Source organism: Bowmanella denitrificans, assembly GCF_002887595.1.
Taxonomy (GTDB): domain Bacteria; phylum Pseudomonadota; class Gammaproteobacteria; order Enterobacterales; family Alteromonadaceae; genus Bowmanella; species Bowmanella denitrificans.
Genome location: NZ_PEBU01000002.1, coordinates 1 through 57,671, shown reverse-complemented (window position 1 = coordinate 57,671; position 57,671 = coordinate 1). Strand labels below are relative to the sequence as shown.

At 50.1% G+C, this 57,671-nt stretch carries 48 protein-coding genes and 1 tRNA gene (1 of these 49 running past the window's edge); 23 read left to right on the top strand and 26 right to left on the bottom strand.

Going from position 1 to position 57,671, the window contains the following annotated elements; all coding sequences use genetic code 11:
- Nucleotides 1-1,747, bottom strand: partial view of a serine/threonine-protein kinase gene (locus tag CSR04_RS03765; protein ID WP_102794924.1) — the 5' portion only. It extends 746 nt beyond the left edge of the window; only the first 1,747 of its 2,493 coding nucleotides appear in the window; it begins with the start codon at nt 1,745-1,747; its stop codon lies off the left edge, out of view.
- A gap of 25 nt (nt 1,748-1,772) precedes the next feature.
- A complete protein-coding gene (locus CSR04_RS03760; RefSeq protein WP_102794923.1) occupies nt 1,773-3,332 on the bottom strand; it encodes a sigma 54-interacting transcriptional regulator in 1,560 nt (519 codons plus the stop codon).
- A gap of 214 nt (nt 3,333-3,546) precedes the next feature.
- On the opposite strand from CSR04_RS03760, the gene CSR04_RS03755 reads away from it, so the two are divergent.
- Nucleotides 3,547-4,779, top strand: a complete 1,233-nt coding sequence (locus CSR04_RS03755; protein WP_102794922.1) for a GGDEF domain-containing protein — start codon at nt 3,547-3,549, stop codon at nt 4,777-4,779.
- A 131-nt stretch (nt 4,780-4,910) separates the two neighbouring features.
- Entirely contained in the window at nt 4,911-7,025 is a 2,115-nt protein-coding gene (locus CSR04_RS03750; protein ID WP_102794921.1) for a TonB-dependent receptor, read from the top strand.
- A gap of 80 nt (nt 7,026-7,105) precedes the next feature.
- On the opposite strand, the gene CSR04_RS03745 is transcribed toward CSR04_RS03750, so the two are convergent.
- Together CSR04_RS03745 and CSR04_RS03740 are read right to left on the bottom strand one after the other, a co-directional pair.
- Entirely contained in the window at nt 7,106-7,942 is an 837-nt protein-coding gene (locus CSR04_RS03745) for an alpha/beta hydrolase (protein WP_102794920.1), read from the bottom strand.
- A 237-nt stretch (nt 7,943-8,179) separates the two neighbouring features.
- Complete coding sequence (locus CSR04_RS03740) at nt 8,180-8,521, bottom strand: 5-carboxymethyl-2-hydroxymuconate Delta-isomerase (protein WP_102794919.1); 342 nt, start codon at nt 8,519-8,521, stop codon at nt 8,180-8,182.
- A gap of 110 nt (nt 8,522-8,631) precedes the next feature.
- Between CSR04_RS03740 and CSR04_RS03735 the strand changes: the two genes are divergently transcribed.
- Both CSR04_RS03735 and CSR04_RS03730 read left to right on the top strand, forming a co-directional pair.
- Nucleotides 8,632-9,234 (top strand): Crp/Fnr family transcriptional regulator, encoded by a 603-nt coding sequence (locus CSR04_RS03735; RefSeq protein WP_102794918.1) that lies wholly within the window; start codon nt 8,632-8,634, stop codon nt 9,232-9,234.
- A 45-nt stretch (nt 9,235-9,279) separates the two neighbouring features.
- Entirely contained in the window at nt 9,280-9,726 is a 447-nt protein-coding gene (locus tag CSR04_RS03730) for a methyltransferase family protein (RefSeq protein WP_102794917.1), read from the top strand.
- 48 nt (nt 9,727-9,774) lie between these two features.
- On the opposite strand, the gene CSR04_RS03725 is transcribed toward CSR04_RS03730, so the two are convergent.
- Both CSR04_RS03725 and CSR04_RS03720 read right to left on the bottom strand, forming a co-directional pair.
- Nucleotides 9,775-10,095 carry a hypothetical protein gene (locus CSR04_RS03725; RefSeq protein ID WP_102794916.1) on the bottom strand — a complete coding sequence of 107 codons (321 nt, stop codon included), beginning with the start codon at nt 10,093-10,095 and terminating at the stop codon, nt 9,775-9,777.
- A gap of 34 nt (nt 10,096-10,129) precedes the next feature.
- Complete coding sequence (locus CSR04_RS03720; RefSeq protein WP_102794915.1) at nt 10,130-10,837, bottom strand: helix-turn-helix transcriptional regulator; 708 nt, start codon at nt 10,835-10,837, stop codon at nt 10,130-10,132.
- Between the two features lie 303 nt (nt 10,838-11,140).
- On the opposite strand from CSR04_RS03720, the gene CSR04_RS03715 reads away from it, so the two are divergent.
- Nucleotides 11,141-13,012, top strand: a complete 1,872-nt coding sequence (locus CSR04_RS03715) for a DUF1800 domain-containing protein (protein WP_102794914.1) — start codon at nt 11,141-11,143, stop codon at nt 13,010-13,012.
- 4 nt (nt 13,013-13,016) lie between these two features.
- Nucleotides 13,017-14,375: a DUF1501 domain-containing protein gene (locus CSR04_RS03710; protein WP_172449225.1), complete on the top strand. Its 1,359-nt coding sequence runs from the start codon at nt 13,017-13,019 to the stop codon at nt 14,373-14,375.
- A gap of 231 nt (nt 14,376-14,606) precedes the next feature.
- Here the strand turns inward: CSR04_RS03710 and CSR04_RS03700 are convergent, their stop codons facing one another.
- From CSR04_RS03700 to CSR04_RS03690, 3 genes are all read right to left on the bottom strand, one after another.
- The gene (locus CSR04_RS03700) at nt 14,607-17,225 is read right to left on the bottom strand and encodes an Ig-like domain-containing protein (RefSeq protein WP_102794912.1); all 2,619 of its coding nucleotides are present in this window, start codon (nt 17,223-17,225) and stop codon (nt 14,607-14,609) included.
- 150 nt (nt 17,226-17,375) lie between these two features.
- Complete coding sequence (locus CSR04_RS03695; RefSeq protein ID WP_102794911.1) at nt 17,376-18,002, bottom strand: LysE family translocator; 627 nt, start codon at nt 18,000-18,002, stop codon at nt 17,376-17,378.
- A 139-nt stretch (nt 18,003-18,141) separates the two neighbouring features.
- Nucleotides 18,142-19,191 (bottom strand): OmpA family protein, encoded by a 1,050-nt coding sequence (locus CSR04_RS03690; protein ID WP_102794910.1) that lies wholly within the window; start codon nt 19,189-19,191, stop codon nt 18,142-18,144.
- A 305-nt stretch (nt 19,192-19,496) separates the two neighbouring features.
- Between CSR04_RS03690 and CSR04_RS03685 the strand changes: the two genes are divergently transcribed.
- The 3 genes from CSR04_RS03685 to CSR04_RS03675 all read left to right on the top strand — a co-directional run bounded on the left by CSR04_RS03685 (nt 19,497) and on the right by CSR04_RS03675 (nt 22,645).
- Entirely contained in the window at nt 19,497-20,519 is a 1,023-nt protein-coding gene (locus CSR04_RS03685; RefSeq protein WP_102794909.1) for a site-2 protease family protein, read from the top strand.
- Between the two features lie 64 nt (nt 20,520-20,583).
- Nucleotides 20,584-21,813, top strand: a complete 1,230-nt coding sequence (locus CSR04_RS03680) for a DEAD/DEAH box helicase (RefSeq protein ID WP_102794908.1) — start codon at nt 20,584-20,586, stop codon at nt 21,811-21,813.
- Between the two features lie 103 nt (nt 21,814-21,916).
- A complete protein-coding gene (locus CSR04_RS03675) occupies nt 21,917-22,645 on the top strand; it encodes a queuosine precursor transporter (protein WP_102794907.1) in 729 nt (242 codons plus the stop codon).
- 8 nt (nt 22,646-22,653) lie between these two features.
- Here CSR04_RS03675 and CSR04_RS03670 read toward each other — a convergent pair whose 3' ends face one another.
- Complete coding sequence (locus tag CSR04_RS03670) at nt 22,654-23,400, bottom strand: substrate-binding periplasmic protein (protein WP_172449224.1); 747 nt, start codon at nt 23,398-23,400, stop codon at nt 22,654-22,656.
- A gap of 250 nt (nt 23,401-23,650) precedes the next feature.
- Nucleotides 23,651-24,391 carry a substrate-binding periplasmic protein gene (locus CSR04_RS03665; RefSeq protein ID WP_102794905.1) on the bottom strand — a complete coding sequence of 247 codons (741 nt, stop codon included), beginning with the start codon at nt 24,389-24,391 and terminating at the stop codon, nt 23,651-23,653.
- A gap of 174 nt (nt 24,392-24,565) precedes the next feature.
- On the opposite strand from CSR04_RS03665, the gene CSR04_RS03660 reads away from it, so the two are divergent.
- Nucleotides 24,566-25,114, top strand: a complete 549-nt coding sequence (locus CSR04_RS03660) for a SprT family zinc-dependent metalloprotease (protein WP_281259780.1) — start codon at nt 24,566-24,568, stop codon at nt 25,112-25,114.
- A 69-nt stretch (nt 25,115-25,183) separates the two neighbouring features.
- The gene (locus CSR04_RS03655; RefSeq protein WP_102794903.1) at nt 25,184-27,034 is read left to right on the top strand and encodes a choice-of-anchor I family protein; all 1,851 of its coding nucleotides are present in this window, start codon (nt 25,184-25,186) and stop codon (nt 27,032-27,034) included.
- A gap of 137 nt (nt 27,035-27,171) precedes the next feature.
- Here CSR04_RS03655 and CSR04_RS03650 read toward each other — a convergent pair whose 3' ends face one another.
- From CSR04_RS03650 to CSR04_RS03640, 3 genes are all read right to left on the bottom strand, one after another.
- On the bottom strand, nt 27,172-27,921 hold the full coding sequence (locus tag CSR04_RS03650; RefSeq protein ID WP_102794902.1) for an MBL fold metallo-hydrolase: 750 nt from the start codon (nt 27,919-27,921) through the stop codon (nt 27,172-27,174).
- Nucleotides 27,922-27,990: 69 nt separating this feature from the next.
- Nucleotides 27,991-29,253, bottom strand: coding sequence for a glycosyltransferase (locus tag CSR04_RS03645; protein ID WP_245921413.1), 1,263 nt, complete (start codon nt 29,251-29,253; stop codon nt 27,991-27,993).
- Nucleotides 29,234-29,575, bottom strand: a complete 342-nt coding sequence (locus CSR04_RS03640; RefSeq protein WP_102794900.1) for a GGDEF domain-containing protein — start codon at nt 29,573-29,575, stop codon at nt 29,234-29,236. The genes CSR04_RS03645 and CSR04_RS03640 overlap by 20 nt, the downstream gene beginning before the upstream one ends.
- Before the next feature lie 173 nt (nt 29,576-29,748).
- On the opposite strand from CSR04_RS03640, the gene CSR04_RS03635 reads away from it, so the two are divergent.
- The 9 genes from CSR04_RS03635 (at nt 29,749) to CSR04_RS03595 (ending at nt 40,630) form a co-directional block, all read left to right on the top strand.
- The gene (locus CSR04_RS03635) at nt 29,749-30,441 is read left to right on the top strand and encodes a YIP1 family protein (protein WP_172449222.1); all 693 of its coding nucleotides are present in this window, start codon (nt 29,749-29,751) and stop codon (nt 30,439-30,441) included.
- A 12-nt stretch (nt 30,442-30,453) separates the two neighbouring features.
- Nucleotides 30,454-31,620, top strand: coding sequence for an efflux RND transporter periplasmic adaptor subunit (locus CSR04_RS03630; RefSeq protein ID WP_102794898.1), 1,167 nt, complete (start codon nt 30,454-30,456; stop codon nt 31,618-31,620).
- A complete protein-coding gene (locus CSR04_RS03625; RefSeq protein ID WP_102794897.1) occupies nt 31,610-32,329 on the top strand; it encodes an ABC transporter ATP-binding protein in 720 nt (239 codons plus the stop codon). The genes CSR04_RS03630 and CSR04_RS03625 overlap by 11 nt, the downstream gene beginning before the upstream one ends.
- Nucleotides 32,322-33,560, top strand: coding sequence for an ABC transporter permease (locus CSR04_RS03620; RefSeq protein ID WP_102794896.1), 1,239 nt, complete (start codon nt 32,322-32,324; stop codon nt 33,558-33,560). The genes CSR04_RS03625 and CSR04_RS03620 overlap by 8 nt, the downstream gene beginning before the upstream one ends.
- 155 nt (nt 33,561-33,715) lie before the next feature.
- Complete coding sequence (locus tag CSR04_RS03615) at nt 33,716-34,465, top strand: MipA/OmpV family protein (RefSeq protein ID WP_102794895.1); 750 nt, start codon at nt 33,716-33,718, stop codon at nt 34,463-34,465.
- Complete coding sequence (locus tag CSR04_RS03610) at nt 34,455-35,525, top strand: efflux RND transporter periplasmic adaptor subunit (protein WP_172449221.1); 1,071 nt, start codon at nt 34,455-34,457, stop codon at nt 35,523-35,525. Before CSR04_RS03615 ends, CSR04_RS03610 begins: the two co-directional genes overlap by 11 nt.
- A 13-nt stretch (nt 35,526-35,538) precedes the next feature.
- A complete protein-coding gene (locus CSR04_RS03605) occupies nt 35,539-38,544 on the top strand; it encodes an efflux RND transporter permease subunit (protein ID WP_102794893.1) in 3,006 nt (1,001 codons plus the stop codon).
- Nucleotides 38,545-38,582: 38 nt separating this feature from the next.
- Nucleotides 38,583-39,248 carry a response regulator gene (locus CSR04_RS03600; protein WP_102795477.1) on the top strand — a complete coding sequence of 222 codons (666 nt, stop codon included), beginning with the start codon at nt 38,583-38,585 and terminating at the stop codon, nt 39,246-39,248.
- Nucleotides 39,245-40,630, top strand: coding sequence for an ATP-binding protein (locus CSR04_RS03595; RefSeq protein ID WP_102794892.1), 1,386 nt, complete (start codon nt 39,245-39,247; stop codon nt 40,628-40,630). The genes CSR04_RS03600 and CSR04_RS03595 overlap by 4 nt, the downstream gene beginning before the upstream one ends.
- Nucleotides 40,631-40,661: 31 nt before the next feature.
- Here the strand turns inward: CSR04_RS03595 and CSR04_RS03590 are convergent, their stop codons facing one another.
- From CSR04_RS03590 to ftsH, 11 genes are all read right to left on the bottom strand, one after another.
- On the bottom strand, nt 40,662-41,585 hold the full coding sequence (locus CSR04_RS03590) for a TlpA family protein disulfide reductase (RefSeq protein WP_102794891.1): 924 nt from the start codon (nt 41,583-41,585) through the stop codon (nt 40,662-40,664).
- An 83-nt stretch (nt 41,586-41,668) separates the two neighbouring features.
- Nucleotides 41,669-43,132, bottom strand: coding sequence for a tetratricopeptide repeat protein (locus CSR04_RS03585; protein WP_102794890.1), 1,464 nt, complete (start codon nt 43,130-43,132; stop codon nt 41,669-41,671).
- Nucleotides 43,133-43,139: 7 nt separating this feature from the next.
- The gene (nlpI, locus tag CSR04_RS03580) at nt 43,140-44,042 is read right to left on the bottom strand and encodes a lipoprotein NlpI (RefSeq protein ID WP_425427668.1); all 903 of its coding nucleotides are present in this window, start codon (nt 44,040-44,042) and stop codon (nt 43,140-43,142) included.
- 230 nt (nt 44,043-44,272) lie between these two features.
- Nucleotides 44,273-46,399 carry a polyribonucleotide nucleotidyltransferase gene (gene pnp / locus CSR04_RS03575; RefSeq protein WP_102794889.1) on the bottom strand — a complete coding sequence of 709 codons (2,127 nt, stop codon included), beginning with the start codon at nt 46,397-46,399 and terminating at the stop codon, nt 44,273-44,275.
- 249 nt (nt 46,400-46,648) lie between these two features.
- Complete coding sequence (locus CSR04_RS03570) at nt 46,649-47,029, bottom strand: MmcQ/YjbR family DNA-binding protein (protein ID WP_102794888.1); 381 nt, start codon at nt 47,027-47,029, stop codon at nt 46,649-46,651.
- 181 nt (nt 47,030-47,210) lie between these two features.
- Nucleotides 47,211-47,295, bottom strand: a tRNA-Leu gene (locus CSR04_RS03565).
- Nucleotides 47,296-47,315: 20 nt separating this feature from the next.
- On the bottom strand, nt 47,316-47,654 hold the full coding sequence (secG, locus tag CSR04_RS03560; RefSeq protein ID WP_102794887.1) for a preprotein translocase subunit SecG: 339 nt from the start codon (nt 47,652-47,654) through the stop codon (nt 47,316-47,318).
- Between the two features lie 13 nt (nt 47,655-47,667).
- Nucleotides 47,668-48,414, bottom strand: coding sequence for a triose-phosphate isomerase (tpiA, locus tag CSR04_RS03555; protein ID WP_102794886.1), 747 nt, complete (start codon nt 48,412-48,414; stop codon nt 47,668-47,670).
- A 95-nt stretch (nt 48,415-48,509) separates the two neighbouring features.
- Nucleotides 48,510-49,856 carry a phosphoglucosamine mutase gene (gene glmM, locus CSR04_RS03550; RefSeq protein WP_102794885.1) on the bottom strand — a complete coding sequence of 449 codons (1,347 nt, stop codon included), beginning with the start codon at nt 49,854-49,856 and terminating at the stop codon, nt 48,510-48,512.
- A gap of 36 nt (nt 49,857-49,892) precedes the next feature.
- Nucleotides 49,893-50,723 carry a dihydropteroate synthase gene (gene folP, locus CSR04_RS03545; protein ID WP_102794884.1) on the bottom strand — a complete coding sequence of 277 codons (831 nt, stop codon included), beginning with the start codon at nt 50,721-50,723 and terminating at the stop codon, nt 49,893-49,895.
- 58 nt (nt 50,724-50,781) lie between these two features.
- Nucleotides 50,782-52,716, bottom strand: coding sequence for an ATP-dependent zinc metalloprotease FtsH (gene ftsH, locus CSR04_RS03540; RefSeq protein WP_102794883.1), 1,935 nt, complete (start codon nt 52,714-52,716; stop codon nt 50,782-50,784).
- A 419-nt stretch (nt 52,717-53,135) separates the two neighbouring features.
- Here ftsH and yhbY point away from each other — a divergent pair, with 419 nt between their 5' ends.
- The 3 genes from yhbY (at nt 53,136) to CSR04_RS03525 (ending at nt 56,783) form a co-directional block, all read left to right on the top strand.
- Nucleotides 53,136-53,432, top strand: coding sequence for a ribosome assembly RNA-binding protein YhbY (gene yhbY, locus CSR04_RS03535; RefSeq protein ID WP_102794882.1), 297 nt, complete (start codon nt 53,136-53,138; stop codon nt 53,430-53,432).
- A 270-nt stretch (nt 53,433-53,702) separates the two neighbouring features.
- Nucleotides 53,703-55,646 carry a beta-propeller domain-containing protein gene (locus tag CSR04_RS03530; protein ID WP_102794881.1) on the top strand — a complete coding sequence of 648 codons (1,944 nt, stop codon included), beginning with the start codon at nt 53,703-53,705 and terminating at the stop codon, nt 55,644-55,646.
- 84 nt (nt 55,647-55,730) lie between these two features.
- Nucleotides 55,731-56,783 (top strand): MBL fold metallo-hydrolase, encoded by a 1,053-nt coding sequence (locus tag CSR04_RS03525; RefSeq protein ID WP_102794880.1) that lies wholly within the window; start codon nt 55,731-55,733, stop codon nt 56,781-56,783.
- Here CSR04_RS03525 and CSR04_RS03520 read toward each other — a convergent pair.
- The coding region (locus CSR04_RS03520) for a substrate-binding periplasmic protein (RefSeq protein ID WP_216362503.1) at nt 56,770-57,671 on the bottom strand (902 nt) is incomplete at its 5' end. The genes CSR04_RS03525 and CSR04_RS03520 overlap by 14 nt on opposite strands.

Here is a 57,671-nt window from a genome sequence, read left to right as displayed (position 1 = left end):
GCAAATTTTGCTGGAAGTACCATCTCGCGCGCAGGTACAGCACCGAATCATCGACAGCGAATTGTTGTTCCAGTTTTTTAAGCCAATGGTCGGCCTGAGCAAAATCCTTTCGAACCAGGGCATGCTCAATGGCATCAGTCATCAGGGTCTTTTTACTGTCCAGATCGGCAATTAATGACAACATTTCCTTGCCTTCATCCAGCCAGTCCTGCTGCCGGGTTTGACGATACTGCTGAATGTAGGCCATTAATAACGCGTGGCAAAACTCAATGTAGTCACATTGTCTGTCCACACTGCGCTGTAACCATTGTACGTATTCGTCCAACGTCGTGCGCCCTTGCTCATAGCTCAACCTGATTGACAGGTAGTCACGATACAATGGCTCATCGGGCACCTTATGAACAAAATAAGTCCCTCCATCTTGCTGAAAGAAACGCCCGACAAATTGTCTGACCGAGTCATCCACAAACAGCAATCTGTCGACCGGGATCCAGGTTTGCTCCTGCCTCACGACAATGGCGGGATCCCCCCGCCACAAACGCAAAGTCACAGCGCATTTAGCCTCGATACAGTCAAGTTGGGTTTGCAGCACATCGTCTGCGGCGGTAATAGTCAGCAAATCAGTCACACTGTCAGAGCTATTCCACTGATCCAGTTCATCCAGTGCAATTAGCTTTAATTCTGGATTGTGCTGGATCCCCATGTTCACCGCCTGACCGATGGCGGCTTGAATCAAGGGCATATCCTGGACATCCTTGAGCGTCTGAACGGTAGGGGGTAACACAGCAATATAACGACTGGGTTGTGGCCAGAATTGCCATATCGCAACCGCCATCAGCAATACAACAGCCGCAGTTGCAGAATTAAGCCAACGCCTGCGTTTGGTAACGCGCTTATGCTTAGCCTTGGCCATCAGCGGATTCACCAGTTCCAGGGTGCGGTTTTGCCCTCCTTGCTCATCGGCATTTAGTATTGACCTAAGCCTTATCACCACCTTTGCCGCCGATAAAGGGCGTTGCAAGGGCGATTTTTGCAGCAACTCCGCCACTAATTCATCCAACACCGAATGACCAGAAGCCAGTTGGGGAAACTGTGCATCGAGGAAAGATTCCAGCCACTTATCCCCAGACAGACCACGGCGCTGCAAGGGGTGTTCTCCGCTCAGCATATGGAACATCAGCACTCCCAGAGCAAACAGGTCTGACTGCCCATTGACGGCTGCGCCAGCCAGTTGTTCCGGACTAGGGGCGTATAAATTACCTAGTTGACCGCTGCCTTCCTGCTGCACCGCCTTGGCAATGCCGAAGTCACCGATTTTTACGCTGTCGTGCTGATCAAAAAAGATATTTTCTGGTTTCAAATCCCGATGAACAAAACCAGCCTCATGAATTACCCGCAATCCTTTAGCAATCTGTAATGCGTAGCAAATTGCCTGTTCCGTCTGCAACTTACCGCCATTGAGTTTATCCGCCAGTGTCGGCCCAGGCAGAAACTCCATTACAATAGCGGTTTGTCTGGCTTCGGCCTGTTCGACAATATCGTAAATGGCGACAATATTGGCATGTTGCAGCTTGGCCTGCAGCACGGCTTCCAACTGCAGGTCCTGACGATGATAGTGGTGCAACACTTTAATGGCCACCGCTCGCTGTAACCGTTCATCAAAGGCCTTGTACACTTTGCCATAGCTGCCTGAGCCTAACAGTTCGCCAATCTGATAATGACCCATTTTCGCCAATATGCTTTCCATCAACTAGCAGGCTCCTGCAAATGCGTTAGTTCAGACCCATCTCATTCAGTCGTCGCTTTAATGCCGCTTTTGACACATGCAGTTGATTCACCATCTTTTCCATGTCACCACGACTATCCAGATAACATCGTTCAATCTCAGTCGCCGGAATATCACTGACACGGCGTACCAGTTCACTGGCGTCCATTTTCTGGTAAAGGGCCGCCCGGGATATATTCAGAGCCTGGGCCGCCAATTTAATCTGCCAATGGTTATTTTCAAGTGCTGTCAGCATTTCTTCATCGGTGATTTCGCTGGGCTTTCTTTTGCCACGCGTATAAATGCTGGACACCTCATTGATTGAGGCCTGAGATTGCAAAGCAGTAATGGCGGTATGCGCCAGACCGTCACTGAAGCTTAACCAATCAAACTGGTTGACTGTTTTATATCCCATCAGACCCACACAAAGTTGCGTCACAACATTCTGCAACTGGCGAATGTTTCCGGGCCATTGAAGCTGACAGCAAAAAGCAAAAAACCAGGCCCAGTAGCAATACCCTTCCTGATCTGCAGCATGCAACTTGTTTTCCTGAGCGGTGTCAGCCAGACGCCGTTGCAAAAAATAGCTAAGCAGGCAGCCGATGTCTTCGGCCCGTTGACGCAGTGGTAAAATCTCAATCACCAACCCTGCCAGCCTTTGCAGCAGCGGCATCCTGAACAACTCGTCACCAATCAGCTGTTGTAAATCTGCATCGGTAGCCGTAATAACCCTGACATCCACTTGCTGCGGATGCTGGCTGCCGACAGCCTGAATAACACCAGCTTCAAGGGCTCTTAGCAGGGACACCTGCATTTCCAAAGATGCTTCACCGATTTCATCTAAGAAAAGACTGCTATTGTCAGCTTGCTGAAAGCAGCCCTTGCGATCCACCGCCCCGGTATAAGCCCCTTTGACACTGCCAAACAGCTCAGTGGCAATCAACTCTTTGGGCATTGCCGCAACATTGACCGACACCAGTTTGTGTTGATGCCTGGGACTTTGCTGGTGAATCGCTTTAGCCACCAACTCCTTGCCGGTGCCGGACTCCCCCCGAATCAGCACCGGGCTGTGCAGCGGCGCAACCTTGCTAATGGTATTACGCACGTCAACCAGATTATCACTCACCCCAATCAACCCCATCGGATCTGGACTGTCGGCTGAAACATCCAGGCTAAGATGTAACAACAACACAATACGTCCGGCCAGGATAACAGGTACCCCTTGGTGTAGTTGCTGTGCAGTAAAGTCCCTTCTTTCGATTAACTGATGGCTGGCATCTGACAGCTGAATAGGGCTTTGTTTCCTCTCCAACCGCCAGCTGTCCCCCTGTTTAGACAGTAGCACTGGTGCCCTGCTCACAAATGGGTCTGACAATGGTTGCAGAGGTTCTCCGGCAAATCCAAATAAGGGAAACAGCCGGGAGATTTCTATACTGTTGGTTTCAGGTCGACATTGCTGACCGATACGGTTCAGATCAGGATGGAACACAATAGTCAGGGTAAAACGTTGTTTTGCGCGGCAACGCAACAGCCGCACCGGTAACTGTTGCAAGGTTTCCTTTAGCATCAGCGCCTCCCAAATTACGCTTCACTCTGGATACCGCTGGCGAGTAAATAAACGAAGTTTGTTTTTAATCTTTGTTGTCAACGGGTTGTCAGCCACACAAGTATAGCGATACTTTGTGCTGCTGTGATAAAGCCAGCCGGACAGGACTGGAACCTTTCAACTCTTGCATGGGTTGTTTTAGAATGGTTGTCGAACCAATAAGGAGTGCTACTTTTTGCAAAACCTGCAGTTATTGGCCCGGCGCACATTTCCCGCTCTGATACTACTGACACTCTGCCTGATGGCAGCGCAAAGCGCCCATCCCTGGTTGCTTAAATGGTCCGGACAGTTAGCTTATCTGCCATTTCTGGCAATGGGCTGCGCAGCATTGGTGGCGATAAAATTTTCCCGCTCCCGCATGACACTGTACTGTGTGTTGCTGCTTTTACCCTATGCAGCTCAGCTTTACTCTGGACAATTATGGCTAAACCCCGACACTGTGCCATTACCCTTGCTGCTGATGGCCGCCATGGCCTGGCTGCTATGGGATAAAGACCGGGGTTTTGCGCCCTTTAATGCACTGCTTGGATTGGGGCAGATTGGTTTAGCGATACTTATTGCTTATCTGCTTTATACCCCACTCACAACTCTTTCGCTTAACTGGCTGGCGCCAGTGCAACAATGGTTATATCCCACCTATTCGGCACACTTTAGTGCACTGGATGTGTCTCTGTACGCCATATTATTGCTGACAGCCCTGCTACGCATTGGGTTGAGTCCAACCAATAATCATTGCGTATTATTTGTCAGCCTGTTGCTGCTCCCTCTGATGCAATGGCATGGTCCGCAACAGCTCCTGTCCATACAACTGTCCCTGCTGTCTATTGCCTTGTTGTTTCTGCTCAGTGTTATTCTGGATAGCCATAATATGGCGTTTCGCGACGAACTGACTGGCATCCCGTCACGCCGGGCACTAATGCAATATGTGCAGACCCTTGGTAAAAAGTATGTGGTGGTGATGGCCGATATCGACCATTTTAAGTCATTTAATGATACCTATGGCCATGATGTGGGGGACCAGGTGCTGCGTTTGGTAGCCAGCCGTATGACCAGGGTGACGGGCGGCGGTAAGGCCTTCCGTTATGGCGGCGAGGAATTTACCCTCATTTTTCCACGTCGCGAGCCAGCGCAGATAGTACCGCATCTGGAAGCACTACGAGAGGATATCGCTAATTACCAGATGGTGATCCGAAGCCCAGACAGACCGCCAAAAAAGACCAAGCAAACGGCCAAATCCAGGTCAAAAAAATCATCACCCGGCAAGCAGAATGTACGGGTGACCTGCAGTTTTGGTGTGGCAGAGCGAAGCAGCAGAGCCGGCGAATTTATGGCGGTGATGAAACAAGCGGATATGGCCTTGTATGACGCCAAAAAGGCCGGCCGCAATTGTGTAAAAACCAGGACATAAGCAAGACGGCTACGTATTGAACCAACCAGGTTATGTGCTGGTAGGATCAGAATAGGATCATATTAATGAGAATTGATTTCATTTAACCAAATGGTAGACTCCCGCGCACCACAACCCAGGGAAGTCATATAATGAAAATCAAACCTCTGTCCGTCGCCATTTTTACCAGCCTGTTAGCTTGCGGCATACAGGCCAGTGAAATTGAGCGACTGGAAATCCGCAGCGAGCGAATGCATTCTGAGCTGAACTCCATTGCCCGACAGGTCTCGGTGATCGATCAGCAAACCCTGCAACTGGAATTCGCCAGCGCCAACAATCTGGCCGATGTACTGGCCAAACTGGTACCCGGCATGGCCCCGCCCTCTCCTGCCCTGACCAACTTCGGCACAACACTGCGCGGACGCAATGCACTGGTATTAATCGATGGTGTACCAATGAACACCAACCGTAATATCAGCCGCGATCTGCACAATATCGCCCCTTCTCAGGTAGAACGCATCGAGGTATTTCGTGGCGGTAATGCAGTGTTTGGCAGCGGTGCCACCGGCGGTGTCATTTACATACATACCCGCAGTGGCAGCGCCCAGAACAGCGCGCAAACTCAACTAAGCAGTCGCTCCAGCCTGACCGACTTTGGCCGTGACAGCACCTCAATGACCCTGGCCCATCAGCAAGGCGGCAGCAATGGTAACTGGCGCTATCAGTTTGGCGGCAGCCTAACCCAACATCAGGGTTTCTATGATGCGGATGGCGATATGATTGCCCCCGAGCCAAGCCAGGGGGATGAATCCTTCTCCGATATTCTGAGTTTAACTGGCAAGCTGCAGCGACAGTGGCACACGGGTGAGTTTGTCTTGTCCGCCCTCTACCACAATCTGGAGCAGGACTCTGAGTATGCCAGTGACCCCAGTGTCAACACCCAGCCTTATATCAGTAAGGCCAAGGCTATCAAAGGCCTGCAGCTTGATAAGCAAAATACTATTCGCAATCTGGTGTTAAATACCCAGCTTAGGCAAACGCTGACAGCGGACCACAAACTCAGTGCCCAGCTTTACCACCGCGATTATGCCGCCCGTTTTTATCCTTTTGATGGCAGGCCTTTCGCCACCTGGAATCATCTGGCCCAAACCTATCTGGACAGCCAGACCACAGGGGCCAGGCTGACTTTGACGTCCAGTCTCAGCCACAATCTTGAACTGGACTGGGGCCTGGATCTGAGCCGCGAAAAAACCGCCATGCCGGTCACGGTGTACGACGGCGACACCTATGACCGCTCCGCTGGTCTGGTATTTATTGAAGCCGGTGAGAAGGATTTTGTCCCCGACCTGACCCACAGTAATCAGGCAGCTTTTGTGCAAGGGCGCTACCAATTCAGCCCCGACTGGACGCTGGAGGCAGGCCTTCGTCATGAAAAAATTAAAGCCAGCTTTGAGGATTTCACCACTTTGGGCAGCCAGACACAAATCCATGGCAGTGAGTATGATTACAGTGCCACAGTGCATAACCTGGCCCTGACCTGGCAGGTGAATGACAACCACAGCCTATATATTGCCAATAATGAAGGCTTTGAATTACCGGACATCGGTTTGCAGGTACGCTATGCGGCCAGTGCCTTTGATCTGCGCCAATCGAATCTCAGCCCGGTGGAAACCGACGATTTCGAATTGGGCTGGCGCGGCAATATAGCGGGTCTGTCAATCAGTGCCGCTCTGTTTCGCTCAGAATCGGATCTGGGTGGTGTTGTCTCGCAAAATATGGGCCTTAGCCTGAAACGAAATCAGGTGCGTATTAAGGGCTTTGAGGCCAGCGCAGCCTATGATTTTAACGATCAGTGGCGCCTGGATCTTAGTTACAGCCATGCCAGCGGGGAAGAAAAAGCTGAAAATGCAGAACATTACCAGCCCATGTATGGCTTTAGCATTGCCCCGGATAAGCTCGCTGCCAGCTTGCAATACACCAACCAAAATGGCTGGCAAAGCCAGTTACGTATCACGGCGGTAATGGACCAAGACTATCGTATCAATGGCGCAAATGCTTTTGGTCGGCGTGATGTGCAAGGTTATCAGTTACTGGATCTGTCCAGCCACCTGCCGCTTGGTGATGGCATGCTGACGCTGGCGTTGGAAAACTTGCTGAACGAGGATTACTTCCCGCTGTACAGCCAGTTGCAGCGTAGCGGAAAAAATGACACGTCACTGCCGGGTCGCGGCAGAATGCTATCGGTAAGTTACCAGTATCATTGGTAAGCCCCCTGACAGACAACGGCAGACATAGTCTGCCGTTGTTTATGTGTTGTCGGGTTTAAACCCGGCCTACAGCCATACAGTTAGGGGTTGGAAACCTGTTCGGTTTGACCTGACTTGGACAGGTAACGACTGAAAAATTCTGCCTGATAAACAATACTGTCCGCCCAATATGGCCAGTTATGGCCACCCGGTTGTTCAATATAGGTATGGGCAATCCCTGCATCCAGCAGTGTCTGGTGTAAGCGGCGGTTGGCTGCTAAAAAGAAATCGTCCACTCCGCAATCCACGATCAACCCCAGTTGATGCTGCTTTAGCACGGCCAGACGATTAACAATGGCCTTTTGCATCCACGCCTGCTGGTTAACAACAGGATCGCCAAGTACCTCATTTAAGCCCCATTTACCCTCAAAACCACGGGGGTCCACGCCGCCACTGGTGCTACCGGCAGCAATAAAGTGCTGCGGATAGGCCAGTGCCACATTTAATGCGCCGAATCCCCCCATGCTCAGGCCAGTAATAGCTCGGCCACTGCGCTCGGCCACAGTACGAAACCGGGCATCGATAAAAGCCGGAATTTCTTCGCCAATATAACGCTGATATTGGCTATTGGCTTTTACCGCACTGTCCAGATACCAGCTGTCAATATTACCGTCCGGCATCACGATCAACATCTGATGCTTGTCGGCCAATGCTTCTACATCGGTACGCTCTGCCCAATTCTGGTAATTCCCACCATGGCCGTGCAGCAGATACAGTACAGGGTAACGCCTGTCACCCTCGGTATAACTGTCGGGTAACACCATCGTTGCCTTATGGCTGATGCCCATACTGTCACTGTTAATCTCCAGTACCTGCACGTCAAAAGCCAGCACCCTGGCACTGAGTAACAACAGCAGTGCGCTAACATATGCCTTCATTTACACTCCTTACAGCAATGTTCTTGTTGTGATGATAGTACCCTTTGATGTCAGTACGTCCAGTCCCGGGCATTCCCGGGCCTTAGCCACCAGGTCACAATTTTCATTTTTAATGCAAAAGTTAAAGCGGGTCTGGCGTTTCCGTCGTGCTGGTACACGCGCTTAAACAACAGGCGGTAAGTAACATCAAAATCCGTTTCATTATTCACTCCTTGTATGTGTCTTTTGCGGGCTGCTTTAAAGTATCAACTTGGCGTAGCTATCAGTATGGATATCCAGCACTTCGACGGTAACCGATACCTGGCTTAGCGGCAGCGTTTTAAATTTAGCCAGCACCGCTTGGCTCAGGGTATTTTTCTGCTCATCAGTGCGACCGGACAAAATACGCAAACTGATATGAATAAAGTCCGCCACCTGATCGCCCACCATATAATAGTCGCAGGCAATGGCACGACTTTTAATGGCCGACGGAGTAAACAAGCCAGACTCCACCGCGCCCTGGTATACGGCCTGTAACATGGACTCAGGCATAATGCGGCTTTCCAGCGCCTTGGAATATTCAACAATACAATGTGGCAAAAGGTATCCTTATGGATAAACGAGGACGCTCAACATAAATCCAATGACAGCGTTTGGCAACTGACATAAGCTGTACGGCCGCGGATAAAAAAACATCAATTGGAACTATTATGCCGAACCTGGAAAATCTCAGAAGTGCCCTTGGTCGCCATATTCAACTGGATGATTCTGCCTGGCACGCTGCTGCTGGCTGCTTTAAGCTTAAACATTGGGAAAGTGGTGAATGTATATTTCGCGCCGGAGAAGCACCGCAGCGCCTGTATTTTATCCTGGAAGGTCTGGGGCGCTATTATTACCTGACGCCGCAGGGCAAGGAACGCAATAAATCGCTAACCCGCCCAGGTAGCCTGTTTGCCTGCATGCACAGCCTGATAGCCAATCAGCCCAGTCCGTTTTCCACCCAGGCTCTCACCAATAACCTGACTGCCTGCATCAGTTATCGCGAGCTCACGCACCTGGCCGACAGTTACACCGCCTGGAACCACCTGACCCGCATGCTGCTTGAAGGACTGGCGATAAAAAAAGAACGGCGTGAAGCCAGCTTTCTGTTGCAGGATGCTCAGCAACGTTATCAGGGCTTTCTGCGAGAGTTTGGTGACGATGCCCAGCATTACCCCCTTTATCAGGTGGCCATGTATCTGGGTATTACCGATGTGGCCTTATCCAGAATCCGCGCCAAAATGGGCTTAACCCAGGTTAAGGAAACCGCCTGACAACCATGGCAGACTTTGCTGAAAAACCGCTCACCGGAGATGAAGATGCAAAGACTGTTACCCCCACAGGTATTTTTTCTGCTCGCTTTTACCATGGCGCCCGTTTGTTATTGGCTGGATGGGCCACATTGGTTGCCCTATCCTGCCAACCTTGCTGGTGTACCAATATTAATCGCCGGTCTGGCCATAGCCATCTGGCATAAACGGCTGTTTGTCCGCCAACAAACCAATATTCCTACCTTTGGCGAGCCGGATAAATTAATTCAGGCCGGCCTGTTTCGCTACAGCCGAAATCCAATGTATCTGGGGATGCTGACTGGCCTTAGCGGTGCAGCAATTTTATGCTTTGCCGCCCCGGCTGCCTGGCTACTGGTTGGGGTGTTTTTTGTGATGCTGCATTTCTGGTATATCCCCTTTGAGGAGGCCCAGATGCAGCACAAATTTAAACATCAATACGAAGCGTATTGTCAGCAGACTCGTCGCTGGCTATAAAAAATCGGGGCCTGATGCCCCGCCAATAGAAAAACGTGCTGTGAAAAGTTAAGCGCCGAGCCGTTGCCAGAAGCTGATATCCACCGATGCGGGATCCAACTGTTCCACCAAGGCCAGGGTTGCGGCATTGTCCATCCACATGGCACAGACCTGCTCGGCCCGGTCCTGGCTGTCGGCCAGCGCCAGATCCACATACTGACCGTCCGGCCCCTTAAGTAAATAATGCCCCAGTATGCCCTGCTGCTGAGACATAAACTCTCTGGTCACCCGGGCGTGGCAGGCCAGCAACTGTGCTTCTGTTACGCCATTTTTAAGTTTAAACCGGCCCCATTCCAGGCCGGTAAACTGATTAATATCTAAGGTATTCATAGTGTCTCCTTGTGATGGAGAAACCAGTTTAAGGCTACCCTGCTGACAACCTTGTGTCAGTGGCATCGCGTTTAAGGGCCAAGTAATCCGCCAGGGAAATATGCGCCGGGCAAGGCAAACTTGCAGCAGGCGTCATAACGGCCGTTAACCTGTCTACACGAAAATCCCGGTATTGCTGACGTTTAAAACACCAGGCACCCAACGTCCATTTGCCGCCCCAGTAAAACAGCCCCAGCGGCTGAATCTGACGCGCGCTTTGTTGTTCTTGTAATGAATGGTATTGAATCTTCAGCTGTTGGTTGTTCGCAATGGCGATGTAAAGCGCATCCCATCGCGGCAATTGCATAATGTCTACGGATTCATCCGGCACTCGCACAAACCGCTGCTGCTCCACTTGCCGTGTCAAAGCTACCGGTACAGCCGCCTCAATTTTGCCCTGTAATGCACGGGCCGCCTGCCCAAGCTGATGACCGGTGCGGGATGCCACTAATTTCACGCCCAGCATCAGGGCTTCAAGCTCCTGTGCGGTCAATGTCAGTGGCGGTAGCTCAAACCCCTCCATTAACCGGTAGCCAATCCCCGCTTCGCCATACACCGGAATACCTGCCACCGACAAATCGTCCACGTAGCGGTAGATAGTACGTACCGACAGCCCCATCCGCTCAGCAAGCTGTGCCGCCGTAATGGGCTGATAGGTACGTAATAAATGAGTTAGCTGAAAGAGTCGGTCGGATTTGTGCATTCTTGAGGCGGAACAATCTAAGGCTTAACAACTATTGTGCCGCAAGTCTGCGCGAATGTTGAGAACCGAGCTGTAACTTCACTAGCCACCACACTACCGCCACATTTGAACAGCATTAACTTAAAGGACGGCAATGCACCGACATATTCTGCAACAAGGATTGTTTGCCTTCTTCATTAATGGCGACACTACAAAGCAATCAATTCAGTGAACTATAAAAAAACTGATTGCAAAACACTCAAATCAAGGTAATTATTATCACAAAATAGAAACATAATTGTTACATTTTAACAGCGCAATTTTATGTTTATCAAATACAGAAAACAGCTCACCTTAGCCATCAGTGCTGCAGTTTTGTTGACAGCCTGCGGTGGAAGCGGCAAAGAAACTGATGTTGGGAAAAACAACCATATCATCACGCCGCCGACGCCCCCTATCAGTGAAACAACAGTACTGAAGCCGGATACGCAACCAGACCCTGTTTTACCCTCTCGACAAGAAGTGGATTGGGAAAGGGCTATCGAGGCAGCACAATTCTTAAGCCGAGCTAGTTTTGGTGTTACCGCCAAGGATATTGAATTTATCCTTGATAAAGGCAAAGAAGCATGGCTGGAGCAGCAACTATCCGCTCCCCTAACCTCTCAGGTAGAGCTGTTGGATAGTCGGGTGGAAGCTTATGGTTACCTCGCCGTCCCACCCAGCATGTATTACGACTCAGCCACCAACGGCGAGTGGGCCCGTATGGTGGCAAAGCAAGACGTGTGGTGGGAAACCGTGGTTTGGGGGCCGGATCAACTCAGGCAGCGTGTCGTACTGGCTCTAAGTCAGATTCTGGTGGTGTCACATCAGGGTGGCGGTATGTATGCCCGAGAACGAGGTTTCGCCAATTATTCAGACATCCTTGCCAGCCAGGCATTTGGCAGCTTTGAGCAACTGCTGTTGGAGGTCAGTCTTAATCCTATTATGGGTATATACCTTAGCGCCATTAACAATCCAAAAGCCGATCCGCAGCGCGGTATTTTCCCAGATGAAAACTACGCGCGAGAAATTTTACAGTTGTTCAGTATTGGTTTGGAAGAACTAAATCTGGACGGTTCAATCAAACTGGACGCCAGTGGCAACAGCATTGCTACCTACGATCAGAACAGGGTTAATGAGTTTGCGCGGATATTCACCGGGTGGAGCTTTTCTACCAATATTGAGTTCGCAGAGGGCGGAGAATTTGCCTATTGGCGCACACCAATCAGCAATGTCGAGCCCATGAAGGCATTCGCTGAGTACCACGATTCAGGGGCTAAAACGTTATTGCAAGGAGAATTCATCCCAGCCGGGCAAACTCCCATGCAAGACATGCGTTCGGCCATCCGCAATATTATGTCGCACCCAAATGTCGCACCATTTATCAGTAAGAAGCTGATACAACATTTGATCACCAGTAATCCCAGTCCGGCCTATGTTGCCAGAGTGGCTAGCGTGTTTAACGACAATGGTGCAGGGATGAAAGGTGACATGAAGGCCGTCATCAAAGCGATTTATCTGGATGAAGAGTTGGCTTTGGATGCTCACAAGGAGCAAGAATATTTTGGCAAACGTAAAGAGTCGCCGCTGGTTATAGCTGGCATTTGGCGCAGCTTTAAAGCACGCGGTACACCAGTTAAAGGCCCAAACGGGGTAACCATAGATACCATTCAGTATTTGCTTAATGAACCAACAGAAGAAACGTTTTTGTATGCGCCTACCGTCTTTAACTTCTATCAAACTGACTACTCCCCGCCAGGAGTTTTTACACAGAACAACCTGTATGCCCCCGAGTTCCAGGTTTTTGGCGGAGCGGCAGCAATCAACCAGGCAAACTTGCTGGCTAATCTTATTTATCGCCGACACTACGCTGATAAACAGCTTTACCTGAATACAGGGCAAGCCTCTGGCGCAAACATATTCTGGAACAACCCACCGGTAAAAGCTTTGCTGAACCTTGACGCAGAGCTGGCTTTAGCTGATACACCCGGCGCATTAGTCGACAGAATCAATTTGTTACTCACACAAGGGCAGATCAGCGAGCAACACAGTAAGTTAATTGCTGAACACATCAAGTTGCTGAATGACCCGTTAGAGCGCGTCTATGAAGCCATATATCTGATAGCTATTTCGCCAGAATATGCAGTGCAAAGGTAAGAACATGAAAACCCAAAATCATCGTCGACAATTTATCAAATCTATGGCGAAAGGCCTGGCGGGCACAGTTCTTGGCAGCAGTCTGTTGCCCCTTTTTGCCAATGCACAAAGCTCAGTTGGGTATAAGGCCCTGGTCTGCATTAATCTGCAGGGTGGCAACGATGCATTTAACTGCTTTGTGCCTATGGGGACATCAGCTTACAACAGCTACGCTGCAATTCGTCAGGAATTAGCCATTGCCCGCGAACAGTTGCTGCCCCTTAACAGCGGTCAGCAGCCTTATGGTTTACATAACCATTTGCTCGAAACGCAATCACTTTTTAACCGGGGAAAACTTGCTGTGCTGGCAAATACGGGAAATTTGCACGAGCCCATAAGTAAGCAAGCATATTTTGACAAAACAGCGTTACCACCAGCGCAGTTGTTTTCCCACCACGACCAAACCTTATACGCACATACGTTAAATCAAGGTACGCTGAGCAGCGGTTGGGCAGGCAGAGTGGCTGAATTGCTTGCGCAAAGCAACATCAACCAGCAACTGGCAATGAACGTCAGTTTGTCTGGTGACAACTACTTGCAGCGCGGTATCAATAGATTGCCCTACACTGTGCGCAGTAGCGGGGTCAGTATGATTGACCAGTTGTCGGAAGCCGATCCGACCGCCTTCTCCGCATCTCGTGCCAGGTTGTATCGGCAATTTCTCAGCAGCACCCGGCCAAACTTGTTACAAAACTATTATGCCGATGTGCAAATGGATGCTTGGGGGATGGCGCAATACGTTACAGATATACTTGATAGTCAGCCCATGCCATCACTTCCTATTTTCGCAGCGGCAAATACCAATAGTTTTGTACAAAGCCTGGCCATGATCGTAAGGCTAATCGCCGCACAGGACGCTTTTGAAGTTAAACGTCAGGTTTTTTATGTCAATCTTGGTGGCTTTGATACTCATCGCGATCAACTAACGCTGCACTCACCACTACTAATGCAGCTAGATCAGGGCCTGGGACTTTTTTACCAGGCATTAGAAGCACTTGGGCTTGAAAACAATGTAACAGCTTTCACTATGTCAGAATTTGGTCGAACACTGACGCGAAACGGTGATGGCACAGACCATGGTTGGGGTAGCCACCATTTTATCCTTGGTGGGGCAGTAAAAGGCGGGCAGATTTATGGGCAACTGCCAACATTAGAATTAGATAGCGATGATGATCTGGGCAGAGGCCGAATAATTCCCACCACCAGCTTCGAGCAATATGTAGCCAGCTTATGTCGTTGGTTTGGTGTAGCAAAAGATGACCTGAATCATTTGCTACCCAATTTGCGCAATTTCAACCATCCCGACCTGGGCCTTTTGGGTTAAAGCAGAGTCTGGTCGGCAACAGATTCATTAATGGCAGTACAGGGGCAGGGTCATCGATCTTGCCTTTCCCGAAAAGCCGCCGACTTTCTGTCTCCTCCACGCCCCAACGGCGAAGACCGTCGCCCTGTCCTGGCTTCGATTTGGGCCTTGAACCTGTCGTCACCTAAAACCCTGGCTTTATTAGTGGCCTCGCGAATCACGGCCAGATCCTGTTCCGGCATATACCTAAGTTTAGGTACGCCAACGTGCCTCAAACGCCGACCGGTGAAAGTAGCTAAGCCATAAAAGTGCCAGCCAAATCCACGGCACTGCCCCACCGCCGCCAGATGAATTTGTGCTTGCCGGTGGCGGTGTAGAGGCCTTTTCCACCCTAATCTGCACTTCGCTTTGCGCTGTATTGCCGTTAGAATCACTTACCTGGTAAGTAAACTTGTCTGTACCGCTATACCCGGTATCGGGCGTATAGCTGTAACTACCATTTACATTAAGGGTTAGTGCTCCGTTATTGGTATTCTCTAGCAAAGTATAAGTCAGGGTATCACCATCTATATCTTGACTGGCCAACTGCCCCTGATAAGTATTACCTGAGGTCATATTCACTTCTTTAGCCTGAGGCTTCGGCTCATCATCTACTGCTTTCACCTCTACTTCAATAATGAATGTATTAAAGTTCCCCTCCATATCCTTAAGCTGAACATTAAATATATCCGATCCAAAAAAGTCTTCGTTTGGGGTGTAAGTTAATATTTTCTTGTCGGAGTCATAGGCAAGGTTACCATAATTAGGATCAACTAGAATCATTACCTCAACATCACCATCATCACTACTTTCCAAGTTCCAGTGATAGCTTTCATCTTCATCAAAAACAACCATTAAGTCTCTTAAGACGGGGGCCATCTTAAGCTCATAATAAATAACCTCCCCGTATAAATATGAACTACCTAATACTTTTTTTGAATCACGGGAAATCCCTGAAGCACCTATAGTTTCAACATCCTCTTGTAAATACAAAAGACTAACATCTCTCGCTTCATCATTTATTGAATAAAAATACCTTGAAATTTCACCACCAATGGCTTCTTGCTCCAAAACAAGCGTATTACCAATTAATCCAGGTGTATTATAGTAACTTTCAATCTGCGACCAGCACTCAAGCTTGTAGTCTTTATTAACTTTTCCAAAACAGGCTTTTTTTCTTCCATCAAAATTTGCCAAAAAATACTCACCAACAATATCAAAGCCTAACAATTCCAATTCAGAATCAGATGTGCTGCGGAGTGAAAAAATCAGGTTTTCGTCCAAGCCATAAATGAAAACTTTATTCGGCTCGTCATTCATCTTTACAAGTAGCACAATATTATCATTTGCATGGTATAGCCTCGGATAATATTTATTATTACTGTAGAGATCTGTATCACTGTACAAATCTGGATCTATAGGATACACGACCAAACTCTCAGAAATTAAATCATCACGTTGCAAATTGTACTTTAGAATTTTACTTCTACAGGGTATATATAAGTCATCATCTTTAATCAAAAATTCATACACAATTGCACAATCAACATCTAATTCTTCTGTCTTATAAAATTCATTGTCAATTGTCAGGGTATAAACCAACAATTTTTTCCCAACTGACAGCACAATTCTATTTTTATAGTAACCCGGTCTTCCCCACCAACCATTTTCAGAAACATATTCAGAGTTCAAAACATTAGGTGTACCATTTCTATCAAATTTTAGCTGTAGTAGTTTCCCCCCTTTGTTAAGATAGAAATCACCTTCATAGTAAAATCCTCCGCCATAACTTCCACCACCATAGTCAAAATACTGCGAATAATGATTTTCTATATCAAAAACAACTGGGCCATATTTATCAGAGGCCAGATAGAGAACTCCATCACTATAATTGACAAATGCAAACCTACCAGCTCCATTCATTACATACGAATAATCCGAATCAATATCTTTTTCAAGCTTTCCATTTTTGTAAATTAAAGAAATAACACTTACAGATCCATCTATAAAAATCAATCTATTACCAGAAGCCCCCATCTGCATATTGCGTAATCTTGAGTCAATGTAAGAATCCAGCAAGTTCAATTCATTGTTCTCCACAGAATAGATTCTCACGACACTTTCCTTGATGAAGTATGCGGCTAAAATTCCACCATCCAGCAATCTTAGGTTTTGAATGTATTCACCAGTAAAAAGTGATAAATTTATGATGTTTTCACCTTCACTTTGGCCAACATTAATTTTTGAATAAAGTACCTCACCCTTTGCATATTGTTCTCCTCTGAATATTCCAACCATTGCATCATTTTCCTTACCTATGCTGCAATAAGTCAGATTCGCATTTTCTATAGAAATCGGTTCAAGAAAATGCAGCCCATCATTATCCATGCCAACAGTATGAATAATTTTCTTATCTGGCATAGTCGAAACAATATAGAGCCGCGAGTCGTCCTCAACCATACAATCAGAAAATAAACTTGCTAAGTCACGTTCAAGCACTAAGTTCAAAACACCTTCACTATCCAACTTATAAAACTGGATTTTGTTATCATATGTAACAGCCAGATGATTACTGAAGAGAGTTATTGCAGAGATCAGAGATGGTAGCTTTAGGCTGCTCACGATTGAGTCGGCGCCATTAGTATCATATACATCAACTCGTCCGGCTCCTGCTGCCACCAAATAACGATCTATACCCGCAACATAGTTATATTCAACCGTGCCCCAACGGCCCTTCTCGACTAGAGACAATGGTTGAGCGCTACAAAATAATGAAGCAAAACAGATAAGCAGACCCATAATCAGGCCTGAAAAAGATAGGCGCGATAACATCCCTGTACTCCCTTAAAGCGTATTTAATTTTTATATGTACAGGGTAGTTATAACGTCAATCGCAAGCTTTGTGAACAAAAAGTAAACTCTGTGGCAGTTGAACCAAGCCTCCAAACTGCCCCGCTTACAAAAACGCCTGCTGTGGCGGAATCAGCGCTGCTTCATCGCAGCCACCGCCAGCCCAGAGCCGATAAAAGTGATGCCTGCGCCAATATTCAAGCCGTTCACTACTTTGGGGCGGGCTTTCAGCCAGTGGCTGATTTTTGCCGCAAAGATGCCCATCAGGGCAAAACCGGTTGCGGTTAATACAGCAAACCAGACGCCATACACCAACATTTGCGTGGTTACCGAGCCAAGCTCGGGGTTGACGAACTGCGGAACAAAGGCCAGCACAAACATACCTGGTTTAGGGTTAAGTGCAGCGGATAGAAAGCCCGTAGAGAAGATACTGGTCAGGGACTGCTTTTTCACCGGCTCCAGGGTAAACAGGCTGCGTGAGCGCAGTACCTTGATCCCCAGCCAAATCAGATAGGCGGCCCCAATCAACTTAACAGCATAAAAGGCCACAGCGGAGGTTTTAATCAGAAGTGTTAAACCAAAGGTGGCGGCCAGCACATGAAACAAAATGCCGGTGCCGGATGATAAGCCAGAAAGCACAGCGGCCAGTTTGCCCTGACTCAGCCCTCTGCCGATGGCCAGCAGATTATCCGGCCCGGGGGACAGCACCAGCAGTACACAGGCCAGGCTGTAGGTCAGCCAGACTTCGATGGGAAACATGCTTCATTCCTTGTATCACTGATTTACAAGACACATGCTAAAGACAACGACGCTAAACCACCAGCCTAAATCCTTTACTGATTATAAAAGCAAGAAAAAAGGCGCGAAATCGCGCCTTTTTATGCTAACAACCTATAAATTAGCGGGTCAGTTTGACCTTTTTCGTGGTGCTGACCTGAGCATGAATACGGCGGTTGGCACTGTGGGCCGCCTCATTGTCTGCGCGATCCAGTGGGCGGGACTCGCCATAACCCACAGTGCTGATGCGCTCGGCGCTGATAGCATAGCGCTCTACCAGCAGTTTTTTCACGGCAGCGGCGCGGCGTTCAGACAGCTGCTGGTTATACGCTTCGGTCCCCACCAGAGAAGTATGACCTTCGATGGTGACAGTGGTATCTGGGTATTGCTGCATAAAATCAGCAAAGTTCTTGACCTGCTGAGAATCAGGGTTGGCAATCTTATGGCTGTCATGGGCAAACAGCATATCCAGCGCGCTGGATACGGTTTTTTCATCAAATAAGGTACAGCCAAAGGCATCTACCCTGTCGCCCTTAGGCGTATTGGCACAGCGATCCTGATTGTCATTAACGCCGTCGCCATCACTGTCTGTCGCAGTTTGTGCCGGTTCGTTCAATTGACTACTGATGTTTGAAGGGGTACCGCCGGATGCACTATTGCCACCAAAGGTGTAAGCCAGCCCCAGTTTCAAACCAAAATCAGTGAAATCCTGACCAAAGTCATAATAGGCAGCCGCTTCTGTGACCAGTTTCCAGTTTTGGCTCAGATCCCAGTGCCGACCCAGACCAAAATTCACCAGTCGATAGTTTTCACCCAGGTTCTGGTGTTTAAAACCGGCAAACAAATAGGTCTGCTTTTTATCGAAGTAATGCAGCGCGTCGATACCAAAGCGGTCGCCGTCACGATCGTTCAGACCGGACTCGGAGTCAAAGTTAAGCCGTGACCATTCCAGACGCGCGCCCCACTCAGGAGTGAAGCGAAATCCCAGCTCAGCGCCCAGACCAGACGCATCATCGAAGCTATCCAGGCTGTTAGGCTTGTCGTTGTCAACCTTGTAGTATTCACCAAAGCCGGCTACCCAGGCACCATATTCTGGAGTTTCCTGAGCCAGCACAGAAGAAACAGGCAGCAGGCTGAATAGAGCAGCCTTGATTACAGCATTTAATTTCATGAATATCCCTTAAAAGTGGAAGATGTGTGCGTGCAAACCAGGCTGATTTAACCTTTGTTTTGATTGTTTTTGGTTAATAGACCAACCTACCGAAAAATTCGGCGCAGGATTGTAGCAATATTCGGCAGTATAGGGAAATAGCTTAAAATCAACATGTTGGGTATTATACCTGCAACAGCTATAACACCGCCGAACTTAACGGCAAAGCCGATACAAGGGCGATCTCCGGCCTTAATTTATTGCCCTGCTTTTTCTGTCAGACAGTCTCCGTTACCATACGCCAGCCTTCTTACCGGAACCTCTTTATGCAAATACTTCAGGCCAGTCTTTATGGCCTTCCTCTTAGTCTGGAAATCCGCCATAGCCAACAATGCCTATTCTACTCGGGCGAACTGGTCAGCGAGCAACCTCATGGCGAACATGCAACTCACCAATTCGTAGCCGCCGGAATGCAGGCTGAACTAACATTAGAAATGCTGCCAGGCACACAAAAAATGCGATACCAGCTTAGCCTGGACGGACAGGCAACCCAAAAGGAAGAATTTTTACTTCCTGCAGAGCCCAGCCGTAAAGGCACCATCGGTCTGTTAGCACTGGGCTTTAAGTTATTTAAAAGTGCCAAGGTAGTAAAAGCGGCATTGGCTGCTGCTTCAGTAGCAGGTTATAGCTGGTTATTCAGTATTGAGTTTGCGCTGGTGCTGGTAGCTTGTCTGGTAGCTCATGAATATGGCCACGTGCGGGCCATGCAGTATTTTGGCATTAAAACCAAAGGTATTTATCTGATCCCCTTTGTCGGCGGCCTGGCCTTGTCCGACGATAAACTGTCAACCCGCTGGCAGGACGTGGTGATCTCCATAATGGGGCCGGTATTCGGCCTGCTGATGTCACTATTGTGCCTGCTAATCTATACCCTGACAGGCCACGAACTGTTCGCTGGCGCTGCGGTTATAGGCTCATTGCTGAACCTGTTTAACCTGTTACCGATTCTGCCGCTGGACGGCGGACATGTGATTAAAAGCATCAGCTTTTCCATGCGTTCCTGGCTGGGCCTGTGTGTGTGTCTGCTAGGCATGGTGTTTGGACTGTTAATTTCCTGGTACTTTGGCCTGGCATTGCTGGTGTTTTTTATTTTTATCGGTGCGCTGGAAATTGTGTTTGAATGGCGCAGTCGCCATCAGTCCTATTTAGTGCCTTTGAACCGCTATGGTCAGTGGGTCTCAGCCCTTTGGTATCTGGTGGTTATCGGCGGACATATTGCCGTTATTTATAGCTTCGCTGACACCGACCACGCGATACTGGCACTGCCCATGCAGATCCTGTCAAATTGATGTGCCAACCAGGCAGGTTCATACTGTATAATCCGCCCCCCGCCAGATACAGCATCGAGCACCCATGACATTTGCGCAATTAGGCCTGTCGCCAGCCCTGCTGAAGGTAATTTCGCAGCAGGGCTACCAAACCCCAACAGATATTCAGCGTCAAACCATTCCTTTGATCTTGTCTGGCCAGGACCTGCTGGCCTCCAGCCAAACCGGCTCGGGGAAAACCGCCGCTTATGCTTTACCCTTGATTCAACAGCTGTTAGCCGGGGCCCCTGCACGGTCCAACCATATCAGGGCCTTAATTCTGGTGCCCACCCGCGAGCTGGCCATTCAGGTAAGCGACTATATAACAGCGTGCACCTTGGGCATGCGTCTGCGTACCCAGGCAGTTTATGGCGGGGTAAAGATCAATCCGCAGATGCAGCGGCTGCGCCCCGGTGCAGATATTCTGATTGCTACCCCCGGCCGCTTGTTGGATCTGTTTCGCAGCAACGCCCTGGGTTTCAGACAGCTTGGCTATTTGGTGCTGGATGAAGCCGACAAGATGCTGGACCTTGGCTTCTTAGCGGAGGTCAAACAGATCCTGCATTTATTGCCAGCTAACAGACAAAGCCTGATGTTGTCTGCCACCTTTTCAGACGAGGTACGCGAGCTTGCCGGTAAAATACTGAATCGGGCTACTGAGATAGCATTGGACACCACCAACAGCCCGGCTGCTGACGTGCAGCAGTGGCTGATTCCGGTCGACACCGGGCGTAAGGCTGAACTGCTGATAACGCTGATCAGGCAGCACAACTGGCAGCAGATTTTAGTGTTTTGCCGCACCAAACAAGGAGCGGATAGGCTGGTAAAGAACCTGGTTAAACATCAGCTGGCGGCAGCAGCCATCCATGGTGACAAAAGCCAAAGCGCCAGGATCAGAACCCTGAATGAGTTTCATCAGGGCCTGCACAGAGTGTTGATTGCCACCGACCTGGCCGCGCGTGGGTTGGATATCAAACAGTTACCAGTGGTGATCAACTTCGATCTGCCGCATATCAGTCAGGACTATATCCACCGCATTGGCCGCACCGGTCGTGCTGGTCAATCGGGCCAAGCCATTTCCTTTGCCAGTGCAGAGGAATTTGACAATCTCAAGGCCATTGAGCGCCTGATTGGCCAATTATTGCCAAGGCAAATCGAAGTCGGTTTTGAACCAGGCTCGCCCTTGCCAGAGTCTATTTTGGATCTGCGTCCCATCAAACCGAAAAAGCCCAAGAAGCCGAAAAAACCCAAACAAGGCACACCGCCGCAAAGCTGAGTGGGTGAAAAATAAAGCTGGCTAATCCCTAAAAAAATCCATGCGGCCTGTTACCTGAGCAGGCTACACTGCATACACCTTAACGGACCTGGGTACCCTGTTCATGCACAAACTTGACGACGGTCGAGCCTTAGCGCAGCACAAATTTAAGTATTATGACTTGGTGATGGTCGCCACCTGCGTAATTATCGTCTGCTCAAATATCATTGGTGCCGGCAAAGTCGCCACTATTGCCGGTTTCAGCTTTGGTGCCGGTATCTTATTTTTTCCACTGTCTTATGTGCTGGGTGACGTACTGACCGAAGTATATGGGTATGCCCGGGCCAGGCGGGTGATCTGGGCTGGCTTTGCCTCCGCGCTGTTTGCCGCCGCCATGGCAGCCTTTATTACGGCCATCCCGCCCGATGCCAGTTGGAACAGCGATCTCGGCGGCATTTCGATGCAGCAGGCGTTTGCCCTGAATTTCGGCCAGGTGCCGCGCATTATCTTTGCGTCGGTGCTGGCAATCTGGGCCGGCGAGATGGCCAATGCCTTTGTTATGGCCAAAATGAAAGTGCAATCGGCCGGCAAAGCGCTCTATCAACGCACCATTGGCTCGACCATGGTGGGCCAGGCGGTAGATACCCTGATCTTCTACCCGCTGGCATTTTGGGGAGTCTGGAGCAGCGACCTGATCATCAAAGTGATGCTGACCAATTATCTGCTGAAAGTGGGCTGGGAAGTGCTGCTGACACCCTTCACCTATCTAGTCGTCAACCGCTTAAAACGTAGTGAAGGTGTTGATGTGTATGATAAAGACACCCACTTTACGCCTTTTTCCATTAAGTCATAGGCTAGGGTTCATTCGGGACGGGAATACTTTGCCATTATAGTCTGGTAGGTACCGTCATTACTGATATCCTGCATCGCATGGCGAAGCCTGGCAATGACCTGCTCATCCGTGCCCCGGCTGGCAGCAAGGTACAAGCCTGGGCTATGACTGACCTGGGTATGCTTATGCACGGTCTGAGCAGCCACCCCTAACTCACTGAGAATGGCGGCGGCGCTTAGCTCAGTGGCAAACACCGCATCCACCCGCCCTTTGAGTAATAAGCGCCAGGACTGAATCAGTGTTACCGTCGGTGCCAGGCGCGTGGCATCAAAGTCCAGAGATTCCAGCAACTGTAATTCATAACTTTCCCTTGGCGCGGCAACGGTAAGCAACCTGGCCTGGCGCCAGTCCTGAATATCGTCCAACTTGCGCGCATTGAGGCTGTAAAAGTGGTATTGGATATCACGGAACTTGCTGACCCAGATAAACAAGGGCTCACGTTGCGTCGATCTGACCATGGAAAAGATCAGAATATTAGGCTGGTCCTGAGCTACCTGATAGGCACGGGCCCAGGGGTGAAACTCAATTCCCGCGTCAATGCCCGCCCGTTTCAACGCTTCTTTTACCACATCCACATGCAGCCCCTGCTGCCGACCATTTTCCCCCTGTAACTGCAGCGGCGGCAATATTTCAGTCAATACCCGTATGGGCGGTTCAGGTACTGCCAAGCCAGGCTGACTCATTGCCCAAAGCAAAAAGCCAATCATTCGCAACATTCTAGAATACAAGGCTCTGGTAAAATCTGGATTCAATGACAACGTCCGCATTCGGGGGCAATCAATTGCCGGTTCGGTTATTCACTGGTTTCTTGCTACATTCTTGAGTAAGCGCGCAAGAATCACAAGCCAAAGGGCTGTTTCACATGGCTCAGAGCGTTTAATAACCTGTGGCGCATCATTGTTCTGAGCCTTTCATTGCTTGTTGAAGTCTCCGAACTTCTCCTTTACCTCTAATGGAAATGGTTTTCTAACGGTCAGTATAAAAATGGGTTTTACCTTCTCGCACCATTTCTTTAAGTTCCTTGGCAATTTGCTCTTGCAACTGCTCGCTAGCGCTTTTGCGTGAAATGGCCAGATAAACCTGGGATACCGGGGTCAAATCTGAGGGCTGTAACACTAGTGCGCCCTGATACCTGGGCTGAGAGGCGATCAGGTACTCCAAAATGTGCTGGGGGCCGATAATCACATCCGTTACGCCTGTGAACAGTTCTGCCAATGCCTCATCGGTGGTCTCTGACCAGCGTACCTGGTAGCCATTTTGTTGCAAAACTGATGGTACGTGCTGGTCATAAAACCGATCCTTCATCAGCGTTACGTTTCTACCGGTCGCGGCCAATGCTTTGTCCTGCGCTCTTTCCTTGTTGACAAACCAGCTCAAACTGCGCGCTTCATCAAATGGCAACATATACAAATACCCTGCCCGCTCCTGAGTCAGTAACAAGCCGGTCATCAGATCCGTTTTACCGGCTTGCATACGTTTAAGGCAGCGCTCTATTGGCGTGGGCAGGCTAAATCGCAGTTCGAAATTGGCCCGGGCAGCCAATTCCTTCATCATATCCACCATAGGGCCATGCGGTGGACTATTCTCCTGATAGAATTGCCTGGGCGGCAAATGATCAAGACACCACTCCAGTGCAGGTTTTTCCTGGGCAAAAACGGTGCCACTGGTGAGCAAAAGCATCAAGGTCACAAGCGAACATCTGTGCATAAGTTTTCGCCCTCACAGCTACTACTATTAAGTGTAATAGATATTGATGAGAATCGTGCGGTCCAGTTGATGCGTTCAACATACTCCCTTTGGGCAATCCCTGGTTACTTGCAGGTCAGCAACTGGTAAACTGTCTTCACCGCCCTTCATATATGACTGCGTAGAAATATTGCCGTGGCCAACCTTTGCCCCGAACTCATTCAAAGCGTAGAGAACAGATTAGAGCAGTGTCTTGTGATGGCGCAAAGCCAGCTGGGCCGCACCTTTGCCACACCCAGCCTGAGCTATGATCAACGCGGTCGCATTGCTGGCAGCGCCCGTTTACAAGCCAATCATATTCGCCTAAACGCACAGTTGCTGGCCGACAACCCTGAAGAGTTTATGCGCGAAGTGATTCCCCATGAATTGTGCCATTTGTTGGTGTGGCAGTTATATGGCCGTGGCACCTTGCGCAATCCGGTCCGGCCGCACGGTCCGCAATGGAAAGAGCTGATGCGCAGGCTGTTTGGCCTGCAAGGTAGCGCCTGTCACCAGATGGATATCAGTAAAGTGGCCGGGCGCCAGTTTACTTACCACTGCCATTGCGGCCCGGTACAGCTATCCATCCGTCGGCACAATCGCGTGCTGCAAGGGGTAAGCTATCAATGCCGACATTGCCGTCAGACTCTAGTCAGCCAGTCGCTCCCAGCCCAAGCAGACACACATAACAATTCCGACATATAACTGTCATCCAGCCGTCATCCTTGGGCTGTTACATTTTATTGTTTAATAACAATAGAATGGGAAAACACTATGAATCTGAAGCGCTCCTTAATTGCGTTAACCTTAATGTCGGCTTTGGCTGCCTGCTCCGATGGTGACGATGGTGCTCAAGGGCCAGCTGGCACACCAGGCCAGAACGGCACCCCTGGTCAGGACGGTGCGCCGGGTAAAAACCTGCCAAGAGATCTGAATATTGAGGTGGTGGGCCGCTTTAATACCGGTATTTATGGCAAGTCTGCGGCCGAGATTGTGCAGTTCCATACCACGTCCAAATCAGCTTTTGCCATAAACGCTGCCGACAATCAGATTGAAGTGATTTCCCTGGCCAGCCTGCCAGTAACCGCCGTTGGCAATCCCATCACTGACAACAGCCTGTCGTCCACGGCTTTCACCTTCCCCGCCACCGTGTCTGTGAAAAACAGCAGCGGTGTGGATATTAATCTGAATCTGGGCGAAGCCAATTCCATCGCGATTTATCAGGATTTACTGGCCATTGCGGTAGCCGGGCAGGAAAAAACCGCTACCGGTGCAGTGCTGTTTTATACCCTGGATGGCACAGGTCAGGGTACCTTTGTTAAAGCCGTGGCAGCCGGTGCTCTGCCCGATATGCTGACCTTTACTCCGGATGGCAGCATGGTGCTGGTCGCCAATGAGGGGGAGCCCGACACGGACTATATACTGGACCCCGAAGGCTCTATCAGTGTTATCTCCCTGACAGGCGGCACCCCGGCCGATGTAGCGGGAGAAATTAACCTGACCACAGATATACGTTTCAGCTCCGATTTGCTGGATAGTGAAGATTATGACACTGATGCCAAACGCCGCGCCCTGCTAAGCACTGCGGGCGTGAAATTCGCAGGCCCCGCGGGGACTACCGTGGCACAGGATCTGGAACCAGAATATATCAGTGTTGCCGCTGATAGTAAGACCGCCTACGTGTCTCTGCAGGAAGCCAATGCGATCGGCATCCTCGACCTTACCGATATGACGATAGAAATCAAAGCACTGGGCTTTAAAGATTGGAGTCAGCATACCCTGGACTTTAGCAATGAAGATGAGGTGGCGTCGTTCAGAACCTTGCCCAATGTCTATGGTATGTATCAACCAGACAGTATCGCTGCATACAGCTGGAATGGTGCAACTTTTATCCTCTCCGCTAACGAAGGCGACTCCCGCGACTGGGACGCCTATTCTGAAGATATTCGGGTCGAGGATGTGGTTGACCCGGATGAATTAAATCTGACCCTCTCCACCGAACTACAAACCCTGTATGATGAAACCGGTGGCAAAGACGGCCTGGGCCGTTTGAAGATCACCTCTGCCCTGCTGGATGCGGATAATGACGGTATCGTAGATAAACTCTACGCCTATGGTGGGCGTTCATTCTCTATCTGGGATCAGAATATCAACCAGGTGTTTGACTCAGGCGATGACTTTGGTCGTATCAGCGCCGCCGTACTGGGCAATAATTTCAACAGTGCCCATACCGAGAACAAAGGTGACAACCGTTCAGATGATAAGGGCGGTGAGCCTGAAGCCATTGATGTGGGGATGATTGAAGGTCGCACTTATGCCTTTATCGGTCAGGAACGCTCTGGCGATCTGTTTATCTATGATGTCACCAATCCGTTTCAGGCGGCCTTTGTTGCGCACTATAACAACCGCAACTTTGACGCAGACTTTGAACTGGATGATGACTTGGACAACCCTTGTGATGAAGCAGAAGGTATGGACTGTAGTGACGTCCCCAATGCTGGCGATTTGGGTCCAGAAAGCATCAAGTTCATCAGTGCTGATAACAGCCCTAACGGTAATCCATTGTTACTGATTGGCAATGAAATCAGTGGTTCGGTGACGGTCTATCAGGTAACCGAAAAATAATCTTCTTAACCCCGCCAGCATGCTCACTGTAAAGTCCTGGCGGGGCTTTCTCCATGGCATTCTGAACTACGTCTATCGATCTGAGTTAATTGATAACCAACGTGATGCTTAGTCAAACACGCTATCTACCGTCGGATTTACACCCACTCCCTTTGCGCACTGCTGATACCAAGGATAATACGTTCCTGGCAACGCACCACTTGTAACCCCTGTGCGCGAATCTTATCAGCTTCCTGCAACGAACCGTAGTGATAGACCCGCATACGACTGAGCACCCGGGTATCGTATTCGTAAAGCAAATCCCCAACACCACTATGTGACGGATTCCCTTTGAGCGAACAGTCATGAAAGATGGTTTCCGTCGCGCCAACCTGATGATGCAGAATCTCAGGAATGGGCCGGGTATCGCCAGTAAAGAAGAACAACCCGGGCATATGCAATGCAAAGGCACTGCCCGCCTGGTGATGACGAACCGGATAGATACTAAGCCGCTGGCCCTGATGCCAGAAGCTATCGACAACAGGCACTAATTGCAGGCAGTCCCATACATTTTTGCCGCCTTCGGCCAAACCTGTATGGGCCAGCATGTGGCAAAGCTGAGGCACCAGCGCTGCGGCAATATACAAGGTGGGCATAGCGGCAGGACGACTCAGACAGCATTGGAAAAACAGCTGCTCCAGCCCGGCCATATGATCATAATGCAGGTGAGTAATAAATACCGCTGCTGGCAAGGTCTCATGGGTAAAAGCGGCGTAACGCGCCAGACTGTCAGGGCCACAATCGATCATCAGCCAGGGCCGCTGTTGTTTTTCTATCAGGCAACAGGCATGGCCAAGGCTGCTTTGACGAGCACTGCCAACACCAAGAAAACAGGCTGAAAAATCCATATACACTCCTGCCCCATGCAAAAATCTGACGGCGTTGGCAGAACAGCCTAACTGGCGGGTGTGACAAGCTTATGACGTGACAGATTGCAGGGCTTTCAATCGATTTTTGGCTTCAATCCACTGTGCCATATATTGTGTGCTACGTAGGCTGTGATGCCTGAGCATACTGCCGTAAAAGTTACTCAAACGGGACGTGTCCAATTCCCTGATGACCTGATCCATTTTGGCTAACAAGGCCGGGCCATGCCGTTGCATCGAAAATCGACCTGCCAGCAACTGTCCGGCCTGTCCGCTAAAAGTTTGCCAGGTATCGGCCTGCTGATATAACTCAACCGCCATTTGCACAAATTCATCTGGTGCATCGGCTACCATGATTCCCGCCGGTAACGAGCCGTACATACCTTCGGCGCCTATGCTACTGGTCACCGCTGGCGTCTGGCACAAAGCGGCATCAATCAGCTTACCTTTCAGACCAGCGCCAAAACGCAGCGGCGCCAGCATCACCCTGGCCTGAGCAACTACCGATACGGCATCCTCGGCCCAGCCCTTAACCAGAAAGCCCTGTCGTTCGTCATGCAATGCGGTGGCTTTAGGTGGTGGATAAGCGCCATAAATATGCAATTCGGCCTGTGGTAATACTTTGCGGATAGCAGGCCAGATGTGCTGTTTAAGATACAAAACCGCATCCCAGTTGGGGGCATGGCGGAAATTGCCGATACTGATAAAATGCTGCCGCCTGGCAAACTCTGGTGTTTCTGCGAATTCTACTTGCTCCTGCATAAAGGGGCAGTAATGCAGAATATGCGATGGAATATTGAATTTTTCCTGCAGCAATGTCAGTTCAAACTCGGAAATCACCAGAGTCAAGTCACAACGCAAAATCGCCGCGATTTCACGTTTGGCCAGGTCATTATACAGGTGCGTATCGCTCAGTGGCTGGTTTTGCTTCATCGCCAAATGCCGGGCATGGCGCAGAAAATGCAGATCTTCAGAATCAAGAATTCGCAAAGCACCCGGACAGTATTGCTCTACCCGCCAGCCAAATTGTTCTTCCATCATAAAGCGGTCAAACATCACTACATCCGGTTGCAGGTGGCGAAGGTAGTCGTCAAAGGACGCGCAGTTAAGGCTTAAACTGACCGCCTCAATACCCAAACTGGCCAGATCCACCGCATGCTGACTGCTGTCGGCGGCAGAACCATACACCACTTCGTACCCCGCGCCGCGAAATACCGACAACAATTGCAGCATTCTACTGCCAGCAGCAGATGAGTTGGGCTCCGGCCATACATAACCTATCACCAGCAATGTTTTAGCCTTGTGCAAAATCAGTCTCCACTCTGTTACGCCCTTTGTGCTTGGCCTGGTATAGCAAATTATCCACTTTTTGCAGCAGGCTCTCTACCGGCAATTCGCCCGCCTGCGCGGCACCAATGCTGATGGTCACTGCATAACGCTGGTTGTTAACCAAAATGCCCTGACCCGCCAATGCCTGGCGCAATCTTTCCAATCCCAATCTGGCTTGCTGAATATCCACATTGGGCATCAGCAATGCAAACTCCTCACCACCAATACGGGCCAGCACATCAATCTGGCGAATTTCCGTATTTAGCAAGGCCGCCAGGCCTTGCAACACTTTGTCGCCAAACGGCACGTGCCCAGAATAATTCGTTACCTACATTTTCTTTTACGATTTTTTACCGATTTATTGTTATAAATCTGTCAGAGTGCTGACTAACCAGACTGCATTGCTTATTTCTTTAAAGATAAGCATTTCTGCACCTATTTCAGGAAATGCCCAACATAACAATATTAGGGAGACTATTTGTGGCGACTCTTTCCAACGCGGTGATAAATGTTTTTGTGGCCCCCAGAAGCCTGTTTGACGACCTAAAGGAAGCCAAAGGATGGGGGTGGATTGCGCTGTTATTTTCAGTGGTATTTTATGCCCTGGTGGCCTACTGGATGTACAGCGGCATGAGCAATGAGTGGATTGTTGAACAGCAGGTTGCACAGATGGGGGATGTCAGCCCGGCCGAAGCGGAACAAGCCAGGGGCTTTATGCAGGAAAGTGCGTCCTATACCGCACCTTTAGCCGCAATCAGCATTGTACTGGTGACGCTGATTATCAACGCCATCTACGCAGGCTACTTTAAGTTGGTCGGCCGCACCGACGAATACAGTTATGGCGACTGGTACAGCTTTAGCCTTTGGACCATGATGCCGATGTTTGTCAATGCGCTGGGGCTGGCGTTGCTGCTTCTGTTGGCCGACAGCCCGGATGTGCCACTGAACCTGTCGAACTACGCCTCGCTGAACCAGTTACTGCTGAATCTGCCCCTGGATCACAACTTATACGCCTGGGCTGAGGCCTTTAACCTGTTTAGTTTGTGGAGCATCGTTATTGCCGCACTGGGCCTGCAAAGCTGGGCAAAAATGAAGCCCATTACTTCCTATGTGTTTGCCGCATTGCCGTTTTGCCTGATTATGGGGATCTGGCTGTTAGTGGCACTTATCTAAGCGGAACCTAAGATGAAAAAGTTCCTTATTCTGGCCGCTATTCTCGGCGGCCTTGGGGCCCTTGTTGCCTATAAACACCTGGCCGGTAATAGCGGTCAGGTCACGGTTGAGGCGGCTGAAGTCAGCAAAGGGGTACTCAGTGACACTATTCTGGCATCGGGTAATCTGGTGTTTAAATCCCAGATCCAAATTCGTTCCGAAGTCACTGGTCGGGTTCAGGATGTATTGGTAGAAGAAGGTCAGCAGGTTAAACAGGGCGATGTGCTGATGCGTTTGGACCCTACCGCCTTTGAAGCGGATGTAGACAGCTATCAGGCTGCAGTACAGGCCCGCAGTATTGAGATTCAGCGAACCCGTGCGGTGGAAGATGATCTCAACCGCCAGGTACAACGCAACAAACAGTTGCTGGGGCAGAATCTGGTCCAGCAGGAAACTGTGGATGCCCTGCAGAGCCAACTGGATATCGCCCGCATCAACACCCAGGCCGCCCAGGCACAGTTAGAACAAGCCCAGGCCGCACTGTTACTGGCCAAGGACAGACTGCGCAAAACCGTGTTTATTGCAGCGATGGACGGCTTGCTGGCTTCGGTGGATATCAAACCCGGTGAAACCGTGATTGCCGGTACTACCAACATTGTTGGTTCGGACTTGATGGTACTGGCCGATCCCAGCGCTATCTTGGCGGAACTGAGAGTGGATGAAGCCGACATTGCCCATATCGCATTAAATCAACAGGCCGAAATTTTTGCCGCCGCCCTGCCTAAAACCCCCATCAATGGCGAGGTGATTTCCATCGGAACCTCGGCAAAACGACTATCCAGCAGCGAGGGGCTGGCGTTTCGGGTCAAAGTGCTACTGAACCCTGGAGAACACCAGCTTTATCCGGGTATGAGCTGCAGGGCGGAGATTGTCACCGCACAAGGAGAACCTACTTTGAATGTGCCGGTTGCCGCGATTCAGGAAGAAGATGGTAAGTCCTTCGTATGGCAAGTCAGTGATGACAACACCGTCAATAAGGTTTGGGTTACTACCGGCATGGCCACTGATATTCATCAGGCCGTGTTAACCGGCCTGAGTGAATTGCAAAAAGTGGTTATCGGTCCATCCAGGTTGATCAGCCAACTTGAGCCAGGACAGCAAGTACAATTGAAACAGGACAGTAGCAGCGATGCCAGTTGATGCCGTTATTAGCCTGAAAAATATCAGCAAGCGTTACCAGATGGGCACCGAGACCTTCTATGCCCTGCGAAACATCAGTCTTAATATCGAGCGTAATGACTATGTAGCCATCATCGGGCCTTCCGGCTCGGGTAAGTCCACCCTGATGAATATCCTCGGCTGCCTGGATGTGCCCTCCGAAGGCCAATACCTACTGGCCAACCAGGCCGTGGCCACACTGGACGAGGCGCAACTGGCGCAGATCCGCAACCAAAGCGTTGGCTTTATCTTTCAGAGTTTTAATCTACTGCCCAGGGCGTCGGTTCTTGCGAATGTGATGCAACCACTGGTGTACAGAATGATCCCAACTGCCCAGCGTCGTGATATGGCAGAGCAGGCCCTATCCCGCGTCGGACTCAGTGACAAGCTGGGGCATTTCCCCAATCAGCTATCCGGTGGTCAGCGTCAGCGTGTCGCCATTGCCAGGGCACTGGTCACTAAGCCAGCCATTTTGTTGGGTGATGAACCGACGGGAAATCTGGACAGTAAAACCACCCAGGACATTATGAAGCTGTTTGACCAACTGCATGAGGAAGGCCACACCATAGTTCTGGTCACCCATGAACAGGACATTGCAGACCATTGCCGCAGAGTCATTCGCCTGGTGGACGGTCAGGTCGCGCAGGACAGTCGCAACGATATGCAAACCCGGGAGAAAATGCATGTTTAGCGGCTTACACGCAACCATTGAAGGCACCCGTGCGGCCTTGGCATCCATTCGCGCCCATGCCATGCGCAGTGCCCTGACGACATTAGGTATCGTGATTGGTGTTGCTGCCGTGATTACCGTAGTGGCAGTGATGGAAGGCTTAAGTGCCAGTATTGACTCGCAATTGGATGATCTGGGCAGTGATATGGTGACCCTGCGCGCCCGTACCTCGCAGGAACAGGCCATGCTCGGCTTTGCCAACAAGCTCAGCTATGAGGACTTTATTGTCCTGAAATCCAAGGTCAATAATGTGCAGGATATGAGCGCGACGATGCAGGCCTTTACCTTCGGCAGTAAGGTCAGCTATGGGCGCGAAACCATCCAGACCCAGGTCATTGGCACCGATGCCAATTACCAGAAAGTCATCAAGGTGTTTCCCCAACAGGGCCGTTTTGTCAGAAGCAGCGATGACGACAGACGCCGTAGGGTGGTATTTATCGGCGAATCAGTGCGCAAAAAGTTGAAATTGCCGGACAACCCCATCGGTGAATTTATCAGCCTGTCTGGTGAATGGTTCCGCATTATCGGCGTGGCAGAAGAGCGCGGCTCATTATTTGGCTTTGATCAGGACAACTATATTATTGCGCCCTTCTCTACGATGGCGTCGCTGGCAGGCTCAAGAGTGACAGAAAATATCGATATTCTGTTTCGACCGGCACCCGGCGCCAGCCTGGACAATGTGCAGGCGCAGATACGTCAGATCTTACGCAAACGCCACCATCTGTCCGGTGACGACAAGGATGACTTTGAGTTTATAACTGCCAAAAAAACCAAAGAAAGCTTCGAAAAAGTCACCACATCCGTGACCCTGGTGGCAGGTGGTGTGGTAGGTATTAGTCTGCTGGTAGGCGGCATCGGTGTGATGAATATCATGCTGGTGTCGGTGACCGAACGCACCCGCGAAATCGGTATCAATAAAGCGCTGGGGGCCACCCCTAACTTTATTATGCTGCAGTTTCTGGTGGAAGCCCTGGTGCTGTCCCTGTTTGGTGGACTGATTGGCTTGTTACTGGGTTGGGGACTGGCAGCCTTACTGTCTATGTTGATGCCCGGTATGCCCGGAGCGCTGGTACCTGGCTGGGCCATCGCGCTGTCGTTTGGTTTTACCACCGCCATTGGCGTTATCTTTGGCTTAATGCCGGCGGTAAAGGCCTCAAAACTCAATCCCATCGACGCCCTTCGCTACGAATAACGCCCCATAAACCGCAGCATCCGCTGCGGTTTTTTTTAAATTCAAAAAATATTACACCTTGTAAGTTTCAAGAAAGCTTGCCCACCTATTCTGGCTCCAACAAAAACGCAGGTGGCCATGTTGGCCCCTGCAACATAACCCTTGAAGGAGCTTTAATGAAACTGTCCAACCTTGCACTGACACTGATGATTGCCTCAACCAGCAGCACCGCTATGGCCGACGAAAGCAAGCCATTTCGCTGGGGAATTGGTCTGGCGGCTGTCGCCCAGGATCAAGGATACACTGATGTTGGCAATGAAACCGTTGTGGTGCCGGTCGTGGCCATTGAATACGGGAACTTCTCCCTGCTCGGCCCCAGAGCCAACTACAAACTGTATCAAAGCGAAAATTTTGAACTGTCGGCCTCTGCCCAGCTAAGAATGGACGGCTATGAGGAAGATGATGGCGATATATTCAAAGGGATGGAAGACCGGGATATGGCTTTCGACGCCGGTTTTGAAGCGGAGATCGACACCAGTTTCGGCGAGTTTGGTCTTGAACTGATGCATGACCTTACCAGTACGCACGAAGGTTTTGAATTTTCAGCCAGCTATGGCATTCCTTTCAGACTCGAGAAAGGCCGGGTAGTCCCTTACATATCGGCCAACTATCAAAGCGACAAGATGGTTGACTACTATTACGGCGTACGTGCTGAGGAAGCGACCGCCAGCCGTCAATTCTATGAACCCGATGCCGCCACCAGCTTCGAAATTGGTATCAGCAGCGATTGGTACTTTGGTCGAGGCAAACACATGATCAAAGCGGATATTAGTTACAGCGCGTATGGCAGTGAAATTAAAGACTCCCCCCTGGTTGACAAGTCAGGTTCCACGCAATTGCTGCTGGGGTATGTCTATGTTTTCTAAAACCAGCCTGGCCTTGCTATGCCTGCTGACATGGGTCACAGGTTGCGAGCCATATGACGAGGTATTAGAGGTTCCACCAGCCCCGCTGCCCGAACCTCTAACCACCGTCGCCCTCAAGTCAGAACATCCGCTGACCAGGGCATTTTTTTCCCGGATCCAAGGGCAAAACAGCATTGATGCAGCGCTATTTACCCCTGGGCGAATTGCCCAGGTACTGGTCAAAGAAGGCGAGCTGGTTAAACAGGGTCAATTACTGGCTAAACTGTATTCGCCAAGCCTGGACAGCCGCATTGATGCAATGCAGGCTGAGCTTAACAGCGCTAATGCTGATCTGAACCTGGCCAGGCAACAACTAGCGCGTCAGAAAAGTCTCAGAATCAGCGCGCTGAACAGTCAGCAAGCGGTTGATGATGCCCAGCGCAATATGCATGTGGCCGAGCAAAAAGTTGGACAGGCGCAGGCGCTGTTACATGAAGCTGTGAATCAGGGCAAAGAGAGTCTGTTGCTGGCACCAGCCGATAGCATCGTTACTAAGCTATATCATCGCAGTGGTGACTTTGTCGATGCTGGCACTCCCATCATCAGGCTGGATTCAAGCCACCACCAAAAAGCTGTGTTTGCCTTACCAGAACGGGATGCACTGCGTATACAACCTGGCCAGGATATGTCTCTATATCTGCCGGCCTTGAGCAGAACCATATCGGGTCGAGTCACTGAACGCTCGGCACCTCAGCCTGGTGCGCCAGGACTATTTGACGTCAGCCTGAGTTTGGAAGATGCCGATCCTTCACTGGTGGGCCTGACGGTTCGACTGGATCTGCAGAGGAACCAGGCGATTCTCTATCAGGTGGATATTGCCGCCTTGCGTTTTGCTCCGGCACCTGAAGGACCTCGGGCTTTTGTCATCACCGAACCTGGCCAGTCTATGGCAGTGGAGATCCACGACTTAGCCGATAGTTATGCTGTCGTCAGTAGTGCCAGCGCGCTAACCGACAAACTGTTGATTACCCCGCAGGACAAGCTTGCCACCAACCTGAGTCAGCTCAGGTTAGACAATTAAGCAGAGAATTCATATGCAATCAACACATTGGTATTTACGCACCAGGCTGATCCTGGGTTTGGTGCTGTTGTTATGTCTTACCGGACTGATGACCTGGTATAGTGCCTTTGAGCAGGAAGATCCCCATTTCCCCTACCGCAATGGTTTTATTTTGCTTAGCCAGGCCGGTGCCAGTGTCGATCAATTGACCCAGTCAGCCGTGATGCCGGTGGAAAGAGAATTGAGTCAGATAGATGAAATTGCCAACTACAGTGCCCGTATCAAAACCGGCAGTGCCAGCATTGATATTGAGCTAAAAGAGACTGTTTACGACACAGAAATTGTCTGGCAACGCATCAAAGATAAGCTGGCGCCCTTGCAAAGTGCCATGCCCACCACCCGACTGTCTGTCATCGACAGAGCCCAGGATACGCAAGGCATCGTATTGGCAGTCGACAGCAACCGAGGCATTCTGGCTGACCGTGAACTGGCGCTGAAGGTCAAAGACCGCTTACTGCAGTTGGATAGCATCAGGCATATTTCCCTGGTAGGTGACCCGGGGTTGCAGTTAGCCGTGCGGTATTCTCAGCAACGTATGCTGGAAACCGGCATATCCCCGTTGGCATTGGCAAAGCAGATCGCTCAGGCCAATCAGGGTGACAGTCCGGCACTGCTGCAAACAGGTAAAATGTTAGCGGCAGTGCAGCCAATGGAGCGTCTGAACAGTGTAGAGGCTGTGGAATCAATCCAAATATCCGGCCCACAAAACTTTCCGCTCAGTAGCCTGGCCGATATCTCGTTTCGTCCAGATCCGTTAACCACAGAGCGATTTTACTTGAATGGCCGACAGACCATTGGCCTGGCAATCACACTCCCCCCCAACCAGGTAAGAGTGACAAAGTTCGGACACCAGCTTCGGCATGAAATCGCATTACTGAACCGTGAGTTTGCCCCTGCCAGTATAGATATCTTACTTTTTCAGCCCGAATGGAGTGAAACCCGGCGCAGTGATCTGTTGCAGTCCTTGATGTTCAGCTGCGCTGCGGTATGTCTGGTACTGATGGCATTGATGTCAATTCGCACAGCACTGGTAGTGAGCCTGTCAATCCCTGCTATTGCCCTCAGTGCACTGGGCATATTTGGCATTTTCGGCGGCGTGATACATCAGATGACCATCGCAGGATTGATTCTCTCATTGGGAATGATGGTGGATAACAGCATTGTAACGGCCGAACGCATATTGTTTCATACGGAATCTGGCCGGCAGCGAATTGATGCCTGCCTGGCCGCACTTAAAGAGCTGTGGCGTCCCCTTGCTACTGCGACTGCTACCACCATAGCGGCCTTTGTCCCGATGTTATTGTCCAAAGGCAGTGTGGCAGACTTTATTTCGAGTATTCCGGTATTAGTCATCCTCAGCATCCTGCTCAGCTACCTGATAGCCTTGTCGTTGGTGCCGTTACTGAGTCGGCATATGATTGCGCAGCACACCCGACCATCCCGGCAGGACGTTTTAATATCAACGGGCAGCAGGTTAGCCAGCCTGGCGCTGCAAAAACCCAAAGCAACCCTGTTTTTTGCGGCACTGGTGTCGACCTTACTGCTGATGCTTCCGGCAACTCAGGGTGAGTTTTTCCCGAAAACCAGTCGTAATCAGGCATACGTCGATATTGCGTTACCGGTAGGCAGCGATCCTGAGCAAACCGCACAGGTAGCCAATCAGTTGGCAGGCCAGTTGCAACACCACCCTGACATACAGCAAGTACTGACCTTTACCGGCCATAGCGGCCCAAGATTCTATTACAACCTGGTGCAGCAACCTGAAGAGGCCCATATCGCACGTCTGGTCATCATTACCCAGCCTCATGCCGATACACCCGCATTGGTGAGCAAACTGAACCAGCAGTTCACCGACCAGTATCCGCAGTGGATGCTCACAGCCCGGGAGCTTGGCCAGGGTCCGCCCATTGAGAGCCCCATTGAACTGAGGATTGTTGCCACACAACAAAGAGATGCTACTGCCGCGGCAGAAGCGATACGCGACATTGTACTGGCCCATCCACAGACACAGAATGTTCGTCGTGACTATGCATTTGGCAGCCCGCAACTGGGTTTTGCACTGAATAAGCAACAGTTGGTGCAAAGTGGGCTGAGCGTAGCAATGGTCAATCAGTTTCTGGCATGGCGCAGCAGTGGCCTGGAAGTGACTCGTCTGGACTTCACCAGCTTACCCACTCCGCTGGTATTAACCGCAGAGTCACAACAATCCAGCGCTCAACGCCTGGCAGATACCCAGTTGTTGAACGACCAGCAACAGCTTATCCCGCTGTCACTGGTGGCCGATGTGCACTTTCACACATCATTACCAGTGAAGACCCGTCGTAACGGACTGGAAACACTGATTGTCAGAGCCGACATTCAACACCATGCTGATGAAGAGGACATCCTGCTGCAGATGCTGCCAGAACTGGAGGCCGTGGCACAAAAATATCAGGTTGACCTGCAACTCGGAGGGGAATTTGAAGAATCTTCACAAGCCAGCAATGCCTTACTGACAGCCTTGCCTGCCGGACTGGCAATATTGTTTATCTCATTGATATTACAGTTTAATTCCTATAGGTTAAGTGCCTTGGTGATGATCAGCATCCCATTAGGCATGCTCGGTGCACCAGCCATGCTGGCCATGGCTGATATTCCTTTTGGTTTTATGTCTCTACTGGGTTTATTGGCATTGACAGGTATTGTGGTCAATTCCGCTATCTTACTGATTGAAAGCGCACTGGTAGGATTGCAGCAAGGACTGAACAAAGCCCATGCCATTACCCGGGCCGTATCTGAGCGCCTACGACCGATAGTATTGACAACCATCACCACCATCGCCGGTATGTTGCCGTTGACCTTCGGCGACAGCCCATTGTGGCCACCACTGGCTTGGGCAGTGATTGGCGGACTCATCAGTTCCACGGCCCTTATGTTGTTGGTAATGCCTTTGGCGCTGAACTGGCTGCTGCCAGAGCCTCAGCAATCAATGGGGCAATAACCATGAGTGTTGCACTGGATTGCAAGGAAACAAACCCGTTGAGAATTCTGATTACCGAAGACAACGCCCAGTTGGCAGACTTTATCCGGCAAGCCATATTGCAGGATGGGCACGCTGCTGACATTGCTAAAGATGCCGCCGCCTTGATGCATCATCTGGATTGCTGGCAATACGATGCACTGGTGCTGGATTTAGGCCTGCCGGATAAAGATGGTTTGGACATGATCAAATGGATACGGGGCAAGCATAATCCATTACCTATCCTGATTCTAACCGCCCGTGGTGGTATTGAAGACAGGATTACCGGCTTGGACCTGGGTGCGGATGACTATCTGAATAAACCTTTTGCCATAGAAGAGCTGAAAGCCCGGCTCAGGGCGCTGCTGCGCCGTCCCAGTGGCTATAGTGGCACCAGTATCAGTCGCGGCAATCTGCAACTGGACAGTAAATCCCGGCGGGTCACTATTGCCGGGGAAAACCTGACGATGGGCAAAACCGAGGTGGCAATTCTGGAATATATGCTGCGCCATGCCACCCTGACGGTGGGCAAAGATGCACTGCTGGATGCAATTTACGCCATGGGCTTTGAAGTTACTGACAACGCAATTCAGGTGGCCATGCACCGTATACGTAAAAAGCTTGAGCAAGCCAATGCGTCTGCCCAGATCAAAACCATTCGCGGCATAGGTTATATTCTGTCATGAAGCTATCACAACGCTCTTTGGCCAGGCGCTTATTCCTGCATTTTCTGTTTATTGGTGGCGGCGTATTCGCACTGATTGGCCTGATGCTTTACCTGTTTTCCATCAACTTCGCCAATCTGGCCGTCGAGCAAAGTATGTTTGGCATGACCGAGGATATTCAGGAAAATCTGTATTTTGATGCACAGGGAAGTTTGCAATACCGCAGTGACAGTGTTGCCGAAAAATGGGGCTACGATGCCCTGTACAATAATCTCGGCTTTCGGGTCATGGACCAGCAAAGCGGGCAGATATTGCTGACCTCCATCCGTGAGCCTGAGCAACAACATCTGATTGCCGGACTTCCACAACAAATTCCTTTGGGGTATTCAAGACTGGCGGATGATACCGACTGTTACCGTATTCTGTTTGAACTGCATGGTCGGCAACTGATGGTGGACCTTGCCCGCAATGATTTGCTTGGCGAGCTGGCCAACGAAGCGGTTATGCCAGTGTTGGAAAAAGTCTCGATTCTGACTATGGGCGCTGCTTTTCTGGTGTTTATCTTTGTTACCTATTTATCGGTAAGAACCTTAGTCAAACCGGTTAACGATGTGGCGGCCCAACTACAACAGATTAAGCCCAACCAGTTGGACGTGCGCCTGCCTGTCGACCAACTACCTAGCGAGATTCTGCCTTTGGTGCAAAGCCTGAATAGTGCCATGGACAGGGTGGAAAAAGGCTTTAATGAGCAAAAACGTTTTGTCGCCAATGCTGCCCATGAACTGCGCACTCCGCTGGCAGTGCTGACCACTCGTGTCGAGCTGGCAGAACTCCCGGATGATGTCAGCACACCAATACTTGGCGATGCCCGCTACATGTCCAGGGTGGTGGAACAGCTGCTGGATTTATCCAGAGCCCAGAATCAGAGTGCGTATCGGCATAAAGCGGTGGATTTAAATAAAGTTGGCAAGGACGTATGTATGTTGCTTGGCCCGTTGTCCGTGACCTATGACAAAGAGCTTGAAATGGAAAGTGGCGAAGGCGACTGCAGGGTACAAGGAGACCAGGGCGCACTGATCATTCTGACCAAGAATCTGCTTGAAAATGCGTTGAAGCATGCCAGTCCTGGTGCCCTGGTAAAACTGGTGATTGGCGCTGATAGCCTGTCGGTGATTGACTCTGGTCCAGGTATTGATGAGGCTGACAGGGTAAAATTGTTTGAACGTTTCTGGCGTAAAGACCAGACCAGCCTGTCCGGCAGCGGACTGGGGTTATCGATAGTCAGCGAAATTGCCCATGCCCACAATGCCAGCATCACCGTTATTGGTAAGAATAATCTGGGTGGTGCCTCTTTTATCGTGCGCTTTGACAGCCACTTTTCAGCGGCAGATGCATTGACATAACATCCACCGCTGATTGCTCAGACCCTATAGGTTAATTGGCTAGCAGCCCGGCAATACTGGCCAGGTCATTGCTTTGCATAAAATCCTGCTGGCGGTAAATCTCCTGACCGTCTTTGATAATCACCAATGTCGGCAGTTGATTGATACCAAAGCCAATGGCCGCATCCAAACTGCTGTCAATGGCCAGCTCATGCGCCACCGAAAACTTGTCACGGTATTCATCCAGATCTTTTTGCTCTGTCCACAGACGGGACACAATCCCCAGGCTGTTTACCTTCGGATGCGCGTCAGCGAGCTTGTTGAAAAATTGCTGGCCCGCCACACAATTCTTGCTTTGCTCAGGTCTGGACTCCTTCAGATACCAGTCGCACCAGGTAGCGGTAAAGTACAACATTTGTGTACCTTTGCCCTGCAGCTCCAGGCCTTGTTGATGGCCGGCTGACAAACTGATGGCGGGTAATTCGCCGGGTTGCTGGGCGGCAATCAAGGCCAGGCGTTTATCCAACTGCGCATCGGCATCATGGCCTTTATGCACAATACGGCCCTCACGGTTGACTAAGATATGCCAGGGTGTGCCCATCAGGCTGAATGCTCTGACCAGCTCGCCAGAGTTATCCTGTAATATGGGCATGGTCAATTTATACTTTTCCACCATCTCAGCCATGGCTTGTGGTGTTTCATTTACCCCCAAGTTAATAGACACAAACTCCACTTTGTCACCATACTCTTCAAAGGCATGTTGAAAATGCGGCATTTGCTCATTACAGGGCACACACCAGGTTGCCCAGAATTTGATATACAGCGGCTTGCTTCCTACCACATTTTGGTACGACAGAGTTTGTCCCTGCCAACTTCTGTGCGCGGTGTCAGTTAGGGCCTCTAATGCAGCAGAGCCATAGGCCTGCCCCGCCAGCAGTAGCGAAAATAACAAAGTGAGATATCTGAAGTTGTGCATAAATTGCCTCCTGAATTGAACACTGCAGGCATTTTACCGACACGCCGAAGGGCAAAATTGTAAAAAACAGACATGCCAAGTCATTACAAGGGCGAAGCAGTATCCACCGCAGCAGGCAGGGAAGTATCAATCGGGTACATAAAGGCCTCAGCCTTGTTTTGCCATTGCACTGCGATTGTGTGATTGCCTTTTTCGTGCCAGGCCTGGGCAAAATTGACAAAAGCCGGCAGCAATTCAACCCTATTTTCCAGTCGATACTTCCACAAGCTTAAGTATAAAGGCGGGATATACTGCTGGTCGTGATATTCCATAAAGGTCAGTTGGTCGCTGCCCTTATACGCCTGCATCTGATGATTATTACAGGTTCTGGCCTTTGCCATTGTCCACTCCTCGCCGCTTTGACGCCAGCCGTCCAACTTATCAGGCAATTCTGCAGCATCTGTAACAATAACCAGATTTGGCGCCCGGCTGTAAGGGTGGCAAACCTGTTCGGCCATATCTGAAGACAAAGGGTATTCATCCACAAAGCCGGAAAAGTGTGCCAGTTCGTGTACAAACACCGAATAACTATCGCCCTGATCCAGATACATAATGCCGTTATGTACATTGGCTTTGCCCCTGGGTGCCAGCACCATCAGGTGGGTAAAATTGTCAGCCAATGGCAAACGAGATAACTGCCTGACATCACAGCCCAGACGTCTGTGGCTTAACCAATTCTCATCGCATTTCACGGCATCGGGCTTAACCCAGATAGGTTCAAGCAAACAAACCGGCAAGGATTGCAGTCTGCTGTCTGCTGCAAAAGACTGACTCAGTTGCGCCATCTGCTGCATGTTTTCCAATGACAACACCACTGGCTGCAGGTTAATCACACAGTGCTGGCGCGTTACAGCCAATCCGCTTCCCTGTGCTTGCCAGTAGTTGTCGATAAGTTTCAGATAATCCTTAGCCTGGCTGACACCTTGCTCTTTGGCATGTCTGAACCAGGATCGGGCCAGCGCGTATTTGCCCGTGCGCCATTCCTGCTTTGCCAGCAGCAACGCACTGTTGGGATCATGTGGTGCAGCCTTTTCCATCCAAAGTTCGGCTTCATCTGCACGCTCTTCTATCATCAGCCATTGGTAGAGTGAAATAATGGCCGGCAGATAATCCTGTTCAGCGGCCTTTTCCAACCATTGTACCCGGTGCTCGGAAGCATCACTGAGTAACGCCACTTCGTGCTGAGCCGGCGCAAAACCTGCCATAGCAGCTTTGCTCATTAGTCGTCGATGAGTGGCCTCATCCGTTTCATTTAAGGCCAGACGGTAATAGGAACGTGCATCCCCCAGTTCTGCGGCTTGCTTCAGCCAATAAGGATCCTGATGCGTTTGGGCATATTGACTCAGTTGCACCAGCGCTTCGTCAGAGCCTGCCTTAACGGCACGAAACAGGGACACGGGATCGGTTTGCCCCTGCTTCAACATCAATGGTACATACTGTTGCTGACTGGCGGCAGATAAACAGGCACCCCCTAATGCCAGCACCAATAAACGCAGGGTTTTTAGCATAGATATGTCATCGGGCCTGAGGGTCTTCCAGCGCTTTCTCTCTGAGCAAATCCAGTTCCAGTCTGGCATAGCGATGCTCAACAAACTCATAGACATTGGTACTCAGAGACAGTTTGAAGTAGTTCGAGGCCACCGCCTTATTTCCTTGCGCCATATGATACTTACCCAGGTAAAAGTATGCTTCGCACAAGCGATTTGCCAATTCCTGCTGACTGCGCACATTGACTAGCAAAACGGACAAAAGCTGCCCTTCGCTGACGTCACCCAAATACAGATCCACCAGTGCAGTGGCCCAGTTGTCATCTTTCAGTTTATTTCGGCTTTCGCGCAGGGTTTGCAGTGCTTTACCTGGGTCGACCGCCGATTCCGCCAGATAAAACCATAATGCTCGGTAAGGATCGCTCTCATCACGATGGTAGAAACGGTTAAGGTCGCTGACTGCAAGCTCAGGACGCCCCCCGTAATACAAGGCGATACCACGGTTTAAAAAGGCAAAGTCATGCTCAGGATTAATATCCAGTGTGGCGTCAAACGCCTCATAGGCCTGAATGAAATCCATATTCTGAGTATGGTGAATACCCATAAAGTTATAGGCCTCCGCCATATCCGGGCGAAGTTTCAGCGCCATACTGAAGTCATACTGCGCCAGTCCGCCTAACCCCACACTGTCATACAGCATACCACGCTGATAAAGCAAATCGGCGCGCTGCGAGTCGTCCAGCTCTACCTGACCAAGAATTTGATTATACCGGGCCAGGGCCATCTGACTGCGCATATTGGCCGGCATAGGTTCTACCAAAATCAGATTGCCCATCTGACCATCGCGGGTACGGGCCGTATCTATGCTGCTGCACGCCGTACCGCCAATAGCCAAGGCAGCCAGTAATAACACTCGTGAAATGTTCATCATTACAGTAATTCGTTTCCCTAAAACCAGACTAGCGTAACCATTGGCAGCACCCTTGCCACCTAAACAGGTTGCCTTTTATACCTGTTATAGCCGTTGGCTTAAAGCCCTTTGCTGTATCAAATTATTGTTGTCAGCAGGATGAAAGCCAAGGTCAGTACCAGCCTAAAATGCAAAATGGCACCGAGTGGGTGCCATTTACTATTAACAATCAGTCAGTTATCCAAGGATAATCAGTCTTCCGATTGTTCTGCCTGAGGCTCAGCGGGTGCCGCTGGTTTTTCCAGCAGTTCCTTGATGCTCAGACGGATACGGTTCTGGCGATCGATTTCCATCACCTTCACGTCCACCATTTGACCTTCAGTCAGATAGTCGCTGACCTTGGCCACACGCTCGTGAGCGATCTGAGAAATATGTACCAGACCTTCTTTACCTGGCAATACTTCAACAAAGGCGCCGAAATCTACACAGCGGGTTACTTTACCATGGTAAGTCTTGCCTACCTCGACATCAGCGGTAATGCCTTCGATCATATCGATAGCAACCTGCGCCTTGGCCCGCTCGGTAGCGAAGATTTTGATAGTACCGTCGTCTTCAATCTCGATGTTGGTGTCAGATTTCTCGGTGATAGAACGGATAACCGCACCACCTTTACCGATAACTTCACGGATCTTGTCCTGATCAATCTTGATAGTATAGATACGTGGAGCGAACTCAGACATCTCATCACGGTGTGAATTAATGGCTTTGTCCATCACGCCAAGGATATGCAATCGGGCTTCTTTCGCCTGTTTCAGGGCGATTTGCATAATCTCTTTGGTGATACCTTCGATTTTGATGTCCATCTGCAGTGCAGTTACACCATCGGCAGTACCTGCTACTTTAAAGTCCATATCACCCAGGTGATCTTCATCGCCGAGAATGTCAGACAGTACCACGAACTTGTCGTCACTCTTCACCAGACCCATAGCAATACCGGCCACAGAAGCCTTGATGGGTACACCAGCATCCATCAGCGCCAGTGAGCTACCACACACAGACGCCATGGAAGAAGAACCATTAGACTCGGTGATTTCAGATACCACACGCACAACATACGGGAATTCTTCTTCAGACGGCATCACCGCTTGAATACCGCGCTTGGCCAGACGACCATGGCCGATTTCGCGACGCTTAGGTGAACCCATCATACCGGTCTCACCCACACAGTATGGAGGGAAGTTGTAATGCAGCATGAAGCGGCTGTTGGTTAATCCACCCAGCTCGTCGATCATCTGTGCATCACGCTCAGTACCTAACGTAGCGGTGACCAGCGCCTGAGTCTCGCCACGAGTGAACAAAGCACTACCGTGAGTACGTGGCAGGATACCAGTGGCCACGTCCAGGGCACGAATCATCTGCGGGTCACGGCCATCGATGCGCGGCTCGCCATTCAGAATACGTGAACGTACCACATCACTTTCTAATTCGTGCAGCAGCTCTTTCAGCTCTTTTGCATCTTGCTCCGGGCTTTCTTCCAGAATCTGCGCCGCCACTTTATCGGTCACGGCAGTCACAGCGTCCTTACGGGCAAGCTTGTCAGAGATTTGGTAAGCAGCGGTCATATCTGCTTCGGCCAGGGCTTTGACCCTGGCTTTCAATTCGGTATTTTCCGCTTCTGGCTGCCAGTCCCATTTTGGCGTGTTCACTTCAGTGGCGAACTCGTTTACGGCATTGATAACAGCTTGCAGCTCATCATGGCCGTACATTACCGCGCCCAGCATCACTTCTTCCGACAATACGCTGGCTTCAGATTCCACCATCAGTACCGCACTTTGGGTACCTGCAACCACCAGATCCAACTGGCTGTCAGCTTGCTCAGAAATACGCGTGTTAAGAATATACTGGCCGTCTTTGTAGCCAACACGTGCTGCACCGATAGGACCATTAAATGGAATACCGGAAATGGCCAGTGCCGCAGAGGTACCGATCATGGAAACGATATCGGTGGGGATATCCGGATTAGCGGACATAACGGTTATAACCACCTGAACTTCGTTTTTGAAACCTTCAGGAAACAGCGGACGAATAGGACGATCAATCAGACGAGCGGTCAGTGTCTCGTTTTCTGAAGGACGGCCTTCGCGCTTAAAGAAACCGCCAGGGATTTTACCGGCAGCATAGGTTTTCTCTTGATAATTGACCGTCAGTGGGAAAAAGTCCTGATCGGCTTTGGCTTCTTTTTTACCTACTACGGTAACCAGTACGGCGGTGTCGTCCATGCTGGCCATTACAGCAGCAGTGGCCTGACGGGCAATCACACCGGTTTCCAAGGTGATTTGGTGCTGTCCGTATTGGAAGGTTTTAGTAATTGGAGTCACTTAATTTTCCTTACATTAAGCCTGATGCCCAACCAAGTGACTGCTAATGGCAAACCGATTTCGGATGAAATCCACATGTTCCGCCAACACAGCCTCTTGTCTCATGGCAGAGGCCTTTTACATTGATAATTTTCTATATTCGCTTTTTAACGCGGCGCATAGTATAGCGGCTAAGATGAGCTAAAAACAGGGAAAATTCTGTGACAATGACGATGAGCATGGTACAGAGACAGCTATCAAATTGAGAGGTCAGGCGGATATCAACTGTTCGCCGTATTTTGCTACCAGACCCAGTCTGTCAGACTTTTTTAAGCCCTTAACCACTAATGCGTAAGAATGATCAATCATGCGCTGGATTTCACCGTTGGGGATACTGCCGTCGAGCTTAATGGTATTCCAATGCAGTTTATTCATATGATAGCCGGGTAGTACCGCAGCGAACATGTCCCTGAGCATCAATGCCTGCTGAGGTTCGCATTTCAGGTTCATGCGTCCTTCACCTTTGTCACTGGCTAAGGTGGCAAACATCTTACCGCGGATTTTCAGCACTGCTACGTCCTCACCAAACGGAAAATCTTCTATGGCTTCGGGTTTCGATAGTAAATAGTCACGTGCCTGTTGATAGTCCATGCGCCCTGCCCGATATAGGATTTTTACAAAGAGTCTCGCGGTTGGCGTTACGACGCAATCAATTTGATATAAAAGTGGCCGTGAGCCAGCTTCCTTTAACTCATCCTGCCTGGGTATTTGCTGTCTTGGTGTGACTGTACCGCAGATAACAAAAAACCCGGCAAAACCGGGTTCTTTTATTTGGTGCGGATGGCGAGACTCGAACTCGCACGTCTTGCGACACCACCCCCTCAAGATGGCGTGTCTACCAATTCCACCACATCCGCGAAACTTGGGTCAGACGACCTTAGTTAGGTACGTCAGTCGGTTGGGGCTTTTCCACCGGCACGTCAGTATCCGCAGGCTGGCTTACTGGTACTTCCAGGTTCTGCCACTCATCAACCTGCTTTTCTTTACCGGCTGTCATTGCGCCCAGAATCAAACTGATAGCAAAAAATAAGGTTGCCAGGATAGCCGTGGTACGGCTAAGAAAATTACCGGATCCCGAAGCACCAAACACCGTATTCGATGCACCTGCACCAAAAGATGCGCCCATATCGGCACCTTTACCACGCTGAATCAATACCAGACCGATCAGGGCCAGGGATACCAGCAGATAAACCACCATTAACACTTCGTAAAGCATGCTTTACCTCAATTCAGTTTGCCGCTTGGCAAATTGCCAAAAAATCAGTGACTTTTAGACTCGCGCCGCCTATTAGCCCGCCATCTACATCAGTTTGCGCGAAAATCTGCGCTGCATTAGTGGCATTGACACTACCACCATACAAAATTCTTATCTTTGTCGCCGCCATCGCATCAACTTTAGCCAGGTGACTGCGAATAAACGCATGAACTTCCTGCGCTTGCTCCGGACTGGCCGTATTACCTGTGCCAATAGCCCAGATGGGTTCGTAGGCAATCACCAGGTTGTTCAGCACGTCGCTACCACAATGCCCAATAACCGCATCTAGCTGCTCAGCAACATGGTCAAACACCTTACCGGCTTCTCGCACTGCCAGCGGTTCTCCGACACATAAAATTGCAGTCAATCCACTGCTGAGCGCTGCGTTAACTTTTGCCGCAACCAGCGTATTGGATTCGTGCTGATCAGTGCGGCGTTCTGAGTGCCCAACAATGACATGCCCACATCCTACATCCCTAAGCATAACCGCGGATATCTCACCGGTATGCGCGCCACCAGGATGTTCGCTGATGGTCTGCGCACCCAGTCCAACATCGTTCGAACTGAAACCGGCCAGTAAGGTAAAAGGCGGACAGATCAATACATCGACATTTTCAAACCGGTTTTGCTTAAACGCATCCTGCATTTGCGTTACCAGTGCCAGGCCACCGTTCATTTTCCAGTTACCTGCCACCATGGGGCGTCTGCTGTTCACTGCCATTGTGACTCCAGGCTCGCTTGGCGAGTCAATTCAAAGCGCGCGAGAGTGTAACTAACCGCAAAACAAGTTACAAGTCACTCTCGCGCCAATTATGACTATGCGGTTACTTTTCGTACCGAGTCGGCGATAGTTTCGGCCCATTTGCTGGCAAGGTCGTCCTTAGTGGCCTCAACCATCACTCGGATCAATGGCTCGGTACCACTTTTACGCAATAATACCCGGCCATCGTCACCCATATCCTGTTCTGCAGCCTTGACAGACGCCAATACGTCGGCATGTTCCAAAGGAGAACTACTGCCCTCGGTATAACGCACATTGATTAGGGTTTGAGGAAATTTTTCCATGCCCCGGCGCAACTCATACAGGCTCATATCTGCACGTAACATGGAGGTCAATACCTGCAGGCCCGAAACGATGCCGTCACCGGTGGACGCTACAGCCAGATTCAACACATGGCCGGAGCTCTCTCCACCAATATTCCAACCTCTGTCATGCAGCATTTCCATCACATAGCGATCGCCAACCTTACTGCGGGCAAAGGGAATGGACAGACGACTCAGGGCAACTTCCAGTCCCAGATTGCTCATCAGCGTGCCCACCACTCCGCCGCCATTTAAGCGGCCGGATTTAAGGGCGTCGCGCGCGATGATATAAACGATTTCATCACCGTCCACCACATTGCCTTTATGATCCACCATCATAATACGGTCGCCGTCACCATCCAGGGCAAAACCCAGGTCCGCCTTTTCCGCCAGCACACGCTCAGTAATAGCCTGCATGGAAGTGGCACCGACATCATCATTAATATTCAGACCATTAGGTTCTGTCCCAATCTCAATCACATCGGCACCCAGTTCACGCAATACATTAGGCGCAATGTGATATGTGGCTCCGTGGGCGCAATCCACTACGATTTTCATGCCGGTCAGTGACAATTCAGATGGAAAGGAACCTTTGCAAAATTCAATGTAACGTCCAGCCGCGTCACTAATACGGGTTGCTTTGCCAAGTTTATCAGATGCCACGCATACCATTGGCTCTTCTAGCTGCGCTTCAATAGCCAGTTCAATATCATCATCCAACTTGAAGCCATCGGCCGAAAAAAACTTAATGCCGTTATCATAGTAAGGATTGTGCGAAGCGCTGATCACGATGCCGGCCTCAGAACGAAATGTCTTGGTCAGATAGGCAATAGCCGGGGTTGGCATAGGGCCAAGTAAACCAATATTAATGCCTGCGGCAGACAGACCTGCTTCCAAAGCAGATTCCAGCATGTAACCAGAAATGCGGGTATCCTTACCAATTAATACCTTATTAGTACCGCGGCCGGCCAATACTTTACCAGCGGCCCAGCCCAGTTTAGTAACAAATTCAGGGTTAATCGCGCTTTCGCCGACTTTGCCGCGAATACCATCGGTACCAAAGTATTTTCGTTGACTCATATTGTTCCTTGCAATGAAATGCCGGTATATTCCGGTCTAAATTAATTCGGGATTCAAGGTGGCCATCACCACTTTTAGCGCATCCACTGTTTGTTTAACATCGTGCACCCGGATGATTTGCGCGCCTTTCAGCGCCGCGATGGTAGCACAAGCCAAACTGCCGGCCAGACGTTCTTCCACAGGTCGGCTAAGCAATGTACCCAGCATCGACTTGCGCGACATCCCCACCAAAAGTGGCAAGCCCAAATGATGGAAACGTTCCATCCCCTGTAACAGCTGGTAATTATGCTGCAAAGTCTTACCAAAACCAAAGCCTGGATCGAGCAGAATTTTGTCTCTGGCGATGCCTGCTTGCAGGCAACATTGCACTCGATCATCCAGAAAGGTAAAGATGTCGGTAAATAAGTTCTGGTACTGTGGCTGCTGTTGCATGGTACGGGGTTGCCCCTGCATATGCATCAGACAAACTGCGGCGCGGCTTTGCGCCGCCACCGCTAATGCCCCGTCTTCTTGCAGTGCCCTAACATCATTAATCAATCCGGCCCCGGCATCACAGGCGGCCTGCATCACCTGACTTTTGCTGGTATCAATGGAAATCACCGTATCAAAGCGAGCATGGATAGCTTCGATCACTGGCACGACCCTATCCAATTCTTGATTAACACTCACCTCGGCAGCCCCCGGACGGGTTGATTCGCCTCCGACATCAATAAACGCCGCGCCATCACTGAGCATCTGTTCAACTTGATAAAGCGCGGTATTCAAATGATTAAACTTGCCACCATCCGAAAAAGAATCAGGGGTCACGTTCAGAATCCCCATCACCCGTGGTTGGCTGAGGTCCAAATACTTATCTGCAAATTTCATCGGCTTGTCACATAAAAAGAAGGCGCCTTACAGCGCCCTCGTTATCTTAAAGAAGTGTTCAACTCGGCAAATCGCCTGGTTTACTGATATCGGCATCGGCAGACTTCTTAGCTTCTGCCTTAGCTTCAGGCTTAACCGGTTCACCGCCTTTAGGCTTATTGTCGTTATCCCAATCAGCCGGGGGACGAACATCGCGGCGCGCCATCAAGTCGTCTATTTGTCTGGCATCAATGGTTTCGTACTTCATCAGCGCATCTTTCATGGCATGCAGAACGTCCATATTGTCACGCAAAATCTGCTCGGCACGGTCGTAGTTACGATCAATCACCGCCTTGATTTCAGCATCAATGGCACGCGCTGTATCATCAGACATATGCTTGGCGCGAGCCATACTGCGTCCCAGGAACACTTCGCCTTCCTCTTCGGCGTATAGCATTGGCCCCATCTTGTCAGACAAGCCCCATTGGGTCACCATCTTACGGGCCAGATCGGTGGCTCGTTCGATGTCGTTAGATGCACCTGTCGTGACTTTCTCGCCGCCGTAAATAATATCTTCGGCAATACGACCGCCGTACAGACTGGAAATCATGCTCTCCAGATGCTGTTTGGTGTAGCTGAATCTGTCCTGCTCGGGCAGATACATGGTCACACCCAGCGCACGACCACGCGGAATAATTGAGACCTTATATACTGGATCATGCTCAGGCACCATGCGCCCGACAATGGCATGCCCAGCTTCGTGGTAAGCGGTCATCTCTTTTTCGCTTTCAGACATCACCATAGACTTGCGCTCTGCGCCCATCATGATCTTGTCTTTGGCCTTATCAAACTCTTCCATCGCCACCAAACGCTTATTAGAACGGGCAGCAAACAATGCCGCTTCGTTAACCAGGTTGGCCAGGTCAGCACCTGAAAAACCAGGCGTACCACGGGCAATCACCGCTGCATCAACATTGTCTGCAATCGGTACTTTACGCATGTGTACTTTAAGGATTTGCTCACGACCGCGAATATCCGGCAAGCCTACGACAACCTGACGGTCAAACCGACCAGGACGCAACAAAGCAGGGTCCAGTACATCAGGGCGGTTAGTGGCTGCAATCACGATAATACCTTCATGACCTTCAAAACCGTCCATTTCCACCAGCATCTGGTTCAGTGTCTGTTCGCGCTCATCGTGGCCTCCGCCCAGTCCGGCACCACGTTGACGTCCTACTGCATCAATTTCATCAATAAAGATAATGCAAGGTGCAGATTTCTTAGCCTGCTCGAACATGTCTCGCACACGGGACGCGCCTACACCTACAAACATTTCCACAAAGTCAGAACCAGAAATGGTAAAGAACGGTACCTTGGCTTCACCGGCAATGGCCTTGGCCAACAGTGTTTTACCTGTTCCCGGTGGGCCGACCATCAGCACGCCTTTAGGAATTTTGCCGCCCAGCTTCTGGAACTTCGACGGGTCACGTAAAAAGTCCACCAGTTCAGATACGTCTTCTTTGGCTTCATCGCACCCTGCCACATCGGCAAAGGTGGTTTTAATCTGATCTTCACCTAACAAACGCGCTTTGCTCTTGCCAAAAGACATAGCGCCACGGCCTCCCCCACCTTGCATCTGGCGCATGAAGAATATCCATACACCGATCAGCAGCAGCATCGGGAACCAGGAAATAAAAATGTTGGCCAGCATTGAGGGGCGCTCAGGCGGCTCGTTAATCATGCGTACATCATTTTTGATGAGGTCTGTCACCAGGCCGTTGTCGCCAACCGAAGGAATATAGGTAGTAAAGCTTTCCCCACTGCGGGACACACCTTTGATCTCGCGACCATCAATGCGCACTTCACGCACCATGCCCTGATTCACTTCATTGATAAACTGGGTATAGTCGTACTGGCGGCCAGACGATTCACCTGGAGTGAAACTCTGAAACACCGTCATCAGGACGACGGCGATAACCAACCACAGAATTAAATTTTTTGCCATATCGCTCAACGCTGTAACCTCTGTAAAAACAGTTTGTATCCTGACCGGCTTCCCTTCCCGGCTGCCTCAACTAGTCAGGCAGTGGGTAGACTACCAGAGTTCGCTGCGGGAAACTATGTAAACCGCCTTAATACCGCCACCACTGAAAGATCTTAAAGGGTGGTCGGATTTCCTGCTACTTTGTGTGCCCATTTCCTGTCGAAACGGTTGCACGCCTTATCCATCTATATGCACAATGAACCGACATAGATCATCTGAGCACTTGAATAAACACAATCCCCAAGCTGACAAAACCGCTCTTTTTTTAATTGAAGCTGTTAATGTCATTAGGCATGCGCTTAAGATGGCGTTAGAATAGCGTTTTTCAACCCCAACGACATGCCAATTAACTGGCTGTTATATTTATTAACTGACAAATTTGTAACTCAATGATTCTTTCCACCAAACAGAAACAATATCTCAAGGGCCTGGCCCACTCTCTGAAGCCCGTGGTACTGCTGGGCAATAACGGCTTAACCGAGGGTGTATTGGCAGAGATAGACAATGCCCTAAACCACCACGAACTGATTAAGGTCAAAGTAGCAACGACTGACCGTGAACAGAAGCGTTTGATTTGCGATGCCATCGCCCGCGAAACAAAAGCCCTGAATGTTCAGCTTATTGGCCACAACCTGGTGTTATACCGCGAGAGCGAAGAGAAAAAGATTCGCATCCCCAGAGGCTGAACTGCTTCTTTAATAAAAAGGCATTCGGTACAGGGACAAGGCAGCATCAAGACTGCTTTCCCAACTGAAAAAATTTTATAAACAGCAGTTTATTCCAGCATAGCAACTAACGATAATCAGTAAAATTGTTGATGCTAATCGACATCCCCAAAATAGCGCCTGCCCAACAACCCCGATAACAGATCTTAACAAATAGCTAACAATTATCGCGGACTTCGTGCAACGGTACATCTAGGATATCAGCCCTGATACTCCACCTGGGAACGACCGATGAGAACTCGCTATCCATTGTATTTACTCACATTAGGCTGTTTAAGTGCTTGCTCTGGCGACAATAATATCAGCCAGCCGGAACCCCAGATTATGGTTCCCCCCAGTATTAATGAGGCAAAAACTTTTGTTGGCGGGCTGCAACAGGTTGGTGACAGCCAAGCTCAGCGCTTTCTGAAAAACGGGATTTATATTGATTCGTTAAATCCCGTCCGCCTGGAAATGCGTGGTGACACAGTGGCTTCCGACTCAAACGGTAATTTTTCAACAACCAACACCCATGAAGCAGGAGTGGATGAAGCAGACCGAATAGAATACGACGGTGAATACCTGTACGTGGCCACTTACCCGATCTGGACGGAGACAAACTACCAGCCACCGCATATAAGAGTAATGCAGCGCCAGCAAGACTGGAGTCTTAAGCAAGTAAACCAACTTAAGCTGGATGACACCTTAGGGCAAGTCAATGGCCTTTACCTGTATCAGGATGCCCTGGCTGTCATCAGTGCATCTTATCCTATCATGACCTTCGCCCGTCTCTCTGGCCCCTGGTATGGTGAAAAGGCCCAGGTAGGAATTTCCCTCTATAACACCAACATTCCTGCCGAAGCGGGTTTGGCTGAGCAACTACAGATAGAAGGTTTGCTATTGGATAGCCGCCGTATTGGCCAGTATCTGTACGTGACTACCACCCACTCGCTGCAAATGGAAGGGCTGAATGTGGGCGCTGAAGATGATGCCAGTAAGTTGCAAAATTATCAGAAGATTCAGGCGGCCGATCTCACTGAGCTGATGCCCAAACTGACCCGAAATGGACAGTCGCAGCCACTACACCGGACTGAAGACTGCTACATTCCTGAATTGGCCAGTAGCAATGACGGTTATGCACGTCTGGTTAATATCACCCGAATCAACCTGCAAAGCCCTGATGATGTGACATCTTTATGTCTGACCGGTCAGGCAGACAATTTATACGTTTCCCCACAAAGCCTGTATCTGAGTGGCACCGCAGAGCAACAAACGATATTGCACAAAGTGTCACTTGGCGATAGTTTCGGCTATCAGGCATCCGGCACAGTGGATGGACAACTCGGCTGGCAGACCACCCCCTATTTCCGTATGAGCGAAAAAGAGGGCTACCTGCGAATCATCACCAGCCAGGGTGACGAATCGCTGGAACACAAACTCACAGTTATGCAGCAACAGGGCAACGCACTCGTCAGTGTCGCCACTCTCCCCAACAGCAGTTCTCCTGAACCGATTGGCAAGCCCGGTGAAGAGATATATGCAGTACGTTTTATCGGCGATCGCGGGTATGTTGTGACCTTTGAGCGTATGGATCCGCTGTATGTGCTGGATTTAAGCAATCCACTGCTTCCGCAAACGCAGGGCAGCCTGGAGATACCCGGATTTTCCAGCTATCTGCATCCACTGGACAATCACTACCTGTTAGGTATTGGCCAGGATGTGGCCATTGAAAGCCTGCCAGGCGAAGGCGACAGCACCACTGAAATGCCTGTGCGCCAGGGTGCCAAAATCAGTCTGTTTGATATCAATGATCCGGCCAATCCTCGGGAAATAGCCAGTTTGGTTAAAAAGCAAGGTTATACGCCAGTGGAATACAATCACCGGGCCTTGTCGGTACTCAATCAAAACAGCCAATACCGATTCGCTCTGCCTATCGAAGAATGGCAAAGCTGCGCGGCTGATGCTTGTCTTGAGATTTGGCAACCCAATAACAGCCTGATGCTGCTTGATGTTAACGCTCTGCCTGGGCAAGCCAGCTTGTCATTACTGACAGAGTTAAAAGCCACCGGTGAGCAATATTACTATGGTGGTGAAGACCGCAGCGTAATCCACGGCGACCACATTTATTATTTGCATGGTAATCAGTTGTGGATGAGTCAATGGCAGGCTAACGCACAGATCCTGGGCCCTTACTGAATGGCCACTTCAGGGGAGTTGCACTCCCCTTTGTCCCTTTTGTCAGCCAGAACCTGTAGACCTTTTCTTTGCTACGCTTAGCTTATGAAACTGCTCTGCCTGACAGCACTAATCCTACTCTGCGGGTGCGGCCCAGACCGACCAGCGCCTCAAAATGCTAAGGAGATTGGCGCTATCCGGGCACCCTACACCGGTAAGCGCTTTTTTAATCCACATATACAGGATCAGGAAAAAACCGTTTTTGCCTTTTTGCTGACCAAGTATTTCGGTGATGTCCCCTTTGCCGACCAGGCCAGTCAAACAGACAGAATAGTGGTTGCGCCGAGGCTGGCAGATTTACACCAACCAACCCCTTCTCCCAGAGTCACCTGGCTTGGCCACGCCAGTTTTCTGATTAGCTATCAAAATACTAACCTGCTAACCGATCCCATTTTCAGCGAGCGGGCTTCTCCAGTCAGTTTTGCTGGCCCCAGGCGTTTAGCTCCCTTGCCTTATACAGTGGAACAGTTGCCGCCCATTCAACATGTGCTTATCTCTCATAATCATTACGATCATCTGGACAAGTACAGCATACTGAGTTTGGGAACAGCCCCGATATATCATGTGCCACTGGGCCTGAAAGATTGGTTTACCGAAATCGGTTTGCCGGATGCCAAGGTGTTGGAATACGACTGGTGGCAACAGCAGCACATTAGTGGTATCGATTTCATTGCTACGCCCACCCAGCACTGGTCGGCACGAGGCCTGTTTGACCGTCGAAAAACCCTATGGGCTGGATGGCGGGTCAACTGGCAGGCATTCAGCCTGTGGTTTGCTGGCGATACAGGTTACAACCCCATTGATTTTGTTGAAACAGCAAACAAGCTTGGTTCTGTTGACCTCGCACTTATCCCTATCGGTGCTTATGCCCCCAGAGAATTTATGCGTCTTTATCATGTCACCCCAACAGAAGCCTTACAAATCCACCAGGATATTCAGGCTAGTCTGAGTATTGGTATGCACTGGTCCACCTTTCAACTGAGTGCTGAAGATCTGGACGAGCCAGCCAGGCTATTGGAACAGGCGCGACGGTCTTGCCCTGATACGGCGCCATTTATCACTCTGGCCATAGGAGAAAGTCGTGTTATTGAGCGTTAGCAGGTTTGTGGTACTTGCGAATCAGGTTGTCAATCTCACCTGATGCCCGGCTTTTATCCACTTGTTCTTGTAACCGCTGTTGCAGGTCAACAGGAAAGGCTTTATTCAGTGCCATATAGTTGCCTATTGCCCCCAGCGGAAATTCAATGGTTTCGACCAAATCATCCAATGCAAAGCCGGTCGGTTCAACCTGATAAAAAAGGGTCAGCGGAGAGCCAATGATTAAGTCTAATTTTCCCTGCACAAACAACTGCATATCTGCATTTTTATAGGATACGTTGAGTAGATTCTTACCCTTGGTAAAACCGTGGCGAAGCAAAATGCTTTCATAAATATCGTTGGGTTGAATACCTATGGTAAAACGCGCCGCATCATGTAAATCGGTTAACTCAATATCGGTTCGGTGCTTGAGCTTGTACAGATAAGAAGTGGAATTGACTAATGGTCCCACCCACTTAAACTGTTCTTCCCGTTGGGGATTTCGGGCGGTGGAGATAAGCCCGCTCATGGGCTGGGATTGGGTCAGTTGCAACGAGCGTTTCCAGGGCAATAGCTCAAGTTCGCAATGTACCTTGGCAGCCTGACATACCGACATTACCAATTCTGCGTTAATCCCGACCACCTTATCCTTATGCATAAACTGGTAGGGTGGAAAGTGTTCGGTGTATACCTTTATCTGGGCTGGAGCCGCCCACAGGCTGCCTGTGGTTGCCAGCGACAATAGACAAAACATCCTGACAAACATACTGCTCCCCTTTACTTTACCGGTCAGATTAATCGGGTTGAGCTTTGGGTGCAAGTTTGGGCTGTTGGCTGTTGGCTGTTGGCTGTTGGCTGTTGGCTGTTGGCTGTTGGCTGTTGGCTGTTGGCTGTTGGCTGTTGGCTGTT

Excerpts from the sequence above, each read along its gene's own strand:
- CSR04_RS03665 (WP_102794905.1), bottom strand. The coding sequence starts at position 24,391 with ATGCACAGATGTTCGCTTGTGACCTTGATGCTTTTGCTCACCAGTGGC.
- CSR04_RS03730 (WP_102794917.1), top strand. The coding sequence starts at position 9,280 with ATGCAAAGACTGTTACCCCCACAGGTATTTTTTCTGCTCGCTTTTACC.
- CSR04_RS03595 (WP_102794892.1), top strand. The coding sequence starts at position 39,245 with ATGAAGCTATCACAACGCTCTTTGGCCAGGCGCTTATTCCTGCATTTT.
- secG (WP_102794887.1), bottom strand. The coding sequence starts at position 47,654 with ATGCTTTACGAAGTGTTAATGGTGGTTTATCTGCTGGTATCCCTGGCC.
- CSR04_RS03745 (WP_102794920.1), bottom strand. The coding sequence starts at position 7,942 with ATGAAGGCATATGTTAGCGCACTGCTGTTGTTACTCAGTGCCAGGGTG.
- tpiA (WP_102794886.1), bottom strand. The coding sequence starts at position 48,414 with ATGGCAGTGAACAGCAGACGCCCCATGGTGGCAGGTAACTGGAAAATG.
- CSR04_RS03710 (WP_172449225.1), top strand. The coding sequence starts at position 13,017 with ATGAAAACCCAAAATCATCGTCGACAATTTATCAAATCTATGGCGAAA.
- glmM (WP_102794885.1), bottom strand. The coding sequence starts at position 49,856 with ATGAGTCAACGAAAATACTTTGGTACCGATGGTATTCGCGGCAAAGTC.
- yhbY (WP_102794882.1), top strand. The coding sequence starts at position 53,136 with ATGATTCTTTCCACCAAACAGAAACAATATCTCAAGGGCCTGGCCCAC.
- CSR04_RS03670 (WP_172449224.1), bottom strand. The coding sequence starts at position 23,400 with ATGTTGCGAATGATTGGCTTTTTGCTTTGGGCAATGAGTCAGCCTGGC.
- CSR04_RS03605 (WP_102794893.1), top strand. The coding sequence starts at position 35,539 with ATGCAATCAACACATTGGTATTTACGCACCAGGCTGATCCTGGGTTTG.
- CSR04_RS03725 (WP_102794916.1), bottom strand. The coding sequence starts at position 10,095 with ATGAATACCTTAGATATTAATCAGTTTACCGGCCTGGAATGGGGCCGG.
- CSR04_RS03700 (WP_102794912.1), bottom strand. The coding sequence starts at position 17,225 with ATGTTATCGCGCCTATCTTTTTCAGGCCTGATTATGGGTCTGCTTATC.
- CSR04_RS03695 (WP_102794911.1), bottom strand. The coding sequence starts at position 18,002 with ATGTTTCCCATCGAAGTCTGGCTGACCTACAGCCTGGCCTGTGTACTG.
- CSR04_RS03760 (WP_102794923.1), bottom strand. The coding sequence starts at position 3,332 with ATGCTAAAGGAAACCTTGCAACAGTTACCGGTGCGGCTGTTGCGTTGC.
- CSR04_RS03675 (WP_102794907.1), top strand. The coding sequence starts at position 21,917 with ATGCACAAACTTGACGACGGTCGAGCCTTAGCGCAGCACAAATTTAAG.
- CSR04_RS03690 (WP_102794910.1), bottom strand. The coding sequence starts at position 19,191 with ATGAAATTAAATGCTGTAATCAAGGCTGCTCTATTCAGCCTGCTGCCT.
- CSR04_RS03655 (WP_102794903.1), top strand. The coding sequence starts at position 25,184 with ATGAATCTGAAGCGCTCCTTAATTGCGTTAACCTTAATGTCGGCTTTG.
- CSR04_RS03625 (WP_102794897.1), top strand. The coding sequence starts at position 31,610 with ATGCCAGTTGATGCCGTTATTAGCCTGAAAAATATCAGCAAGCGTTAC.
- CSR04_RS03685 (WP_102794909.1), top strand. The coding sequence starts at position 19,497 with ATGCAAATACTTCAGGCCAGTCTTTATGGCCTTCCTCTTAGTCTGGAA.
- CSR04_RS03735 (WP_102794918.1), top strand. The coding sequence starts at position 8,632 with ATGCCGAACCTGGAAAATCTCAGAAGTGCCCTTGGTCGCCATATTCAA.
- folP (WP_102794884.1), bottom strand. The coding sequence starts at position 50,723 with ATGAAATTTGCAGATAAGTATTTGGACCTCAGCCAACCACGGGTGATG.
- CSR04_RS03630 (WP_102794898.1), top strand. The coding sequence starts at position 30,454 with ATGAAAAAGTTCCTTATTCTGGCCGCTATTCTCGGCGGCCTTGGGGCC.
- CSR04_RS03530 (WP_102794881.1), top strand. The coding sequence starts at position 53,703 with ATGAGAACTCGCTATCCATTGTATTTACTCACATTAGGCTGTTTAAGT.
- CSR04_RS03525 (WP_102794880.1), top strand. The coding sequence starts at position 55,731 with ATGAAACTGCTCTGCCTGACAGCACTAATCCTACTCTGCGGGTGCGGC.
- CSR04_RS03620 (WP_102794896.1), top strand. The coding sequence starts at position 32,322 with ATGTTTAGCGGCTTACACGCAACCATTGAAGGCACCCGTGCGGCCTTG.
- nlpI (WP_425427668.1), bottom strand. The coding sequence starts at position 44,042 with ATGATGAACATTTCACGAGTGTTATTACTGGCTGCCTTGGCTATTGGC.
- CSR04_RS03750 (WP_102794921.1), top strand. The coding sequence starts at position 4,911 with ATGAAAATCAAACCTCTGTCCGTCGCCATTTTTACCAGCCTGTTAGCT.
- CSR04_RS03590 (WP_102794891.1), bottom strand. The coding sequence starts at position 41,585 with ATGCACAACTTCAGATATCTCACTTTGTTATTTTCGCTACTGCTGGCG.
- CSR04_RS03585 (WP_102794890.1), bottom strand. The coding sequence starts at position 43,132 with ATGCTAAAAACCCTGCGTTTATTGGTGCTGGCATTAGGGGGTGCCTGT.
- CSR04_RS03680 (WP_102794908.1), top strand. The coding sequence starts at position 20,584 with ATGACATTTGCGCAATTAGGCCTGTCGCCAGCCCTGCTGAAGGTAATT.
- CSR04_RS03650 (WP_102794902.1), bottom strand. The coding sequence starts at position 27,921 with ATGGATTTTTCAGCCTGTTTTCTTGGTGTTGGCAGTGCTCGTCAAAGC.
- CSR04_RS03720 (WP_102794915.1), bottom strand. The coding sequence starts at position 10,837 with ATGCACAAATCCGACCGACTCTTTCAGCTAACTCATTTATTACGTACC.
- CSR04_RS03615 (WP_102794895.1), top strand. The coding sequence starts at position 33,716 with ATGAAACTGTCCAACCTTGCACTGACACTGATGATTGCCTCAACCAGC.
- CSR04_RS03715 (WP_102794914.1), top strand. The coding sequence starts at position 11,141 with ATGTTTATCAAATACAGAAAACAGCTCACCTTAGCCATCAGTGCTGCA.
- CSR04_RS03570 (WP_102794888.1), bottom strand. The coding sequence starts at position 47,029 with ATGGACTATCAACAGGCACGTGACTATTTACTATCGAAACCCGAAGCC.
- CSR04_RS03610 (WP_172449221.1), top strand. The coding sequence starts at position 34,455 with ATGTTTTCTAAAACCAGCCTGGCCTTGCTATGCCTGCTGACATGGGTC.